The sequence below is a fragment of the Pedobacter frigiditerrae genome, from assembly GCF_032678705.1.
In the GTDB taxonomy this organism is placed as follows: domain Bacteria; phylum Bacteroidota; class Bacteroidia; order Sphingobacteriales; family Sphingobacteriaceae; genus Pedobacter; species Pedobacter frigiditerrae_A.
In genome coordinates this window covers 980418-1038088 of sequence record NZ_JAVTSS010000001.1, presented here as the reverse complement: position 1 = coordinate 1038088, position 57671 = coordinate 980418, and the positions used below count along the sequence as shown (strand labels likewise).

Genomic DNA, 57671 nt, shown 5'->3' with positions numbered 1-57671 from the left:
CGAACAACGTGCCTTGTGGACCGCGTAAGATTTCTATTTGTTCTATATCGAGGAAGTCTGTAGAAGTTGCTGCCGGACGAGCCTGATAAACTCCATCAACATAAAAACCTACTCCTGGATCGATACCATCATTCGTTAAACCAAAAGTTGAGCCCAAACCTCTAACATTTAGTGTTGTGTTTCTAGCATTCGATGCATATAACTGTACGGATGGAACTAGTTCTTTTAAACGATTAACATTAAAAGCGCCTGCGTTTTCTGCTGCCTGACCACCAATTACAGTAATGGCGATTGGCACATCTTGTAAAACTTCTGAACGTCTTCTTGAAGTTACAACAATTTGATCTAACAAGGCATCTTCTACTAAAACTAACTCTAAAGGAGTGTCTTGAAGTTTTAAAACTTGAAAATCTTGTGGCTTGTAGCCTACTGAGCTCACTTGAAGATAAAATGGCGCATCTTGTTTTGAATTGATGCTAAAAGCACCTTTATCATCTGCACTTACAGAGATATTGGTACCCCTTATTTTAATGGTAGCTCGTGGTACTGGAGCCCCATCTGTACGTTTTACGATACCCGTAATAGGGCTTTGTGCAAAAACAGAGTTTGCGGAAAGGGCTAACAAAAAGAGGATTAGAAAGGATAAGTATTTGTGCTTCATTGTAAATTTATTGGTTACGTAATCTAAATTTTTCTATAGTCTACTAAATCTATAGAATATATCGACAAATGTATTCTAAAAATTTTAACTACCAAATTTTATTTGGAATTAATTTTGAAAATTTTGATTGACGGAATTAAATATGGAATGTTAATTAGCAAAGTAGCTGTTTAACATTGAGAAGTTTAGAGAATTAAGGATTTGGAACTAGCAACCTTCGGTGTTTTGGATATTTAAACCCAATTAAGTAGAAATATCTTTTTTATTTACCAAAAATTGAGGGAATCTGAATAAGAAAATATAGCTTTGCTTAAATCCTACCTATTGTTTTATGCATCCATAAAAATTATTTTTTATGTGCGTAAAAAAATTCATTTATCTTTTTTTAGTTTTTTCTATTTTAGTTTCGAGTGTTAAAGCAGGTGTAGGTTGTACACTTGATGGACTTACCATTTATACAAATAAAAATGGTGGTGGGAAATATTTTGATGCTGGCGGTATGATGGTGAAAATAGTCGCTACGCCTGGTTGCGTCTTTCCTGCAATTTCTCCCTCCACACCTTGTTTGTTTACTAGTGGAACACCAGGTGGTTATTTAGCTTCTGATGTGCTTGAGTGCCCTGTTGATGAAAGCTACTTTATTTTAGGGTTTGGGGTTTTAATTTCAATTTTCTCTATTAGGAAGATAAAAGCGCTATCATTAACATAGCTAATATGCTATAGAAAATTATGGCTATAGAATTAAGAAACCAGCTGATTTTAGCCTGTTAGCATTTAGAAATGTAGGTTTTGAGACTTAGCAACTGTTGTATTTTGCACTGTTTTAGTTTAATTAAACCAGATTGAAGTGAATGCCGATTTTTCTTCGGCAGAAACGAAAAGCGGGGCTATCGTAACCGATGCCCCGCTGTATTTGATTTTCAAATTATTTATAAGCCTATATAAAATGCTTTAAGATTTCTTTCCCGAATAGTCGGGACAGGCTGTGCCTCGCAATGACGACATACGCTTTAGTCTTTGGTGCTGGCCTGTCCGGAAGGAAGGTTTAAGCTTTCAATTTTATCTTGTATAGTTTGGTGCTTCTTTGGTGATTGTAATGTCATGAGGGTGACTTTCTCTCATACCTGCAGCAGTGATTTGTACAAATTGAGCCTCTTGTAACTTCTCAATTGTTGCAGCACCACAGTAACCCATACTTGCACGTAAACCGCCAATGTATTGGTACATCACCTCGGCCAAAGTACCTTTAAATGGCACACGACCAACAATACCTTCTGGCACTAATTTTTTAATATCGTCTTCTACATCTTGGAAATAACGGTCTTTTGAACCTTGCTCCATAGCTTCGATAGAGCCCATTCCGCGATAAGATTTAAATTTACGACCTTCATAGATGATGGTTTCACCTGGAGATTCTTCTACTCCTGCGAATAAAGAACCAGCCATAACGGTGCTTGCTCCAGATGCAATTGCTTTAGCGATATCTCCTGTGTGTTTAATTCCACCATCGGCAATAACAGGAACTCCAGTACCTTTTAGTGCTTTAGCACATTCGAAAACTGCATATAATTGAGGTACACCAACACCAGCGATGATTCTCGTGGTACAAATAGAACCTGGTCCAATACCTACTTTAACCGCATCGGCACCAGCATCGGCCAAAAATTTAGCAGCGGCACCAGTGGCGATATTACCCACGATAACCTGTAAATCTGGATATTTTGCTTTTACTTCCTTTAATTTATCAACCACTCCCTTTGAGTGACCGTGAGCGGTGTCAATTGTAATTACATCTACACCAGCTTTAACAAGTGCATCTACTCTTTGCAAGGTATCTGCGGTTACTCCTACTGCCGCACCCACACGTAACCTTCCTCTTTCATCCTTACAAGCAACTGGGTAATTTTTAACTTTAGAAATATCCTTGAAAGTGATTAGCCCACACAAATAACCTTCTGCATTAACTACAGGCAACTTTTCAATTTTATAATTTTGAAGAATTTCTTCTGCTTGAACTAAGTTTGTACCTTCTGGAGCAGTAATTAAGTTGTCTTTTGTCATTACTTCAGCAATCGGTCTTGCCATGTCTTTTTGGAAACGCAAATCGCGATTAGTAATGATACCTACCAATTTATTATCGGCACTAACAACAGGAATACCTCCAATTTTATGCTCTTTCATGATCTTAAAAGCATCTGCAACTACAGACGTTTCTAAAAGCGTAACTGGATCTTGGATCATTCCACTTTCCGAACGTTTCACTTTACGTACCTCTTCAGCTTGTCTGTCAATCGTCATATTCTTGTGAAGCATTCCGATGCCTCCATTTTGAGCAATGGCAATAGCTAATTCTGCTTCAGTTACCGTGTCCATGGCAGCAGAAATTAATGGAACGTTAAGCTTAATTTTTTTTGTTAAAAATGTTGCTGTATTAACATCACGGGGCAAAATCTCTGAATATGCGGGCACTAACAATACGTCATCGTACGTTAAACCTGTTGCAATAAATTTGTTGGGATCGAGTTGCATAGCAAATAAATTAGGAGTTCTTATTTGCAGGGCAAAGATACAAAAAAACAACGCAAATAAAAAGGTATTGTTAAAGATGCTTAAATATTAAGCTTTGCTGACAAATATTTATATTGTGCTCATTAAATCAATTAATAATATGATACAAGAAAACCAATATTTTGATGGCAATGTAAAGTCTTTAGGTTACGCTACTGCGGAAGGAAAATCTACAATAGGGATAATTAATCCTGGTGAGTATGAATTTGGAACCGCTCAAAAAGAAATCATGCACATTATTGAGGGTTCATTATCAGCATTGCTTCCAGATAACCAAGAATGGAAAGTTTTTAATACAGGAAGTAATTTTGAAGTACCAGCAAACTCTTCTTTTAAGGTAAAGACCGAAATACAGGCAGCTTACCTTTGCCAATACAGATAAATAGCTAAAAACCATTGTTTTAACCTTTTTGAAATGAAAAAGATAATTGTTATCGCTTTTCTATTTTTTAGTACTGCTGCTTTTGCCCAAAGCTTTAAGTATGCCTTTGTAAGCGATACTCATATTGGTAGCGCAAATGCGGATGAAGATTTAAGAAGAACTGTGGCTGATATTAACAGTCAGCCTGAATTGGAATTTACCATCATAACCGGCGACATTACCGAAATGGGTACAAATGAGGAGTTAAAACTTGCTCGGGAAATCCTATCGGGATTGAAAAAACCATATTATATCATGCCTGGTAATCATGATACAGGTTGGTCTGAATCCGGAGGTGTTAGTTTTATTAAGGAATTTGGTTACGATAAATTCACTTTTGATTATAAAGGTTATCGTTTTATTGGCTGTGCATCTGGACCTTATGTACGCATGTCTGATGGTCATATACCAAGAGATGCTACAGTTTGGTTAACCGATGTTTTAAAGAAAACACCAAAGGAAATGCCTGTTATTTTTGCCAACCACTACCCTATTGACAACAGTTTAGACAATTGGTATGAAGTTACAGACAGGTTAAAAGCAAAAAACATTCAATACATCATTTGCGGACATGGACATAACAATCATCAGTATAATTTCGAAGGAATTCCTGCTACAATGGGTCGCTCTAATTTAAGAGCAAAAGATAGCATTGGTGGCTATAACGTGGTTAATATGACTAAAGACACGGTTTATTTTTCACTTAAAAAGCCTATGCAGACGTTATTGCCATCTTGGCGAAAAATCCCGCTAAAAACTTTTGTTCATCAGTCTTTAAAAGCATACGACAGACCTAATTACGATGTCAATAAAAAATATGCAGCTGTAAAAGAGTTGTGGACTTATCATTCTAACGCAAACGTAGTAAACACACCAGCCTACAGCGATAACGTTGTTGTTTTCGGAAATAGTTTAGGATTAATTGAAGCATTGAATAAATCAACAGGTAAAAGACTGTGGAGTTATCAAACTAAAGGAGCTATTTATTCATCGCCCGTGGCAACTAAACAAGTTGTTATTTTAGGTTCTGGAGATGGAAACATTTATGCGTTAAACATCGCCAATGGCAAATTAGTTTGGAAAGTAACAACTGAACATTCTGTTTTGGGCTCTCCCGTAATTGATGGTAAAACCGTTTTTATTGGTGGAAGTGACCATAATTTTAGAGCATTGGATATTAAAACCGGAAAAGTAATTTGGAAACATGAAGGCATTGAAGGTGCGGTTGTTGGCAAACCGTTAATTTACAGAGGAAAAGTTATTTTTGGATCATGGGGCAGGCATTTATATGCTTTAGACTTAAAAACTGGAAGCCTTGCTTGGAAATGGAACAACGGAAATATGAACCGGATGTTCTCGCCAGCAATGGTTACCCCTGTTGCTACAAATGGAGTTGTTTACATTGCCGCACCAGATCGTTTTTTAACTGCTATCGATGTAAATAATGGACAAACTTTATGGAGAAATAAGGCGGCAGGCGTACGCGAATCTATTGGATTATCTGCTGATAGCACAACCGTTTATGGTAAAACAATGCAAGATGAAATAGTAGGTTATACTACTCAAAATGCAGACCCAGGTGTAGCTTGGAAATTTAATGTTGGCTTTGGATATGAGCATGCACCATCGCAATTAATAGAGATGGACGGAAAGGTGTTTTTTGGGACAAGGAATGGTGTAGTTTATGTTTTTGACCCTAAAACAAAGCAAAATTTGTGGGCTCATAAAATAGATAATTCTATGGTTAACACAGTTAATGTAATCGATGGAAAAACTGTACTGGTAAGCACTATGGATGGGAAAGTAACCCTATTAAAAAGCATTAATAATTAAAATTTCGTCTAATTTGGCATAAAAATGTTCATACTTTTTACATCATAAACTTTTATTTAAAATATTTTCTTCGTTATTAAAAAAGCCATTAAAATGTTTTTATTATTGCAATAGATAAAAAAAACATGAAAATTAAAACGCTCTTTCTATTCGTGGGAATTATAATTTCCCAGCTGACCAGTTACGCTCAAAAAAAAGAATTTAAGTTCGGTAAAATAGCTCCAGAAGAATTTCAAACTAAGGCAACAGGTAAAGATTCTGCCGCTGCTGCCATTAAATTATTTGACGTAGGAAATTGTCGTTTTGAATACAACCAAACTAATGGTTTTGTCTACGTTTTTGAAAGGCACATTCGTTATAAAATCTTAACAAAAAGTGGTTATGACCTAGCGAATTATAAAATAGGACTATATAGATCTGATAACAGTAGTAAAGAAGACCTTAATAACATGGAGGCCTCAACTTATAACATGGTTGATGGCAAAATGGTGGTGAGTAAAATTACGAAAGATGCCAAGTTTACAGAAGAATTTAATAAAAATTTCACTTACAAAAAATTTGCATTACCAAATGTTAAAGAAGGTTCTATTATAGAATTTAAATACACTATCAAATCAGATTTCATTCGTAATTTAAGGGGTTGGAGTTTTCAAAGTGATATACCAACACTTTATAGCGAGTATAATGTTAAAATACCAGAATATTTTAGCTATAAAACAAACACGGGCGGTTATTTAGCCATTAACAGGACTAAGCATGAAGATATTAATGCTAGTTACATTACCGGAGTAACATCTACCGCAACCTACGACCAGTATGTATTGGAAAACGTACCTGCCTTTAAAAATGAGTCTTTTATCACTACCGTAGAAGATTACATCCCTAACATAGAGTTTGAACTTCGATCTACACAGTTTCCTGGAGAAAGGATTTATGATTACAATGGCTCATGGCCAAAGATTATTAAGGAACTTGCAGACGATGAAAACTTTGGCTTGTTTATCAATAGAAACTCCTATACTAAATCTTTGTTGCCCAATTTGTTAAAAGGGGAAACTGACACCTTAGCCATAACAAAATTGATTTTTGATTATGTGAAAAACAACATCAAATGGAATGAGGAACGTGGCAAGTATGCAAGTAGTTTAAATCCCAAAGCTGTTTTCGATAAAAAATCTGGCAGCTCGGCCGACATCAACCTAATCCTTATCAATTTATTAAAGGAGGCAAAAATAAATGTGCGTCCACTTTTACTAAGTACAAGAGATAATGGCATGCATCCAGGTTATCCAATGATTACCAAATTTAATAATGTACTTGCTCATTTGGTTATCAAAAACCAAAATATATTATTAGACGCCACCGATAAAGATTTACCTATTGGAATGATTTCTTATGATAATTTAAACCATGAGGGTTTATCCATTGATTTAAAAAATGTAGATGGCAGGTGGATCATGATGGAGCCTACGTTTGCAAATGAAAAAATAGTTAACTACAATTTGGTGTTAGATAAGGAAAATAAACTTAAAGGCACAATTAGTCAATATGCTAAAGGATATGCAGCTTTAAATTTGAGAGATAAATACAGGACGACCAATAACGAGACTGAGTTTCTAAAAACATTTAAGAAAGATAAAACTGGTTTAGAACTTTCAGACTACAAAATAACCAATCTTGATGCGCTTGATGAACTTTTATCGGAATCAATGAATGTTACCATTGAAGATAATGTGGAGGAAGCTGGTAATTTGGTTTACTTTACTCCGCTGTTATTTGAGAGAACCAAAGAAAACCCATTTAAACACGATGAAAGATTATTTCCGGTAGATTTTGCTTATCCTATTAAAGAAAACTATAGAATTACCGTTAGCTTTCCAGAAGATTACGAGGTTGAGAAATTACCAAAAAGCACCACTTTCAAAATCCCAGATAACAAGGGAACTTTTAGCATAACTTTCTTAAGTGAAGGGAAATCATTAATGGTTAAAAGTATAATAGATATAAATAAGTCTTTTTACACGCCCGAAGAATATTTTGATTTGAAGGAATTATTTAAGGCAATTGTAGAAAAACAAGCTGAGCAAATAGTATTTAAAAAGAAAGCGGAATGAAAAAACTAACTATTGCCCTATTTTTTACTTGTTTATGGTTCAATGCAAATTCACAATCTAATTATGATGTAAGTAAAATTCCAGAAGCACTTACAAAAAATGCAATTGCAGTAATTAGAAACGAAGAAATGTTCTTTGATTTTAAAAGTGCCAGCACTGGTCAACAAGATTATAAAATTGCCGTAACTATTTTAAATAAAGCAGGAGACGATTTAGCAGAAATGAATGAAGATTACGATAAATTTTCAAGCATTTATAACATCAAAGCAACAATTTATGATGCAAACGGAAAGAAAATAAAAGATTATAAATCTTCAGATATAAAAGACCAAAGCTTAATCTCAGATTATTCTATGTTTGAAGACAATAGGCTTAAATTTCTCAAATTTTACAACATTACTTATCCATACACCATAGAATACAGTTATAGTAAAGATTACAAGGGCATTTTATCTTTTCCTTCTTGGTATGCACTAAAAGGTTATAACATTGCCACAGAAAAATCTAGTTATACTTTTCGGAAAAATGCTGGCTTAAATATTAAATATCTAGCAAGTAACAACACTAAAACAGATTCGGTTAAGATTGGCGATAAAATGCAATATAAGTGGTCATGCATTAACCTTCCTGTGATAGAGAAAGAACCTTACAGTGTTGGCTTAGAGAATGCTACTGACTGGGTAAAAGTATCGCCCACTCAATTTGAGTATGACAATACCACTGGAAATTTCGATAGCTGGAAAAACTTTGGTGCTTGGATTTATAAGTTGAATGAAAATGGGAATGTTTTACCTATCACTACAAAAGATAAAGTTCAAAGTTTAATTAAGGATGCGAAAACACCAAAAGAAAAGATAAAAATTCTTTATAACCATTTACAGCAAAACACAAGGTATGTAAGCGTACAGCTAGGGATTGGGGGCTTTAAGCCTATATTGGCTGAAAAAGTTGCCCAAGTTAACTATGGTGATTGTAAAGCGTTGTCTAACTATATGAAAGCATTACTTTTTGAGGCTGGCATCAAATCTAATTTAATTGTAATTGGAAATGGGATGCCTAGCATGAACCCAAAATATTCGAGCATGGGACAGGCTAACCATATGATTTTATGTGTTCCGTTAGAAAAAGATACCACTTTTTTAGAATGTACAAGTCAGCATTCTCCAATGGGGTTTATTGGTTACGATAATGCAGACAGAAACGTTTTAATGATTACCGAAGATGGTGGAAAGATAGTTCACACCCCTGCTTACCTTGCTAAAGACAATTATCAAAACAGAAAGACGAAAGTTATTTTTAAAGAAGATGGGCTGGCAGAAATTGCCATTAACTCTAGTTATGGTAACGCTCAATTCGAAGATAACATGGGCATACTATTAGCTGAGCCAGTAGAACAACGCAAAATAATTAATGAAAACAATGGTATTCCTGGTGCAGAATTAATTGCATTTAAATTTGAGCAAGCCGATAAGGCCAAACCTGTTATGACTGAGGATATTAGTTTTAAATCTACCCAATTACTAACGAAAGGTGCTGATAAAATATTCTTAACCATTAATTTAATGAATAGGAAAGAGAGCGTTCCTGCCAAGATAGAGAACAGAAAAACACATTTTGCAGTTAGTTTTAGTTATCAAGATGATGATGAAATTACGTACAACCTACCCAAAGGATATGCGATTGAATTTTTACCTAAAGACATTAATATCACCTCAGAATTTGGTTCTTATAGTGCTAAGTTTATAGCTAAAGACAACGTGATTACTTATGCCAGAACACAAATGATGACGGCTAAAAAGTTTCCACCAGAAAAATACAATGAGTTTGTAGAATTTAACAAGAAAATTTATCAAGCAGATAAACAAAAAGCCATTTTAGCTAAGGCACCGTAAGAAAAAAAGCTTCTCTATAGGGAAGCTTTTTTTCTATACGCCTTTCGTTATCATAAATATTACTATCATCAGAATCGATAAATCATTGTTCTAATTTTATAGGATTACATCCATTAAAATAGAATATGAAAATCACCCCTTTTTGCAAAATTATTTGTCGCACTCCTGCATTTGACATTAACCAAACATTAGCCGAAGTTTGGGAAGAATTAAAGTGTAAAATTGAAGAATCATCACCAGATTTTTATGAACTTATTAAAGTTGTTAAGGCAGCTGATATAGCTCAACTCGACAATAAAGCCAGGTTTACCATTTGGAAATATTTTAACCGAGCAAAATATCGTTCTACGCCTTTTGGTTCATTTGCTTCGTTATCTATGGTTCCACTTTCATTTTACGCTCAAGAACTTCCTCTTTTGGATAATAAAATAAAAACCCATCACTGGATAGATTGGGGACAAAAGGAGAAGTATCAGTCTAATTCTCTCCAAAATGTTAATAAACTATTAACTAACTCATCTATTTATTTTGTAGCAGAAGAGATTAGATACATCAAAAGTTCAAATGGCTCTTTTGAATTAGCTACTGTATACGCTTTACCAGAATTGAATACCATCTTATTAAGTTGTAAATGTAAAACTAGGCCAGATGAACTTTACGAGTTAATGCAACATGGTTTCAACATGGACAGAGAAAACACGATGGATTTATTGCAACAACTGATAGAGTTACAATTATTACATACAGATTTACAAGCCAACATTACTGGCGAGGATTATTTCTCAAAAATTCACATTCCATGCCCTATTAAACCAAGCAATTATATTATTGCCGAAAGACCATTGAAAGGAGGCAATTTTGATGGCAAGCAACTGAAACATTTACCAGAAATGATTGATTTTTTTGTTAAAAACTTTAAGGCTCATCAAAACCCTGACCTAACCAAGTTCAAAGATTCTTTTAATAAGAGATTTGAAAACCAAGAGGTGAGCTTAGCTGTAGTTATGGATCCCGAAATTGGCATTGGATACGGTAACTTGGCTCATATAAATAATAGCAATACATTAATAGCCGACATTAAGGCTGCTAGAAACCTTACTGGCCATGAAAACTTAGCCTATGGTAAGGTTCAACAATTTTTATTAAAGAAACTAATAGCAAATAAAAAAATTGATCTGGCAGAATTTGAATCAGAATCTAAAGAAACGGCAATTTTACCAAATACCTTTAGCTTGATATTTCATTTGTATAAGGGCAAGCCAGTTTTAGCTCACACCGGTGGATGTACAGCAAATTCATTATTGGGGCGTTTTACCTTGTGCAATGAGGACATAGAAAATTACGGAAGAGAAATTGCTAACTTAGAAATTAATGCAAATGCTAACGTACTCTTTTTTGATATTGCTTATCAGGCAGAAAAAAAAGTAGACAATGTAAACAGGAGAAAACAATTGTACCCTTATGAATTACCCATTTTAACGTGGTCTGAAAGTGATAATCCTTTAGATCTTAATGATTTACTTGTAACTATCGAACAACAAGAAGTTGTTTTGAAATCAAAGAAATTAGGCAAAAGATTGATACCTAGAATTGCTTCAGCTTATAATTATACCCGTTCAGACTTGGCTGTTTACCGCTTTTTATGCGACATACAATCGCAAGGGATATTAACTAACCTTAGTTTTAAACTACGAGATTTTTTTCCTGGACTTGAGCATTATCAAAGGGTAAGTTTTAATGAAATTATTATTTCACCAGCTATGTGGCTTATTCCTTCAGATATAACAACTGATATTTCAGCTATAAAAAACTGGTTAATAATGAAACAGATTACTTCGATTTTTACTGTAGGTCATGCTGATCAATCATTAGCCTTTAATCCTAGAAGCGAGGAAGATTTAGAAGCACTTTTAAGCTATTGCAAACAACAGAAAGCAGAGATCTATATTACAGAAGCTTTAATAGATGAAAGTGATTTCATAGGAGATCAGCAGGGGAATGCTTATCACCCTCAGTACATTGTTAATTACCATCATAAAGAACGTATTTATGAGCCTACTCCTGTTCAATTAAGTCAGGTTAGCGAAGTTTATTTACCAGGCTCTGAATGGTTGTATTTTGAGATTTATTGTCATCCAAACAAAAGCAATTACCTCTTGCTTGGTTTATTCATTAAAAGTAATAAAACACTATTAAAAAAATGGTTCTTTATTCGTTATACTGATCCAGAACCTCACATCCGTTTACGTTTACATTTAAAAAACATAAATACTGGCTTTAAATTATTATCAGCCATGCAAAAATTGGTACAACCAGAACTAAAGGAAGGTTTTATTATTGATTTTAAGATAAAAACTTATAATAAAGAAACACAGCGTTATGGCATAGAACGAATGACTTTGGTAGAGCAGTTTTTTAATGTAGATAGTAAATGTATTCTTTATTTAATTAAATATGCACGAGCAGATGAACAATTGATTGCCAGTTCTATCAATATTTTGCTGCCTTTTATTGCTTATTCCTTTAATGATATTGGGGAGCAAATTTTATTCGTTAAAAATTTAGCTAAAAGCTTTGCAATTGAAATGGATTTAAATTCAGAAAGTTTTAAAAAGATAAATACAGTATTCAATCAATTTAAAGGTGATTTAAAAAAATCATACATTCACCTACCAGTTGGCTTGCTCAAACAACAAGAAAAACTCTTTAAGAAAATTATAAGTAATTGCGAAAATGACAGGGCTAAGGAAAATATGTTAGCAGATTTGATTCACATGCATATAAATCGGTTATTTATTATCGACCAAAGGATTTATGAAACCCTCATTTATCATTACCTGATGAGGATATTGCAAACTAAACAAGCTATTTTAAAAGCCTAATTGGAATTTTAATATCTACTTTAAAATGCTTGTTGATTACTTCATGTTTAAATATAATTTCATCTCCATAAGCATAGCTTAATCTTTTTTGAGTGTTATTTAAACCAGAATTATTGCTGTCTTTTATGGTGTTATGGTTAATGAGGTTAACTGTTTGGATGATCAATAAATCATTTTTGATTTCTAAATTTACAAAGGCAATATCTTCAGCATTGCTTATATCGCCGTGCTTAAAAATGTTCTCTACTAGGGTAAGCACAACTAAAGGAATTAAGCGGAGCCGTTTAACTTCTTCAGAATAGGCAAAATGGAGGTTTAGCTCACTGTTTTTACGAATTTGATAGAGATACAAAAGATTTTCTACTTGTTCTATTTCATCAGTTAAATAAATGGTTTGTTCCATCTCATCTGAATCTATAGCAAAACGCATCATTTGAGCCAATCTGATGACAGCCTCTCCAGCAGTTTCAGAATGTTTATTTACACTATGATAAATAAAATCTAATGTATTGAATAAAAAATGAGGATTAATTTGTGCTTTTAAAAAGGCGTTTTTGGCAATAACCAATTCTTGCTCTATTTTTTGTTGTTGGATAATTTTTTCTAATTTTTCTTTTTCTAAATCTGCTGTTCTTTTGCGTTCTTTTAAATAGGTTTTTAAGTAGTAATAACCGGTTGAAAAACATAAAAACAGTAGCCCACGATATAAATTCCTTGAAACAAAATTAACATCTAGCTTCAATTCTATTCCCGTTTTAAAACCATTAATTTCTAAAACATAAGACACAAGGTACTGAATCATTACATAAATTGGCAATTCTAAAGCTAATACCAACAATGTAAACCAAATTTGCTTGCCCTGCTTTATAACCCAAGGCAAGCAAATATCAGCATGTATATAAAAGAAGATTACTACAATTAAATAATGTGAGATGTAAATTATAGCATTGTGAAATATACTATAAATTATGCCAATTGATAATGCCTCAATGACCATATATAATGACCATATTAAAATATGAATCTTAAACTTACGGTACCATAAAGAAATATTTTTTGTCATAAAACCTTTTTCGAATAGAAAACTACCCCTTCTATATAATATATTTTAAGCGCTAGGTATCACAACCTAATTTTCATAAAAACTAAAAAATTATGAAAAGACCGGCTTTAAAAGTTTACCAAAGCACATTGTTTATTTACAAATCAATTAAAAATGCTAAACGTATTTCACCAAATGATGATACTACGGGAACTGCAAAAACAACCTTAACATCTACAGGTTTTTTTAAATAATTGAAGATAAAACGGGATTACGCTTGTTTTCCCGTTTTTATTAATCTATCAGCTACAAAGGAGTTAAATTCTTTACGGTAATTATCACCTACAGATATCCTAATACCATTTGTCATTTTAACCAAACTACCATCAATAGTTTCAATTTGATCTAAACTGATGATAAAACTTCTATGCAATTGCATAAAACCAGGCATTAAATTTAAAATTTTAGCAATCTCGATTAATGACATGTAAGTTAGTATCTTTTTAGAAAGCGTGTAAATCATTATGTAATTCTGTTTACTTTCTACTGCTACTATATCTGCATACTTAATTTTCAAGATTTTTAAATCGTCCTCTCTGCTTTTCACAAAAAAAAAGTCTTTTTTTACTGCTACATCAACTTTTTGCTCAGTTAGGGCTAATTCTTGAGTAAATAATTTATTAATGGTGATGATAAATTTACCCAAAGAATAGGGTTTTAAAAGATAAGCGTCAGCGTTAGACTCAAATGCTTCATAAGCATATTTGGTATGTGCTGTCGTAAATACAAGCTTGGTTGTCTTATTTCTTATTTCCTTAGCTAATTCTATACCGTTAATTTTTGGCATATCGACATCTAAAAATATTAAATCTACAGGCTCATTCTTCACAATCTCCTTTAATGCAATCAATGGATCTGTGTAAGTATTTACAATAGAAAGTTCTCCAACTGACGATATGTAACCTTTTAATCCTTCTATTGCCTGAGGCTCATCATCAATTATTATACACCTATACATCCCTATTTGCTAATTCTAATAAATATGGGCAAATATCAGGATTTCTCCAAAACAAAATTTGTTTCTCGTAAAGAAAATCTACCTGTTCGAATAGGAATTAAGCCGTTTCGTATAGAAAACTAACAAAACCTATACTGCAGTGGCAAATAATGATGATGAATTTCCTTTAAATGCAGCAGATTTATCTTCTTGTTGGTTTTTTTCTATTTCAATTAATTTCATCAACTCTACAAAATTGATTTCATAATAATCTGCTAGTTTAAAAAGTTTCGATAAAGGTATCTCTATCTTATTGTTCTCATACCTCAAATAAGTAGGTCTGCTTATCAATAAATATTTAGCAACGTCTGCCTGATTCACTTTTTGTTTTTTTCTTAACTTTTTAAGGACATTACCTATTTCTATTTCCATAATTCATTTTTAAAACATTAGCTTAAAAATGTTAACTCTTATTTATTAAAAACTAGACATTATACAGACAGGTATATTTACTTGACGAACAGGCACATTTTCAGGACTAAACTTTACCTAACTAAAAAAACCTTCAAAAAAGCACAAAAACGATTATTTTAAACCAAATTATCTACTATCTAATACCTCAAAAAGATTAAAACTTAATTAATTTTACTCCTACAGGTTGTAAGAGCCATTAAATTACTATATCATTATATGTTATAATATATGGTTGAAATTGCAATCGATTTTATTACATATTTTTTGGTATAAAATAATTATATTAGTGAAAATACAAGCCAAACATCCTATTGTACTATGCCAGATACCTTGATTCTACAAGAATTAAAGCGGTTAATTTTAGTAAAAACTGAGATAAAAGTCATAAGTCCCTCAGACTGCCGACTAATCTCAATGTCTATACAAAAAGAAACAAAAAAGAACATCAGTGAAACCACTATAAAACGTCTATTTGGTTTTGCTGAGATTAAACACCAATTTTCAAAATTTACAATTAATGCGTTTATTGAATATGTTGGTTATCAAGAAAACATATCGCCTCTTTTAGAAAATTCAAAAGCCGAAGATGATGAACTTAGTTTGTTAAAAGCTAATGCACAAACCATTACAAGTCACACACTGCAAAGCATTCGAAATCGTTGCAGCGTTCCTTATAGAATGACAATCCCAAGAAAGTTTGCTAATCATGATTATATATTCTTTAGACCAAGCAAATACAGCTTTACCGCTTTTATTTCACAACCTGGTTATGGCAGGAGTATACTATTAAGCCATTTGGTTCAAGAAATGTTTATTGATGAAACTGCTCCGTATAAAAAAGATAGAACAGTTTTCTTTTCAGCAGACTCCTTATTTAGTAAAGAACAACAAGAAATTAGCTTGGAAGATAAGGTAAAAGCTAAAATTGGTCTTTCTCCTGGAACTGATTTAAATTCATTTTTTAATGAACAATTTAAAAAATTTGGTATAAAACTTAATATCATCATAGATGGTTTTTCTGATTTGGTTATCAACAAAACATCTAAACTTAAGATATTTGACAATATAATACACCTAATTTCTAGTATTGGAGAAAACAACAGTATCAAGTTGATTTTAAGTATGCGATCTGCCAAATGGATTGAGTTTTATGACACGTTCAAACCTATTGCTTATTTGAAAAACAAATGGTTTGCTGGAAGCTATCTTGTAGACAACAGTAACGTTCCTCAACTGACTGAAATAGAAGTTGAACAAATCTTTAATAAGATAAGTCCGATAGATTTTTCGAAGATTAGCGAAAGTTTAAAATCTCATTTAAAATTTCCGTTCCAAATTCAATGGTATTACAGGTTAAGGGAAGAGTATCCTAATTTCGAATCTTATACCAATATTATCCATTACGAAATTATAGCTCGATTTATAAAGGAAAAGATTTACAATTCTACCTACGCAACCGAAAAAGCACTTTTCTGCCAAAAAATAGTTCATTTAACAAATTATGGCAGAAGAGGTTATGCTGTAAGCAAGGTTGATCTATTTAAGCAGATACCTGTATTTCAAAATGCTTATGATGAACTACTGGCCGACGGCATTTTGATGGAAGAGGTTCAAATGAATGTTAACTTTTCACCAGAAAGCGTAAGGTTTATACAACCACATATTTATGAATATTTTCTGTTCATTGAACTATATGAATTGTTTAACCACCAAATGGATAGTCGATTTTTTGAATTAATAAATGACGAATATTTAGGGAATCAAGTTCGCTCGCAGCTATTACAATGGTCGGCCAGGTTAATGGTAAAATCTTATAAGTTAAAAGAAATTAAAGCTTTGCTGGATTTAAAGCTAAATAATTACGAAAAAAATTACTTGATCTATTTCATCGCCGAAAATTTAAGTTACAATCAAAAGCAAGACCCTGAACTAGCTAATCAAATCAAAACACAACAGCTTCATCAGTTATTGATTAGTAAACTTATTCATTTTGATTTTATTGATTCATGTTATAGAGATGCCATCAATTGTTTGATAGAAGTTGTAGACTCAAACGAAAATGAACTCTTTTATCATTCGATATTGTTAATTTTTGATTGTTTTAGCTTGAACATTCCTCATATTTTAGATCGTTTAGAAAGAATGGAAGAGTTAAGTAAGGAAGCAACCCAATGGGAGCTTAATCCTTATGAAGTCTTGAGGTTAATCTATTTAAAGATAAAAGGCATTCAAGTAAACGAAAGCGAAGTTTTTGATTTTATAGAAAGTTTCAAGGCTAAAAAACATCCTGTACACCCCGATATGTTGCCAAACATTAAACAGGTGATAAATATATTGCATGTACTTTTAACCAATATATTTTATGGATCTGCAGATGAAGTTCCTAAAATTGTAAGAGCAACCTTTAGGTCTTTCCCTAAACTACTTAAAACGCGGAAACTGTTTTCAGGCTATCTTTTAAACTTAATGGCTCAGGCCAGTGCAAGGATAAATCCAGGTAAAAAGACCGATCAAATGGAAAACATACTCGTTAAATTGTATGCAGATGGGAGAATTAATCAAACATTGTATGCCCAATCTGTATTATTATCCTTTAAAGCAGAGCAAAGTAAAAACAGAAAAGAATACAACCTTGCATTACAGTATGCAGAAGAGTGTTTACTTATTTACAAAAGAAATGAACTTGCTTTAAATGAGTTGGTAATTTATAATCTTATTATAGAGATATACACAGAGCTTGGTGATAAAGCTAAAGTTGAAGAATACAATTATAAAAAAGCTTATTTATTAGAACGAAAAGAAATAACAGCGCCTATTTTTACCTTAACATCTTTTATAAATTAAGGCAATAAAAAAAGGGAGGTTTAAAACCTCCCTAAATCAACTATTTTTTGGTAACCTTAAATTCTGTTCGTCTATTTAACGCTCTTCCTTCGGGATTATCCTTACCTTTTGCTAATTGATTTGGAGCAATAGGAACATCAAATCCATAACCCTTACTAGTCATTCTTTCTGGCGCAATACCTTTACTTATCAAATAATCCACACAAGATTTTGCCCTGCGCTGAGACAAATCTAAATTATATTCGGCTGTACCGATATTATCAGTATGAGCACCCAATTCAATCTCTATGTCTTTGTTCTCAACCATAATATCGTATAAATGATTTAGGTTAACCTTAGATGAATCGGTTAGTTCTGCACTGTCAAACTCATATAAAATGTTCTTTAAAACAATAGGTTTCTCTGGTATTTTATCTAAGCATAATTCTCCTTTTAAAGTATCTATAGCTACCAACTGCTGTAAGCTATAGTTTAAGTTTTTAGCAAAATACAAACGTTTAGTAGCATTAAGATGAAAACCTCTATTTGAAGTAATGCCGAAACTATAATTTCCGTTTGCATCAGTAGTGGTGGTCATTTCGCCAAGGTCATCGCTAGTTAAAACTACTTTAGCACCTTCCAATGGTTTTTTACTTTCGCAATCTATCAGCTTTCCACTTACTGTTAGTATATCTTTTTTAACATGGAAAATTTCTAAACAACACACTGATTCCCTATCAGAACTTACATAACCTTCATTGTCTTGATCATCTAACGATGTAAAGTATAAATCATCCTTAGCAGAGTTAAATGGATATCCTAAATTTTTCGGAGCGGTCCAATTGGTAAAATCTCCTTGGGCTTCATAAAAATCAAAACCACCCATACCTACTCTTCCATTGGTACTAAACATTAGTTTTTTAGTCTTAGGATTAAAATATGGCGCTTGATCATCACCCTTTGAGTTTATTTTCTCGCCTAAATTCATTGCGTTGCCTGTGGTACCATCTGGTCTCACTAATGCATACCATAAATCGTACTTACCAGAACCACCTGGCCTATCTGACGAAAAAACAAAGTATTTCCCATCCTTAGTTACATAAGGTTGCATGGAATTATAACCATTGACATTGATTTCCCCTCCTAATGAAATTGGGTCTGACCACTCTCCTGTAGCACTTTTACGTGAAATATAAATGCTTCTGATTTTTTCATCCTTATTAGTCCATGCCGTGAAATACATGGCATTTCCATTTGGATGTAATGCAGGAGCAGCAACCTCCATTTCTCTGGCATTAACGGCAACTTTACTTACATTAACCTTTGCAGTATCTGTATTTACCTGTGCAGTATAAATGGCATTAATGTAAGGTGTTGCTTTTTTAACAACTTTATTTTCATTAACGCCAGCTAAAACTTCATTTTTTCCAGCAACCATTTTTGGTCTAGATGAAGTAAAGTAAAAAGTGTTGTTTAATAAAGCAGTTGCATAATTAGAGCCAGAAAGGTTTACGTTTGCTGGTAATTTAGCTAATTTATATAACCGAGGATATTTGATTTCATTTAAAGCGAACTTACAAGATTCAATTTCGGCTATCGCTTTTTCTTTGTAACTATCATTTATAGGATATTTTTTAATAAAAATCTCATAAGCCATAATTGCTTCTTCGAATCTTAAGTTCGAGCGAAGACAATCTCCATACCAAAAGCCACTTAAAGCATATTTCGAATTGGTAAAGTTATTAGCTATGGCATACCACTTTTCTGCATCTTGAAAATTCTTATATAACCTTAATGAAGTAGCCAATTGAAATACTGCATATTCATAGTCTTCCTTTTTGGGACTTTCTTCTAATACCTTTTTCTCAAATCCATAAGGAACAACAAAACCAAGGCTATCTGGAGATATTTGTAATGCTTTTTTATAATATTCTGCCGCAGCATAATATTCTTTGTTTAAAAAATAAACGTCTGCTACTCTTTTACTATCAGCTGAAACAAATTGCGCTTTTGCAAATGAAAAGCTTAAGAGGAGGATGAAAATTGTTTTTAAGTAACGCATATCTATGGGGATTAAAGTCTAGGACAGTAAAAACTTGGACCAACAATACCTTTTCTACTAGTAAAGGAAATTGATAATTCTAAACCACCTTTACTACCAGTTGCTCGATTCAATTGCGATGTATTAAAGTCATAACTCACACCAAAAACCATACTTTTATGATGTAAGCCTACAAAAGCAATGGCCGAATCTTCCAGCCTGTAATTTGCACCAAAAAGCAAGTCAGATTCTGTGCTTAACATTAATTGAGCATAAGCACCACCAGCTACTTCTTGTGCGTCACCCTGTTTAAGGTAAATGAAGTTCGGTGTGATATCTAGCATGTAATTTACTTTTACCCTAGCCCCACCGTGGCCAGTAAAACGCATTGGCAAACGAGAATCGCCACCTACAAATTTATCTTTTGGCCTAGTAAGGTGAGAAACACTAGCACCAATGAAAGAGTTCACTTTTGTATTACCTCTTCCATCAAAATACATTACTCCAAAGTTTACGTCTGGAGATAAATATCCAGATGACGAGATATCTTCATTCATCCCCATACTTGGATCGTATCCTAAAATTGGATTATACTGACTTCCAAGTGTGATTTTAGAAGGATCAAAACTTTTGTTAATTACACCAGCTTGCAATCCGAAGTTTACAATTTGGTCTCCTTCCCTGCCGAAACGTATTCTATAAGCTCCTGATACTACTGCATTTAATTGATTGTAACCAATATCGCCTGCACGTTGATTAATAATCATTGCCCCTAAAGCAAGGTTCTTAGTGGGCGCCATATCGAATGATGCACCCCCTGTTAAATAGCCCTTACCCACATTTGCCCATTGTTGTTTTGCATTTACGTTAACCCTATAATCACCATCTGTTACACCTGTTAGTGCTGGATTTAACCATAATGGGTTAGCATAATATTGAGAGAAATGTGGATCTATTTGAGCGATTGATTCTTTAGCACAAAGACTTAGTCCTAATGCCAACATAAATATTTTAAAGTATTTCATTTTTTTTATTTTTAGGTTAGACATTATCTTAATAAGGTTACAGTGCCTTTAAACGTTTTGGTTGTACCATCGTTAAAGGTTACATCGATATTATACACATACACACCATTTGGTTGTAGATTGCCTCTGTACCTTCCATCCCATCCGTTATTAATTGACAAGGATTCGTATAAGAATTCTCCCCACTGGTTGTAAATCCTCATCTTAAATTTAGACACCAGATTTCCGTAAGCATAGAAAATGTCATTTTTACCATCCCCATTTGGCGTAAACGTATTTGGCACATATAATTCGTTACTAAAAGGATTGTCTGCCGTTCCAGTTACTGGAGTAGAATTTGCACTTGTTTGGCAATCTAAACTACCTTTTGCTCTTACAACGATCGTTACACTTTGACCTGGTTGTAAACCTGTAACCACATGAATTGTTCCATTTGCTCCAGAAGATGGCACTATCCAAGTTGCCCCGTTATTTATCGATACCTCATACGCAGTTGCACCAGTAACAGCACCCCAAGCAAACGTTACACTATTTGCAGTTTTAGATTGTGCAGTAACCACAGGTGCTGCTAATACAGGCAACACATTAACAGTAATAGAAGTTCTGGTGTTACTTGGACAGCCACCTGTTTTTGAAACACTTTCTACATAATAAGTAGTAGTGGCAGCCAATATTGGTGTAGTAAATGAATTACCTTCAAATAATGATGTACCTCCTGAACTGCTAGCGTACCATCTGTAAATCAAGTTTGCGTCTGGACTATTTACATTTAACGTAGCAGTACTACCAGAACAAATTGGATTATTGGTTGCAGAAATCGATGCTGGTGCCAAAGGTATTGGCATCGCATTGATGGTTACTGATGTTCTTGCAGTTGATTGACAAGAACCAGCAGCAGCTTCTACATAATAAGTCACATTAGCAGTAATAACTGGTGTTGTAAAATTAGTACCAGTTCCTACTGATGTTCCACCATTAGCTAACGTATACCAAGTATAATTAACTCCACTTTGTGGGTTGCTTACACTTAATATCGTTGTATTACCGATACAAACATTAACATTATTTGAGGTTACGGTAGGTGCAGTTGGTCTTTGCGTAACATTTACAGTTACCAATACTCTTCCGCTAGCGTTTGCACAACCAGCAGCACTTATTGCTTGAACATAATAGGTTGTACTTGTATTTAAAACTGGAGTTACGTAGGTAGCACCAGTAAATAAAAGCGTTCCATTTGTAGCTGCATTATACCATTCGTAAGTAACACCAGTCTGAGCATTTTCTACCGTTAATGTAGTGCTACTTCCAGCGCAAATGTCTCTACCGGTATTTGCAACAACAGGGTTAATTGGTTTTGCATTTACAGTTACTACAACAACTTTCGCATTACCAGCTGCATTTTCACACCTATTATCTCCTTTTATAGTTACATAATAAGTAGTGGTTGCATTTAGAACAGCAGTTGTGTAAACAGATCCAACAAAAACAACATTAGTTAAGGTAGAATTACTATACCAAGTATAAACTGGATTAGTTACTGTAGTTGTACTTGCTGTAAGTGTTGTTGTATTGCCTTCGCATATTGATATGGTACCATTAACTGATAAATCTGATGCTGTTGCGATTGGTTTAACTATAATTGTTACTGGCTTAGCATTAGCGGCAGTATTTTCACATTTATTAGTTCCTTTTACGGTTACGTAATAAGTAGTGGTAACACTAAGTGAAGGAGTTGTAAAGCTTGGTCCAACAAAAACTGCAGTGGTTAATGAAGCATCGCTATACCAGGTAAATACTGGATTAGTTACCGTTACACTACTTGCACTAATGTTTACACTACCAGAACCACATACTACCGTTGGTGTAGTTAAGTTAATATCAGCAGCTATTGCTCCCATATTTACTGTAACCGTTACATTTTTAGCAGTTGATGAAGTATTTGCACATCTGTTATCGCCACTTACTGTTACATAATAAGTTTTAGTTGCAGTTAAGTTTGGTGTGGTAAATGAAGCACCAACAAAAACACTTGTTGTTAAGGATGCATCACTATACCAAGTAAATACCGGATTTGTAACTGTTGTTGTACTTGCAACCAATGTAGTAGCTGTTCCTTCGCAAACCGTTGCATTACTAACAGTTATATCTGCCGAAGTTGCAACAGGTTTAACAGATATTGAAATGACCTTCGCATTTGCAGGTGCATTTTCACATTTGTTATCGCCTTTAACTGTTACATAGAAATTAGTATTTACAAATAAAGGTTGGCTTGTAAATGTTGGCCCAATGTAAATTAGATTAGTTAAAGCCGCATCAGCATACCAAGTAAACACCGGATTGGTTACCGTTGGACTTGTTGCTGTTAAAATTGCTGGAGAACCTGCGCATGCGGTAGCATTGCCGTTTACTATAATGTCTGTCATCCCCGCCAAAGCATTTACAGTTACGGTTACTACTTTCGCATTTGCAGGTATATTTTCGCATTTGTTTGTACCTTTTACAGTTACATAGAAATTAGTAGTAGTATTTAGAGGTGGTACTACATATGTTGGACCAACATAGGCAACCACAGTTAATGAAGCATCACTATACCAAGTAAATACTGGGTTAGTTACGGTAAAGCTTGATGCCATTAATGTAGTTGAGTTACCAGCGCATATTGTTGAATTTACTAAAGTGATATCTGCAGCTGTTGCATAACCTTTAACAGTAATGGTTACCAACTTAGCATTTGCAGGTGTACTTTCGCATTTATTATCGCCTTTAATAGTAACGTAGTAAGTTTTGTCTGCAGTTAAAGTTGGTGTTGCATAAACAGCGCCAACAAAGGCTACAGAAGTTAAGCTAGCATCGTTGTACCAAGTAAATACAGGATTGGTTACTGTTGTAGAGCTAGCGTTTAACGTAGTGTTTGAACCACTACATATAGTTGCGTTGCCACTAATTACTATATCTGAGGCTGAAGCCAATGGATTAACCGTTATGGTTATCGCTTGTGCGTTTCCAGCAGTATTCTCACATTTATTATCCCCTTTTACTGTTACGTAATAAGTAGTGCTTGCATTTAGCACTGGAGTAACAAAAGTGGTTCCAGTGAATGCTACATCTGTTAAGGCAGCGTTTCTATACCAAGTAAATACTGGATTAGTAACGGTTGTTGTACTCGCTGTTAAGCTTACCGCTGAACCAGCACAGATAGTACTTACACCTGCTAGATTGATATCTGCAGCTGTTGCTGGTGGGTTAATAGTTATAGTAACCACTTTAGCATCAGCAACTGCATTTGCACATTTGTTTGTACCACTAACTGTTACATAATAGGTTGTTGTTGCAGAAAGAGCAGGTGTAGTAAACACAGCACCAGTGAAAGCTACATCTGTTAATGCTGCATTTCTATACCAAGTAAATACTGGGCTGGTTACTGTTAAGCTACTTGCGGTTAATATTGTTGTTGATGAACCACAAACTGCTACCGTACCGCTAACTTGAATATCTGCAGCTGTTGATGAAGGGTTAATGATAATCGTAATTTTTGTACGAGTAGCATTTGCACAGCTGCTTCCATTTACGGCCTCAACATAAAAATCATAAGTTCCTGCCACCAAATTTGCAGGTGTAGTATAATTAGTATTATTAAGAACCAATACATTTCCATTAACATCATACCAATTGAAGGTAATACCTGCTACAGGTTGTACACCTAATGTAACTGGCGAACCTAAACAAGCTCTTGCTGGATTTCCTGCAAGTGCCACGGGTGGAGCTGGTGGAGCAATAACGGTAACCACAACTTTTGTTGGTGCACTTTCGCAACCATAAGCAAATGCTTTTACATAAAAATTATAAGTTCCAGCAACAAGTGATGTTGGTGTATTAAATGTTACGACATCAGCTTGGTAAGTATTTTCTAAATACCATTTATAAGTTACCCCTGCTTGAGGATTTAATACACTTAACATTGCTGAAGTTCCCTGACAAGTACTTGCACTTGCTGCAGTAACTTTAGGTGCAACATTTATGCGCTGTGCATAATCAAAATTTACTGATGTTAATGCGCCAATTAAACCAGAGTTTAATCTTACTTCTACCCCATCAAATGGTAAGGTAGGTACATAAGTTAAAATAATAGCACTTCCATCACTTAGTAATTCTAAATTAATTAATGGATTGTTAACTACCATTGCATCAGCATTGCTGGTAGCGCCATTGTAGGTTGTTACACTTAAACTTGGAAGTACCGATAATGATAACAGTTTTCCTGGTGAAGATATTTTAACTCTCAAAGTATCACCTACGTGAGATAATCCACCTGCAAAACCAACTCTTTGGAACACTGATGCACCAAGCGCACCAACCGGCATTAATAAACTTGAACCAGTTTGTGTGTTATTATCAATCGCTAAATTAGGATTTGAAACCCCAGCAAATAAAGCTACACCAGTAACTCCATCAGCCAATGCTACAGTTGCCGCACCACAAGGTGTAGTAACTGGCGTGCCATTAGGAGTAACAGTAATTGTAACCGAAGCACGAGCAGAAGCTGGACACGGTCCTGGAACAACTGCTTCTACAAAATAAGTAGTGGTAATGGTTAAAGGTGGTGTTACATAAGTAGCACCAGTATGTAAAATTGCTACAGATCCTGCGCTTGCATACCAATTAAATATAGCACCTGAAGTACTTGAACTTGCAGTAAGCACTGCAGGAGAGCCTTCACTTACAGTAACTGCTGCAGGCGTTACAATTGGCACATCCACAGAACCAACCGTAATAGTAGCCGTTGCTCTAGCAGAAGTTCCGCAGCTATTAACCGCTTCTACCGAATAAGTTGTGTTAACTAAAACTACTGGAATAGTGAAACTTGTTCCATCCATTCCTGCTTGATATGTTCCACCAGCATTGTACCATTTGTAAGTTGTACTTGGAACAGGGTTTTTAACTTCTAATAATACGTTGTTTCCAGCACAGGTATTTACATTAGCAAAAACCAATACAGGTACAGTTGGTTGCGGAGCAGCTGTAATATTAACCACCGTTCTTGCACCTACGCAACCAGAACCATTGCTAGCTGCTACAAAATATTTAGTATCTGCTGTAATTGCAGGGGTAGTAAAACTTATTCCGTCTTTACCTGCTTGGTAAACTCCAGCTGCATCATACCATTTATAGGTTAAACCTGCTTTAGGATTATTAACTGTTAATACAGCCGTTTGACCAACACAAGTTGTTACGTTTGCAGCAACCACTTCAGGTTTAGCAATTACGTGTTGTGCATAATTGATATTTAAAGATGTTAATGCCCCAACCAAACCTGAGTTTAGTCTTACTTCTACTTGGTCGAAAACAGAAGTTGGAACAATAGTTAATAATGCTTGTGTGTTACCACTTAAAAGAGTTAAGTTAACTAACGGATTGTTGGAGAATAATGCATCGTTATTACTTACACCAGCATTAAAGGTGGTAAGTTGAAGGCTTCCCAATACAGAAGCTGATAATAATTTACTTGGCGAATTGATTAAAACACGAATGGTATCACCAACATTTGAGGCTGTAGGGAAAGTAAGCCTTTGGTAAACAGAAGCTGCTAATCCTACTGGAATAACTAAAGTAGAACCTGTTTGAGTATCATTATCAATTGCTAAAGTTGGATTTGAAACTCCTGCTAATATTGCAAGTACACCAGTAACACCATTTGTTTGTGAAACAGCACCTTCGCAAGGCACAGGATTTACAGGTGTGCTACCATCTACGGTAACCGTAACTTGAATTCTTGTAGCAGAAGTACATCCGGTAATGGTATTAAAGCTTTCAACATAGTATGATGTTGTGCTATTTAAAGGAGGTGTTACAAAAGTAGAACCTGTATAAAAAGGTGTTGTTCCATTAGCCGTTGTATACCAGTTGAAATTCACATTTGCATCCGCAGAGCTTGCTGTTAATACTGCAGTTTGACCTGGACTTACAGTAGAAGATGATGATTGTACTTGAGGTGCCGCAGGGCGAGGCGTAACTGTGATGCTAACCGCTGCACGACTAGGACTTAAACATCCTGCTTGTGATGCTTCTACATAATAAGTTTTATTAGCTGTTAAAGCTGGTGTAGTAAATGAGGTACCTGTAAAAATTGACGGCCCACCAACTGCAGTTTCAAACCAATTATAAGTAACTGCAGAATTTGGGCTTGTAACTGTTAAAGTACGAGTAGAGCCCTCACAAGTTGAAGGAACCGCTGCCACAACCGGCACTGTTAAAACAGGTGTTACGGTAACCGTTACAGGTACTCTTTCTGCATTTGCGCATCCAGCTTTGCTAACTTGAATATAATAAGTAGTGGTAGTTGTTAACGCTGGGGTTGTATAAGTATTTCCGTTAGCTAAAACGCTACCACCAACTGCATCACTGTACCAAGTTAATGTTGTCCCTCCGTTTGGAGTAGCTGATAAACTAGCAGTGCTGCCAGAGCAAATTGTTAAACCTGTAGATGCTACAGTTGGTTTAGGATAAATAATCTCTGCACCATAAATATCTAAACTAGATAAGGCAGCAACAGTTGCGCTGAATCTAACTTCTACCCTATCGTATACACCACCTGCCAAGAATGTTGCTTTAAAGCGATTTCCACCCAATAATTTTAAATCAATTAATGCCGAATTTAACTGGTAGGTATTTACTACAGACCCGCCATTCATTACAGTAACCGTTACTCCACCTAAAACCGACAAATCTAACAAGCCTGTAGGTGTTGCTAAATCTAAGCGAATACTATCAGTTGCAACACCTGTTGATGGGAATATTAAACGTTGATAACCTTGTGCGCCAACCCCTACTGCTAATGTAATTCTAGTAAAGTTGGTCAAGTTAGCGTCTGTAGAGTTTCCAGCACCGCTGATGCTACATAAAAGGCAAATACCTGTAATACCACTGTTTTGGCTATTTGCTGCATTACAATTAGGATTTGATGGTCCGCTTAATACAGTAATGGTTACTGGTGCTCTACTTGCACTCACACAACCTGTTCCGTTTACAGTTTCTGCATAATAAGTTGTAGTAGTGGTAAGGTTAGGCGTGGTAAAACTCGGACCAGTAGCTAAACTAGCACCACCTGCTGCATTTGCATACCAATTAATGGTTTCTCCTGCGTTTGCCGTAGCCTGAACAACAGTACTTTGTCCGCTATTAATTACTTGATTATTTGTAGTAATTACTGGTGCATTTGGCGCTGGATTGATATTAACCGTTACAGCTGTACGTGTACTAACTGCAGTTCCAGATACCGCTTCTACATAAAAAGTAGTGGTTGCATTTACAATTGGAGTCATAAATGTTCCATTATTTCCAGTAGTTAAAGGCGTATTTCCTGTTGGGCCATACCAGTTATAGGTAACGCCAGCTTGCAAGTTACTAACGGTTAGTGTTGCAGTTGTTCCACTACAAATAGTTGCGTTTGCAACAACCGGAGCAGTAACACCTACTGTTATGCTATAATCTGTATTTACTACATTTCCATTTGCATCGGTTGCTTTCAATGAAACAGTATAAACACCACCTGTTGTTGGTGTGCCAGTAATTTCTCTAGTTATGGTATTAAAACTTAACCCAGGAGGCAAGTTGGTTGCTACATAAGTATATGGAGCTGTACCACCAGTAACCGCTGGTAAAGTTTGAGTTGGATATGGGACACCCACAGTTCCGTTTGGTAAGGTTGCTGTTGGTAAAGAAAGTGCACCAATTACCTTTAATGCATAAGTATTACTGATGGTATTAGATTCTGCATCAGTTGCCGTCATTGTAATGGTATAATTTCCAGACTGAGTTGGTGTACCTGTAATTTGTCTTGTTGCAGGATTAAAGTTTAATCCCGGAGGAAGATTAATTGCAGCATAGGTATAAGGGCCAACACCGCCGTTCGCGGCTGGTAAAGTTTGAGTTGGATAAGCAACACTTACATTTCCGTCTGGCAAGGTTTGATTAGCCAAAGTCAATGGATCCTTAACTCTAATTGAGTAATTAGAAGTGGTTGTTCTACCTTCTGAATCCGTAACCGTTACAGGAATAGCATAAGTTCCTGCGGTAGTAGGCGTACCTGTAATCTCTCTTGTAGCTGGATTAAATGACAATCCTGGAGGGAGGTTTAATGCACTATAGGTGTAAGGACCAGTACCACCAGTTGCCGGCAGTATAGTTTGGGTTGCATAAGTTATCCCTACAGTTCCATCGGCCAAAGGCGATGTAGGCAATACCAATGGGTCTTTAACTACAATAGTGTAATTATTACTTGCCTGATTTCCATCAGCATCTGTTGCCACTACATTAACAACATAAGGACCTGAGGTTGTTGGTGTGCCAGTAATTTCTCTTGTAGCTGGATTAAATGATAAGCCTGGAGGAAGATTTGTAGCCACATAAGTGTAGGGTGTGCTACCTCCTGTTGCTGCTGGTATCACCTGTGTTGGATATAAAGTTCCAACAGTTCCATTTGGTAATGTTGCAGGAGCAAGAACCAAGGTAGGTGTTACTTTTAAAGTATAAGCCGTTGTTACCGTACAGTTTTTTGAATCTGTAGCAGTAATATTGAAATTATAATCTCCAGCTGTTGTTGGTGTACCACCAATTTGTCCGCTAGATGACAGCACTAAACCAGTTGGCAATGTGCTCCCAGCTGCCAACGCATAAGTATAGGTTGGTGTACCACCTGTTGCGGCTGTAATTTGTTTAGAGTAGGCAGAACCTACGGTTGCATTTGATAAGGTTGTAGTAACCAAAACCATTTGAGGATTTACAGTTACAGTAATAGGTACCCTAATTGATTCTGAAGTACATCCAATTCTTCTAGCAGCTACATAATAAGTTTTAGTAGTAGTTAGGTTTGGTGTTACATAAGTTCCGTTATATGCTGTAGTTGCTAAAACTGTTCCTCCAAGCGACACATCATACCAACGCAACTCATTAGTTGATGCTGTAGTAGCGCCTAGATTTGCTGAATTATTATAACAAACATTAATTGCGTTAGACAGTGGTGCTACAAACGTTGGTCGTGGTGCAGAGCTTACTACACTATATAAATCTACAGTTTGTGTAAGACCGACATTCAAGAGCGAGTTAAGGGTAATTTGAACTCGATTGAATTGTGCTCCTGGTACAAAAGGTACGCTTGTTGCCTGCCCAGAATTTAACAATCCAAGTAAATCTAGTGTAAGTAAGGAATTTAAATTTTGAGAAAACACCTGTGTGTTTCCATTATATGCAGTAATTGTTGTATTGTTTAACAAACCTGCACTAACTAAAGCAGGGTTAACACGTAAACGTACACTAAACTCATCGCCAGGATTTGAAAGTGTAGAGAAATAAATATTCTGACTAATTGAACCTGCAACACCTAAAGCGCCCAAACTAATTTCAGAAAAGTTGGTTTGATCAGCATCAATTGCTCTTTCTGGATTGGTAACTCCTGCTTTTCCTAACCCTAATACATCAACGGTTAAACCATTACCTTCGAAACCAGTTGCAAAAGCATTTGCACACGGATCAATTCCAGAAGTATAAAATGCATTATAAACTAAAGTTTGGTTAGTAGAACCTAACAACAGTGCATCAGTAATGTCTTTTATATAAACTCTATCATATATTTGATTTGGTGTAATAGCTACATAAAATAACCCAGCAGCATCTTTAACAATACGTAAATTGGCATTACTAAAAGAATTTGAACTAGTTCCAGAAACAATTGTTGTCCCTCCATTTCTAGCGCCAGCTTCAAAAGCATGATTTCCTAAAACCACTCCACCAACCACATCAGCCAACAGTCCGCCAAGATTACCTCCAAGTAGTGCATTTAAAACGTCGGGGTCAAAGCCAATGCGCACAAAGGTTGTTGTGTTGGCAGGTACAGCTGCAGGAAAAACAAGTTCCAACTCTCCACTATACTTTCCAATACCGAAAGCTGCACCACCATAAGACTTAACCGTAGCGAAACTATTTGTCGCATCAGTTGCATTGTCTTTATTATCTACTTGCACAGATTTAACCGTAGCCGTAGTTGCATAAATTTTCGTTTGCGCATACGATTCGTTAAAGACTAGCGTTATTAAAAAAAGGTGCAAGAGAAATGCGGTCCATCTAATAGACCGTTGATTCAGGGTAGAAATCAATTTCATATGACAGGGATTTAATGATCATTGTACTACAATTTTAAGGTGCAAATAGGCCAATAGTATTATTCGAGTTGTTCATTAAAAAACAATACGGGCTTATTTTGTTCATTTTATTCATTATGCTATTAGTGGCCGTAGGCCATATTTTCTTTTGAGTTAAATGTTATCTTCGTGATATTAGGTAACTACTTACAGAAAAATGACTCACTTGATATTAAATGAACTCCGGCATTTAATTTTACAAAAACTCAAAATTCAAATCATCAGTCCATCTGACTGTAGTTATATTGCATTGGAGATTAATAAATCTTTGCATAAAAATATTAGTGTAACTACCATAAAAAGATTGTTTGGATTTGCGGTTACTCAACATCAATTTTCTTCCTATACCATAAATACACTTTTGGCATTTGTAGAAAGTGAACAGGACAACCCTATTTCTAAAACGGCGCTTAAAACGACTACTTTAACTAAAGTTGAAGAGTGGGATTACCTCGTTATTAAATCAAAATCTTATTCAGAAGCTACCATAAAAAGAATAGCAGACAATTGCACTATCCCTTATGAGTTTACCATAAAAAGAAAATTTGCAACTCATGATTTTGACTATTTCTACCATTCTAATTTTAGCTTCACTCCTTTTATCTCTCAGGCAGATTACGGTAAAAGTATCTTATTGTCTCATTTGGTAGAAAACATGTTTTTAAGACCTGAAGCTAAGTTTAAAGATGATGTTATCTTATTTTTACATGCCGATAAAATACTAGATCTATCACAAGAAAAACAAGATTTAGCAAAGGATATTGCAGTTTTATTGGGCCTAACTCCTAGAACAAATCTTATAAAGTATTTTACTGAACAACATAGCCAAACAGGGCATAAACTAGTAATCATCTTAGACGACATAATTCAGATTTTAAATAAACATGGTTTAAAGCCAAAATTATTCGATACGATTGTACAATTTATCTGTGATATAGAAGATAGTCCTGCTATTAAATTAGTAATTAGCTTCAGATCTTATACATGGAGACGTTTTTTTGAAAGCATTCGCCACTCTAGTTTTATAATTAGCAAATGGTTTACAGGCAGTTATTTTAAAAAGAAAGATCATTCAAACGTCCCTCCATTAACTATAGGAGAAACAGAGCAAATCTTAAATAAAATCGATTCCAATTCCATATCCTTGGAATCTGAGCATACCCAAAAACTAAGGCATCCATTTCAATTCTATTTTTATCATCAATTAAAGCTTGAGTATCCAGAAAATGAATACAGTAGCAACTTGATATTCCATGAGGTTACACTTAAATACTTAATGTTAAGTATATTTCAATCTAATCATTCTGTAGAAAAAACAGTAATCTGTAAAAAGATCATCAAACTAACTGATTATGGCAGAAAGGGGAATAAAATTTCTAAAAAACTTTTACTCGAAGAGTTAATAATTTTTAGAGATGCATACATGGAATTACTGTCCGATGGTATCCTTACAGAACAAGTAAATGATGCTGATGAAATTCCAACCGAGTACATACATTTTATTCATAATGATGTTTTTGAGTATTTTTTATTCAAGCAAATACTGGAACTTTATGATAATGAAATGAGTGAAGCTTATTTTAATTTCATATTGAACGAGTGCAAAGGCCATAACCAAAATACACTGTTGCAATGGTCTGTTTTTGAAGGAATTAAAGACAACAAATTTGATATTATTAAATCCATTCTCTGGTTAAAATTAGATAGTAATCATCACAATGATTTGATAACTTTTTTAGCAGAAAACATTAAACATAAAATAGGTACTGACCAAAGTTTAATTGATAAATTTAGATGCCCAGAATTGCATAACGCAATGGTAAATGCTTTGCCTTATCTTGATTTCGCAGACCAATCTTACCAAAAGATACTTAACATTTTTAGCGAAATTGCTGATAGTGAAGATACTTTTGTTTTTTATCAATCTGCATTAATATTTTCAGATTGTCTTAATTTAAACTTAGAAAAACTAAAGGAAAGAAAAAATCAATTATTAAAACACAGATCTATTACCAGCAATATGCTTGTTGATCCAAGTCAAATTGTTGAAATAATGATTGATAAATTTAATGGAAAAGAAGACATACAATATCCCTTATTTGATCGAATTAATGACATTGTACATGACCTTAAATTTAAAGACAATCCAAATGATTTAATGTCTGGACTATTATTAATTATGGTTTACTGGTTTAAAGACGATTCTCATACAGCCATAGAAATCATAAATAACATGATTAAAGGAACCAAAGAATTATTTCAGAAATCGAGGATCTACAATGCTTATCTTCTACATGTATTAGCTTTAGAAACCTCAAGGAGTTCAATTTTAAATAAAAAACCAGATCAGCTAGAAAAAATACTAATCTATTATCATCAAAGAAATCAGATCAATAGTTTTAATGTTAAAATTTTATTTAATACTGTTTTGGCAATGCAAAGCCTGAGGAGAAATGAATACGATATGGCCATCAGTTATGCTAAAAATAGTCTAACGCAAGTAAATGAAGAGTTCTTAATCGCAAAGGTTTTTATCAATTACATATTGATAAAAGCATATTCAATTTTGGGCGATCAGGATAAAGTAAATGAATGTAAATATTCAATCCTTTGTTTATTGGAGGCAAAACAAATCAACCCGCACTTATTTGATAATACGCTCGTGCAAACCCTAAATAAATACTAAAAAAGCCTATCATTTACCGATAGGCTTTTAAGCAGAGTATTAGAGAGCATTAAATTACTGGAGTTAATTCATTGTGGTTTAAGGGCTTTAAAATTAGTTTCGAAACATTTGGGTAGGTCTTCATCAGTTCAATATCTTCGGGTATATCAGAACCAGTAATCACCACAATTCTACAAGCGTTTTTTAATATTTCTGGATACAGATTAAACCTATCCAAAAACTCAAACCCATTCATAAGAGGCATGTCTATGTCTAATAAAATAAGTGAAGGAATCGCTGATAGATCATCTTTATTTGAGTTGAAAAAATCAAGCGCCGCTGTTGCACTTTCCATCACTATGATATCCCCCTTTTCATACGTTTTTTTTAACACATGTGCAGTAATCATTTGGTCGATGAGATTATCATCAATTATCATTACTTTTTGCTTTTGCTTCATCAGCTGCTAAATTTTATATAAAAGCCTTTACCCTCTTTACTGTTTAATAACCGTTATCTCAGTTCTTCTATTCAATTGATGTTGCTCTTCTGTACAATCTTTCCCATTACTACAATCGTTAAGCAATCTAGTTTCGCCGTAACCTTTTGCCCTTATCCTATACCTATCTATGCCTTTATTGATAATGTAACTTACTGCAGCATCTGCCCTTGCCTGAGACAATTTTAGGTTATAACCATCACTTGCCCTACTATCGGTATGCGAACCTAGTTCTATCCAAATTGTTGGATTTTCCTTTAATATTCTTGCCACTTTATCTAACTCAATTGCAGCATCTGGCCTAATGTTACTTTTATCTAAATCATAGTAAATATTTTCCAATCTCACTTCTTTAAATAAATCAATGATATCTAAATAAAGATTCTTTTTAAGAACGGTAGATTGTTTAAGACCAACACTGCTTACCTGACTTAGCTGCGCATTGCGATAGCCTGTTTTAACACCATTTAAATTATAAAGCGTATTTTCTTCTAAATCGAATTTATAATTTCCATTTTGATCTGTTTGAACACTTAAAGTGGTGCCATCTTCCTTGCTAAGATTAACAATTACATCAGACAAAGGCAACCCAGTTTTGGTATTAAAAGCAATACCTTCAAGCCTAAAATTTAAGTTCGGATTAACAACAAAACTGTAAATATCATCACTCCCTCTCCCACCTAACCTGTCTGATGAAATAAAGCCCTCTTTTTTGTTTCTGAATACAAATGCAAAATCGTCTTGTGGCGAATTTAATGGATACCCCATATTAATGGCTGCGCCAAGGTCCTTACCATTTTTTGGAGCCTTAAATACATCCAAACCTCCCATACCTACTTTTCCATCAGTAGAGAAATAAAAATTATTGTCATCATCAAAAAATGGACTTCTTTCTGCACCTTCGGTATTTATGTCTTCCATTGAAGTTGCCTGCCCCCATTCTCCAACTTGGTTTTTATGACAAACATAAATATCTGTTTTTCCTTTTCCGCCTGGCATATCAGATACAAAATATAAAGATTGACCATCTCTACTAATGTATGGATCACCAACAGAATACAGGTTTACATTATTATATTTAAATGGAGATGGTAATCCCCAAGTTCCATCATCTTTCTTCTTGCTCGAATAGATTTCTACTTTCACAGTTTTTGGAATTCCCTTTTCACGCTCTATCAAATTCGGGATACGTGTCAAGGTAAAAAACATCTCCTTTTCGTCCTTGGTGAAACTTGCAGCACCAATATGATATTCAGAACCTGCATTAAATGGAAAAAGAATTGCTGTGTCTACATTTTTTTTAAGATATAATCTTAAATAATTATTCCCAGTCCAAGCGTATATTTTTTTACTTGGGGCTTTGTTAGGATCATCAAATTTCAAGAATGGTTTCCCTTTTTTTACCTCATCTTCCACTTTTACATTTGTTCTATCAGATGTAAAAACTATCGAATTTTGATAAATTACACTTCCCCAATCTTCTGCAATACTGTTAACTCCCTTTTCATTATTTAAAACTATTGGTTTTGGATTTTTCATCCAGATCAAAGCCGAATCGCATGACAACAGCAATAAGTTCTTTTGATTAATGCCTAATGATTTTTTCAGCTCTGCATATTTTTCATATTGAGTTTTAGCTTCACTGTATTTAGAGTTATTTCGCAATGCTTCGCCATAATAAAAAAACGCCTCTGGTTTGGCACCTTTAGTTTTAGTTAACAAGGCATACCAACTTTCTGCTTGCAGGTAATCTTTTGTAAACCTATAACAATCTGCTAAACGCTCTATTGCATGTAAACTAGCTTTCTTTTGATAAGCTTCTGTGTACAGTTTGATAGCTGTACTGTAATTGAAAAGTTTATATTCTTCATCTGCTTTTAGCAAAACATATTGAGCATTTACTTTTATGTTGGTTGCCATAAATAGTAAAAACAAAAACAATATTTTGAGCTTTTTTAACTCAGTCATCATCCTTAAATATGTAATTAATCTAACTTGCATTTATATTAAAAATATCAGTTTATAAATATTTATTGGCTATTAATTATTCCTTAAAAGCGTAATGTAACCTTTTGATACTGTCCAATTACCATTGGTCTCTTTAACTTTTAACAAGTAATAATATGTACCTTCTTTTAATCCATTTCCACTCCAATCATTTTTATAACCACCATTGCTATGGTAAACCTCGTTACCCCAGCGATTAAATATGGTTAAGAAATTCTCTGGATAAAGCTCTAATCCATCAATTACATAGGTATCATTTTTACCATCACCATTTGGTGTAATCACATTTGGTTTAGTATTTAAAATAAAGATTTCTTTCAAATCAGTAGCTATATTATTAGCTAAGTTTGGATCGCCCTCTGCAGCTGTTACAGATGCCGTATTACTAATAACCCCAGATTTGCTAGATTTCACTTTTATTGTCAACATGACAACGGCACCAGATTCTATTGTTGGAACCGTCCACAATACCGTATTTGAAGCGGAACTATAGTTTGCAGTACCTTTTCCAGCTGAATGAGATACATAAGTTAATCCGGCTGGTAAAACGTCGGTAACTACCACATTATTTGATGTAAATAAACCGTTGTTTTTAACTAGAATGTTATAGTCATAAGGCGTATCCATTCCAACTGGTGTTAAATGATCTGAAGTTTTTGCAATGCTCAAATCATTCTGAATGAATGCTGGTATTTCTGCTGTAGTTGTTATATCACCTATGGTTGATAAATCTGGTGTACTACTGGTTATTGTTACACTATTAGAAAGTGGCTTACCAGCATAGATTGATTTGGTAGCACTATTAGGAGTTGCTACAGTTATTTCATAACTAACTTCCGCATTACTTGGAAACAAGGAGATAGTTTGATCCAAATTTCCAGTACCATCATTATTTGGCAAGGTTAAACCTGTTGCTGTAGCTGTCCATTTAGTTATTGTTGTACCCAACGGGGCGATATCAGTTACCTTAACATTTACCGCAGCACTTGGCCCAATATTTTTAACGCTAATCAAGTAAATAACATTTTCACCTGGAACATAAGAAATCTGTGCAGCATTTTTTAGTCTTTTAACGGTTACCAAATCTGCATTCGGGTTTAATAAAACCACAGTTGGATCATCTGAAAGTGTTGTATTTGGATCATCAGATAATGGATCTGCGATCGAATTATTATTGCCGTCTTTTGCTATTACACTGGCTTGGTTACTATACCTACCTAAATTAACATCTGCTTGTGTTAATGTATGTTTTGCTACAACTACCGCTATGGCACCAGGTTGTATAGTTGCAACATTGGCTGGTAAAACGCTACCTGCATCTGCACCAGCATCTGCAACTACTACATTTGTTAACGTAGTATTACCAGTATTTTTAACAATTAGCGTGTAATTGATAACATCACCTGCCTTACCGCCAGTGTTGTTAGCAGTTTTAGTTAATGTGATAGAAGAAACCTGTGCAATCGAAATGATAGTCGGATCATCCGAGGCAGTGGTTGAAGGATTATCAGAAACCTTGGTTAAATTATTTCCTTTTGGATCTTTTGCGTTAACATTTGCCTGATTTACAACAGTACCTGCATTAATATCTGTTTGCGTAAGTATATGCGTAGCGGTAATGTTTACCAACGCTCCAGGAATTAAAGTGGGAATAAAATATCCAGAGCTATTAGGGTTTGGACTTGGCGTTGGAGAACTTGCCAATGTTGCATTTGCATCGGTAACCTCGATGTTATTTAACGTAACATTTCCTGTATTTTTAAGAACGATGAAATAAGTAATAACATCGCCTACTTTTGTACCATTGTTGTTTGCAACTTTTGTTAATGCAAGAGCTGCTGAAGTAGGGATTGTAGTAATAGTTGGATTATCATTGTTTTCTGCAGTTCCTGAAATATCTGTAATGGTATTGCCAGCTGGCGATTTAGAACTTACGTTTGCTGTGTTTGTTACCGACCCTAAATCTTTATCACTTTGTGATAAAGTATAAACACGAGTATAAGTTGTACTAGCACCTATTGCTAATGAACCAGGTAAAACTATGTTAAGGCCCAATTTTGCATCTGTTAATGTAACATTACTCAAGGCCACATTCCCTGTATTCTTTATTGTAAAAGTATAAGTAACTGTATTGTTTCCTGAATTTACTACACCCGATTTTACAAGTGCTATTTTACCTTTTAAAATAGGTGTGGTAACCGAGGCTGAATTATTAGCTGGATTTGGATCCATTGCCAGTTGGGCAGCATCAACAGTTACACTATTGGTAATGTCATTTTGAGTATAGTTTGCATTAACCGTACCCATTACAAGTAAAGTAACCGATTGTCCGGCATCTACATCTGCGGCTGTGGTGAAGGTATTTGCCGTTGGGTTATAAGTACCACCAGTTGCTTGGTAAGTTACATTGCTTAAACCCGTAGGTAGAGATTCTGTTAGCACGATTGCTCTACCAGCTAACACAGTAGCCGTACCAATATTTCTTACGATAATAGCATAAGTAATATTTTCATTAACCTCCACTCCTGTTTTATCAGCTACTTTCGTAACTGCCAAATCGGTAATCCAATTAGGTATGGTGATGGTAACCGTTGTTGTTGCTTTATTTGCTGGATCTAACTTATCTGTAATTTGATAGTTTAGTATATAAACGCCAGGCAAGGTTCTTGGCTGAACAATTACTTTTCCATTGGTAGGGTCTATGTTAATTTTTGGATTATCTGTAGATAATTGAGTGATTACAACATTACCCACATTAGCTTGAGAGCCTCCATTGTAAGTATCATTAGCTAAAATATCCATTTGAATTGTTCCTCCAAAGAAACCTAAAATTGTACCTGTATCTGGAGTTGCTATTAAAGGGGTACTTGTTACATTGACAGTAATTGTTGCTGTCTTTTTCTGCCCTGGATTTAGTTTATCTTCAATTTCATAAACCAAGGTATAAGTTCCGGTTGTTGTATTTGGTGCAACATTTACTTTACCTGTAGTTGGGTCTATTGTTACATTTGCACTGGTTGACGAAACTTGGGTAATAGTTACATCATTTAATGTAGCTGGATTACCATTATAAGTATCGTTAGCTAAAATATTTGCGATAGCGGTTCCGCCTGTCACACCATTTATAGCACCATTATCATTGGCAGCAACCATTGCAGGCGCAGTAACCGTAACAGTTACAGTCGCAGTTTTTTTCGAGCCTGGGTTTAATTTATCTTCAATTTGGTAAACCAAGTTGTAAGTACCTGCTGCAGTTCCGGCCGCCACGTTTACTTTTCCTGTTGTAGGATCTATGGTTACTTTAGGATTACTAGTTGATACCTGAGAAATAGTTACGTCATTTAGTGTTGCTGGGTTTCCATTGTAGGTATCATTAACTAATACATTTGCAACAGCAGTTCCCCCTACCAATCCATTAACAGTACCACTGTCATTAGTGGCAATTATAGTTGGTGCAACAACTGTAACACTTACAGAAGCTTGTGAAATTTTAGTTGGATCTAGCTTATCAACAATTTTATAAACTAAAGTGTAAACACCTCCTGGAGTTCCTGGCGCTACATTAACCTTACCAGTTAATACATCAAGTGTTACCTTTGGATTGGTTGTAGAAACTTGAGCTAAATCTACATTGGCCAAAGTAGCCGGACTACCTCCATTAAAAGTATCGTTAATTAAAACATCATTAACAGCAATGCCACCAAGAACACCACTTACAGAACCTGAATCATTGTTTGCTTGAATAGCACCCGATGAAACGGTAACTGTTATGATTGCTGTAGCTACCTTACTCGGATCAAGCTTATCAGTTATAGAATAATCTATTGTATAAACTCCTGCTGGTGTATTTGGGGCAACTGTTACTTGGCCAGTGGTTACATTTAACGTTATTTTGCCAGCACTTGTATTACTACCTGGAACTTCTGCAATGGTAACATCAGCTGTAGTTGGTACTTGGCTTGTTCCGTTGTATTTATCATTCGTTAAAATATTTGAAATAGCAACACCACCATTTACTGTATTTGCAGTACCATTATCATCGTTGGCTTGAATTGCACCCGTGGTAACAAAAACAACAACATTTGCGCTTGAAGTTTTAGTAGGATCTAATTTATCAGTAATCGTATAGTTTATGTTATAAGTTCCTGGCGGCGTACCGGGTGCCACACTAACAACACCAGTTCCTGGTGTTAGGGTTACATTACCCCCGCTGTTATTTGAATTTTCTGTAATGGTTACAGCTGCAATAGTTGCAGGGCTGCCACCATTAAATTTATCATTAGCCAATACGTTTAACAAAGATGAATTACCAACAGTAGAATTTACCGTTCCGCTATCGGCTACTGCTTCAATTATGCCAGATGAAACGATTACCACAATATTTGCAGTTGCTGTTTTAGTAGGATCTTGTTTATCCGTGATGGTGTAATTGATAGTGTAGGTTCCAGCTGGCGTACCTGGCGCAACATTTACTTTGCCAGTCGCTGTATTCAGTGTAACTTTTCCTAAACTGTTATTCGAGTTCTCAGCAATGGTTAGATTAGCAATAGTGGCTGTTAAATTAGCATTGTAACTGTCATTTACCAAGATGTTTGCCACTGCCTCGCCACCATTAATGGAATTGGCAACGCCATTATCATTAACAGCAAGTAAATTAGATGGACATAATAATGGATCAGTAGTAATTGTACCACTTACAACAATTGGATCACAAGGTGAAGTATGCCCAACGGTTGTTACATTATAAGTTACACTTGTATTAAATATACCAGTGATAGTTACGGTTTTGTTAATTGTGTTTACTACATAGTTTGCTGGAGATATAGTCCCCGTTACAAAAGCACTCGTTGCGCTTCCACCATAAGTATAAACTATATCGGTAATGGCACTTCCAGTACAAATTGTTTGATTTTGAGAGCCGCCGCTACGAATTAAAGTAGATGGTCTATTAACTGTAAGGGTATAAATTGCAGAATTTGTACAACCGCTAGCATTAGCGGCAGTTGTATAAGTAATAACTGATGTTCCTGCGGTAACGCCAGTCACTTCACCAGTTGAAGCGTTAACAGTAGCCACACTTGGTGTTGCACTACTCCATACGCCACCAGCCGTTGCATTTGCCAAAATTCTTGTTAAACCAACACATAAATCGCCTCCTCCAGTTATTTGAGATATAGTAGGTCTAGCATCGATATTTAATGATTTACTTGTACATCCAGCTGGTGCTATATAACTAATTAATACTGAACCAGGGGCAATTGCAGTTACTAACCCTGTTGAACTCACAGTAGCAATAGCAGTATTTGAGCTCCCCCAAGTTCCACCACCTGTTGCGTTTGCCAATTGCAAAGTAGAACCTTCACAAAGAGAAGAGTTGCCTGGCGTTATAGGTGTAGCTAAAGTTGAAGATTTAATATTGATATCAATTGGCGTTCTAGGCCCATCACCACATGAGTTAGTTGGCTGAATATAATAGGTTGTATTAACCAATAAATTAGGCGTTGTAAAAGGAATCATTCCTAGATTTGTACCACCAGAAGCGGCAGTCCAAACAGAATAAGAAGACCCATTGCCATAAGGAATGTTAGATAATGTTATTGTTGCATTACTATTTGCACAAATATCTGCCGGAGCAACTAGCAGTCCAGTTGTAGGTGTTGAAGAAAGTACCAATACATAACTCGCGGTTGAAGTACAACTTCCATTAGAATAGGTATTGGTAATGATATAGTTTCCTGCCTGACTTGCAGCAATGTTTACTACACCTGTATTCACATCGATACTTAATCCAATAGTAGAAGCAAAGGTACTACTTGTAATACCAGTTGTATTGCCACCAAATGTTGGACTTGCAGTACCACCTGCTGAATGACAATAAGGGCCACCATAATTAATGGTACGTACAGTTGGAGGGAAAACAGAAACTGTTAGTGTAAATGGTGCTCCTTCACAAGAGCCTGACCTTGGTGTAACTGTATATCTAACAACTCCATTTCCAGTTAACGTTCCTGTAATATTTGGTTCATTACTTCCTGCTGCTCCACCAGTAACGGTACCTGACAACAAGGTTGGTGCAGACCAAGAATAAACTGTTCCTCCAGGAACGCCAGAAGGTTCCACTAAAAATGAATGTGCAGAACACACCGAAACGGTTTGAGCAGAAACTGCTGCAATCTGGCTCACTGATATTGTGGCTATTGCTGAGAATACCTCAGCGCAGGCCGTTGTTTGAGAAACTACACGATATGCTCTGGTTTGGGTTAAACCTGCATAACTTTGAGTAGTTGAGGTATTAGCAATCGATGTCCAGGTAGCACCTGCATCAGTAGAATATTCCCAACGGATAACAGTTCCAGTAACTCCACCAGCAGTTAAAGTACCAATATTATTTACAGCGCAAACCGTTACATAATCAGGCGTAACCGTACCACCAGAAGAAACCGTAATCACAATGGAACTAGTGGCTGGTCCTGAACAGCCTGCTGCTGAAGCGGTAATTGTAGCATTGCCACTAAATGCTGCCGACCAAGTCATTTGACCTGTTGCCGCATTCATAGTTCCTGCTATTGTTGGGCTTATACTATAAGTAATACCATTAGCATAATTAGCAGTAGCAGTGTAGAAAACAATGCCAGGACCTTGGCAACGAGTTGCAACGAAAGGGTTAAAAACTGGATTAGTAACGGCTCCATTAACTGTTAATAAACCTGTGATTTCCACATCCGTGGGCCCTCCTTGGGTAGTAACCTTATAGGTTTCTGCCCCTAATGTAATAGATGGAATACCTGTAATGGTATATTTAGCGGGAGCTGAAGGCGTAGTTGTTGCTGCCGTGTACACTCCTGTTAATCCGGCTGGCAGGGTAGCAATAGCACCAGTTGTGGTTCCCCAAAAAGTATAAACTATTGGGGCTATAGCAGTTGAGGGGCTATAGCATATCGTTTGAGCATCTGTGCCTGATGCAGAAGTTAATGTTATTGCTGGTATAACTGATGGAGTAACTGATGCAACATCGTTATTAGTTGTGACATCACTTTGTGGACCAGAAATGGTTGCCGTATTTTGATAAGGCCCTGTAGATTTAGTGATAGCACTTACGACCAAAGTAGCATTGTCTGCACCATTTGCTGCAAGTGAGCCTATGATCCATTTTCCAGTTAGGTAATCATATGATGTTCCAGCACTTGCCGTATGAGATACATAAGTATAACCTGCAGGCAATAAATCTGTAACTACTACATTAACTGCATTTCCAGGACCTAGATTTTTTGCCGTTAGAGTAAAATTTACAGTGGATCCTATTACAGGAGTCGTATTATCTACAGTTTTAGTAACTGACCTATCTATATTACAAAGGTTGATTATAATAGGTAATGATTGTGCACTATTACCACAATCTAATGCTGTAGTAACCGTATAAACCCCTGAAACGGCTGCCGTATAAGATATTGAGGTAGCTCCAGGAATCATAACTCCATCTAAATACCATTGATACGGTGCCCTACTATTTGGATCGGCCGAAAGTACAGCAGACGCACAATCTCCTTGAGCAAAAGTAGGCACCAATGCCTTTTCTGGTAGTGGCGTTAAGAAATTCGACATTGAAAATCCACCACCTTGTTGAACCATAGAAACCGTAAGTCTTGATGTGCTCTCTAAAGTAAGTGAATTTGGGTTGGCAACATTAGTGTTGGTAAAATCTATAATAAACAAACCAGATGAGCCTAACTGTCTTCTAACACCAACACCAGGTAAGGTTTCAATATCCTTATTGGTTAATCCATTATCAGTAGTGATTAAAACTTTTGCCGCTGCATCATTTAAAATAATATAAGCAAAATAAGGTAAATCATCAGCAGGAGTATATTTCCTAAACTTATAGGCCTGAACTTTGGTAGAACCGGTACAATCAGAAATTGGAACTAAGGTTGCAAGATCAACCTCGCAGTTATCTGCCGTACCCGAATAAGCCGCAACCTTTTTAGTAGAAAGAATTCTTGTAGCAGAATATATCTGACCTTCCGATGTATTTGCGGCATTTGTACCGCCCGGAATACCATTATTAAAAGTGATAAAATCACCGGCCGCTGCTAAAGTATAAATAACTGTATTATGTATCGCACCAGCTGATGTATAATTAACTACAGTAACAACTGTATTATCTTCCGAAGCTACTACTGTTGTTTGTTCAGAAACATCATTTCCATTTCCTCTAACAACAATATATTGTGTTCCTAAAGATGAAACTGGAGCAACAGGATTACTTGTACCATCGAAACAATTACCATTAGTTGGAGAATCATAAGCAGCACTAGCATTCATTACAGCCGGACCAGAGGTTTCTACAAGAGAACCAATGTGATTTTGAAATAAATAAGATTGACCAGCATTTAACGTGGTTATTGGAACTCCATTAATTTTTAAGATCGTTCCATTATTTATAGCCATTACACTATAAATTGGTCTCGCCGGACGATTCCCTCCTGATGTATAAACATCTCCATCCCTATAATAACCAACCCTAAAAGAGGTACCCACAGCTGCATCACCAAAACTGAATAACGATGAATTTCCTTTTATATAATCATCTAAGCCCTGACCAAGGTCTTGATCTGAAACAATATTCCTTAAGTTTACCGTAATAGGCTGATCGCCAATAACTATTAACCCAGCATTGTCTATGATGGTGTTTAAAGCATGTCTTTGGTTTCCGTTTGCATTAATTAAGCCTACAAACCTAAACACTTTTGGATGCCCAATCGTTAAGGGATCAGAGTTAAGAGGTGTTATGGCAGGTGTTGTTCCGTCACTTTTTTTAATAGTTAAATTAACAGGAGTAACACTATTTGTTGCAATAATTAACTCATTACCTTCTGTAAAATAAACCCAAGGTGCTGGAGCGATGTAATGGTTCTTGTAAGATTGTGCACTTACTAAATTTGAGAAAAGCAACAACGAACAAATTAGCGCAAGGGATTTTGCAATTATTTTTTTTGTTTTAACACGTGAAGCTTTTAGTAAAAAATTGTTCATAGTGGATTACGAAGTGTTACACCCGTACACGTATGACAAATTCAAAGCCATGGAATTATTTCAACTGGTAAACACAACATCATTTTCTTATTAATTTAATAATTTAATGTTTAAACAACTAAAAAGACTTGATTTTGGCTATGTTCTAAAATGAGAAAGAAATTACACAGTTATTAAATTATTATTAACAAATTATTTTAGTTGAATATTTTCCCCAATTAGAGTTACACAATTACCCAACATGTGGAGATAATTACCCATAAATACCTACATCTATAAATATCTCAAAACTTATGAGTACCAATGAGATGATATATATTTATTTTTGTGTAGAAATAAATACCCAACAACTACATCATTACTTTTTCTATCAGCATATTAATGTTGTACCATCTTCTATCTCAACAACATAAGCATCTAATTTTTTAGCAAACTTAACTTCAAATGTATGAGTCAATTCTTCAATAAAATCATCTATAACATCTTCTTTTACGATGTTCAGCGTACAACCTTCAAATCCTTCACCTATCATTCTAGCTCCCAATACATAAGGGATTTTTTTTACGGTATTCACCAAAAAATCTAATTCATCGCAACTAACCTGATAAAATTCGCTTAGCCCATCATGTGTTTGAAACATTACCTGACCAAAACCCTTTAAATTAGCATTCCTTAAGTGTTCAGCAGCCAGTAAAACCCTCTGATTTTCTTCTATTATGAACTTACATTTATTGTAGATTTCAATGTCTTTCCGTTTAACATATTTATCTAACATCTTTAAATTGGTGTCCCGTAAGCTTCTCACATGTTCAACATTGCTTTTAACCAACAAAAACCCTTGCTCACATTGTTCCTTAATTTTAATTAATTTATGATTTAATGTTGGGTTATCTAAATCTGCTTTCAATAAAACAAATTGATATCCATCTAACTTTATGGGGATATAATCATAGGTTAAACTTTTACCATCTAAAAGAATAGCATTCCCTTTTTTTCCAAAAACAGAAGTAAATTGATCTATAATGCTATTGTTAATTCCTTTAAAATCCTGTCCTGCCATTTGTGCGATTTTCGCAAGATCTAGCATCGGAACAGATAAAGAAAACAGTTCGATTAATGCGTAGGCAGTAGAACACTCCATTGCAGCAATAGAAGAAAGCTCATCGTCTAATGGCACATCACCATCAATATAGAGGTTAAATCCACCAATGTGATAACCCCATTTCTGCAACTGATCTGCTACACCTAAAATGTAATTAACCCAGTCTTTTTCGGAAGTATTTAAATCAGAAAGCTTGGTTTGAAAAGCTTCTTGATAACTTTCTGAGTAAAGGTGAATCTCATCATCTTTCCTTTTCGAAACAGCTACATAAGTAGCTATATCAATGGCTACAGGCAATACATAACCATCATTATCGTTGGTGTAGCCGCCTGCTAAATTAATTTTTCCTGGAGAGCGAACTATAATGGGAACGCGGTTGAAATGCTGTTTAAAAGCTGATTTTATTGATTCGATCATCATCTCAGTTTTCTTTCAATTGCTTGATTATTAATTTTGGTTTTTCTTCTGATAAACCCTTACGTAATCAACCTCCATCCTATTTGGAAACTTTGTTCCATTTAAGTCTCCTCCATTTAATCCGCCCATAGCAAGATCTAATAAGATATAATGTTTTTGTTTAAATGGATTTTGGCCTTCTTTATTTTCGTTTTGCAACTGAGTTAATGGCACTTTTATGTATAAAGTATCGTCAACATATAAACTGATATTTTCACTATCCCAGTCCATTCTCCAAATGTGAAATTTCTCTGTCCAAACATTCCCACCTAACTCTTTAACTGCCTTGGTTTCACTAAACCATTTTGGTTTTCCATCCTTGCCCAAACTTGCAATGTTCGATAAGATTTTACCCTTGTAATATTCCATGATATCAATCTCTCCATTTGCAGGCCATCTACCAGCAACCCCTAAAGTCCAAAAGGCTGGCCATAAGCCATTGCTCACATCTATTTTACCACGCATTTCAAACCGCCCGTATTGCCAACTTTGCAATCCTTTGGTTATCAAACAAGCACTGGTATATTCAATATTTTTACGGTTTTTTCTCCAATCCCTACTTCCTTCCACATAAAATGGATTTGGTTTTTGCTCTTTTCTCCCCTCGATTACAAGCAGTCCATTTTTACAAAATGCGTTTTCAGCTTGATACCATTGCAGTTCTTCATTGCGCACAAAACCTTGCTCATAAGTCCAGTTTTTAGGGTTAGGCACACCATCTTTTTCAAATTCATCTGCCCATACCAAATCATATCCTTCTTTACTGTAATCTGCAATTTTTGGCCGTATGTTAGCTTTTCTAACCGTGCAAGAAAGCGCACAGATTAAACTAAATAATAAAGCTATTCGAATGCTATTTTGCCTGTCCATTGTCTTTACTTATCAATTTTATGGTATAACCATAACTGTATTTTTTCTCCATCAATCTATATGGAGCATGTGGCAATGCACCCCAACTGTCATCTCCCCCAACACCACGTTGTTTGAGGTCAATACTTAAAAACACGTTTCTCCTTATGGGAAGGTCAGTTGGATGTTGCTGCTTTTTGGTTAAACCCGGATCTAAATCTTCAGTAGAATGGTTAATTGCCGCGAATGAAAGTGGTTGCAAACCTTCAATTAAAATTCCTTTTCCCTGTTCATCAGTTAAACTTATCCACCTCACATCGGTTTTATTACCGCTTTCTTGTGGCCTTATATAGCCTTTATAAAATTGATTTTCTACTTTATCACTATACAGACCAACAAAAGAAGAAAAGTTTCTATCGCTATAATTCTCATGCGGACCGCGACCATAATAACTCAAATTGCTAAAGCGCTGTGGTAATTCTGTGCGCATTCCAAATCTTGGCAACTCTGGCAAATCTCTTCCAGTCATGTCCATAGATGCGTTAACCTTTACAGCTCCATCGTTGGTAATTAAGTAAGTGATGGTATAAGGAACTTTAATATTGCTCAACTCATAGTTAACACGAATTACTTGTCCACTATCTGTTTGTTTGGCAACATCTACATTTAACAGCCTTTTATTGTCGTGTGCCGAGCGCCAAATACCTAATCTCGATGGCATACTGTTACCAAAATCATTATCGGTTGGTGCCCTCCAAAAATAGGGTTCCGGAAAATTATTCAATGAACCTCCATTGTCTTTACTGTATTTGGTAAATCTTCCAGTTTTTGTATCAAATTCGCCATGCACATCACCTGCATCAAAACTTAATTTGTTTTCTTTTGTACTTGTTTTTAGTAGTGTTTCTGATTTTTGATCTTTAGCAAAAAAGTCTCCAGCGTATTTAAACTGCTCCTTAGCAACTTCAAATCCTACTGGCAGCATGGCTGATGCAGTTTTACGATAAGCATACACATTCAAATAAAACTCTGTTCCTTCAATTGCTTTTATCATTGGAAGAGTCAATTTTACTTCTTTCTTCATGTGCGGATTCAATGTAACTTCAAAATTGCCTTCTTTAAATACCTTACCATTACTTACCAGTTCCCATTTAAAGTTATACTGGTCGAGATTTGTAAAGTCAAGCAAATTTTCAATGGTTAAACTTCCTTTTGAAATATCCTTTGAAGTAAATTGAATGTATTGATAAACCTTTCTTACTTCAAACGCCCCAGGATGCGGTTCTCTCGTTGGCCCTACTAGTCCGTTTGCCAGAAAATTTTCATCATTTTGCAAATAAAAGCCTCCTAAATCTCCACCATAAGCCCAAAAAGTACTGCCGTTTGCGTCTTTTGCTTTTATTCCTTGGTCTACCCAATCCCAAATAAAGCCACCTTGCATGTGTTTACTACTTCTTATAATATCAAAATATTCCTGAAAATTACCGCTACTGTTTCCCATTGCATGAGAATATTCGCACATGATATAAGGACGATTTTTTGAAGTATCAGCAGCATATCTTTTCATATTGCCAATGCTTGGGTACATTGGGCAAACGATGTCTGTATTCCAATCTTCACCAGCCTGCTCAAACTGAACTGGTCTTGTATTATCTCTTTGTTTAATCCACTTATAGTTATCATGAAATACTGGCCCATTACCAGATTCATTACCTAAAGACCAAATGATAATTGAAGCATGATTTTTATCCCGTTCTACCATTCTAACCGTTCTATCCGTATGTGCTGCAGCCCATTCGGGTAAATAAGCTGGGTGTTTAGTTTTATCAAACCATCCTTGCCACTCGGCACCCATCCCATGGGTTTCAATGTTTGCCTCATCTACTAAATAAAGGCCATACTCGTCACATAGTTTATACCAAAGGGGATCATTAGGATAATGCGCCAGTCTAACAGCATTAATGTTAAATTCTTTCATTAATCGAATGTCTTTTAACATCAATTCTCTAGAAGTGGTATGTCCAGTTACATCATCATGTTCATGTCTATTTACACCATGAACATAGGTAGCCACTCCATTAATTAGCAATTGCGCATTTTTTATTTCCACTTTTCTGAAGCCTATTTTTGCGCCAGTAACGGCTACCTGTTTCCCCTTATTGTCCTTTAAGGTAATGATACAATTGTATAAATTAGGTTGTTCTGCATTCCATTTTAACGGATTCTTAATGGTTCCTGATAAATTTATGGTCTGAATAGTATCAGCGGATGCATTAAAAGTTTGAGTTTTTTGAAATACAGATTTTCCGTTTTTATCTAACAAAGAAACTATGATTGAACCACCTGTGAGTTCAGTTTTAGGAAATTTCCTCACGTCAATTGCTGCACTGAACAATCCATTTGTGTAGGTTTTATCTAAATCTCCTTTTAGAAAGAAATCCCAAACTGTTTGTTTCGGCATCGAAAAAAGATAAACATTTCTTTCTATTCCGCTTAACCGCCAAAAATCTTGATCTTCTAAATAACTTCCATCGTGCCAACGAAAAACTTGAACCGCCAATTGGTTAACTCCTTTTTTAAGAAATGGAGTGATGTTAAATTCTGCTGGTGTTTTTGATGCCTTTGTAATTCCTACTTTTTTACCATTCACATAAATAAAAGCACAACCAGTGATAGAGCCAAAATGAATTAACGTCTCTCTATTTTGCCAGTTTTCTGGGATAGAAAAAGTTTTTCTATAGGTACCAACTGGATTATTCTCGCCTATAAAAGGTGGATTTTTAGGATATGGATAAGTGATATTGGTGTAAATTGGTATTCCAAAACCATTTAATTCCCAATTTGATGGTACGTTTATATTTGCCCAACCACCATCATTTAAATCAGTTCTATAGAAATCTTTAACTCGGTCTGCATATTTATCTACATAGTTAAATTTCCATTGTCCATTTAGTGATTGATAATAAGCAGATTTAGTGTAATCATCTTCAATTACGTCTTTTTCTGAATCAAAAAGCATAAAGGAAGCATGTGCTTTCTCCTTTCCTTGATCAACCAGTTTTGGATTTTCCCAATCGTTGTTTTGAGCATTTAAATATCCAAAACATAAAAAAATAATGGCAGTTAATAATGTTTTTTTCATTTTCTTGTGTGATAAATTTAGGAGCGGCTAAGGTCTATATCGTAATATTTGGACAGCAAAATCTCCTAACCACTTATAAAAAAGTAGTTAGGAGAAAAAATCATTAAAAATTTAGTAATTAGGGTTTTGAACCATAGAAGGCATTTTTGACACCTCTGATTGTGGAATTGGCATTAAATAATGTTGTTCATTAAATACGTGTGCCCTTATTGTGTTTGCAACTTGATAAGTGTAATTAGATCCTGTAGTACCAATTCTAGTAATATTGATGGCCTTATTAAAACCATTGTTTACGGCAACAGCAATCTTCCAACGTCTAATGTCATTCCAACGGTGGTCTTCATTCATCAATTCTATTCTACGCTCGTTTTGAATAACCAAACGCATTTCCTCAACGGTCATGTTTGCTTTTAAGCCATATAAATTATCAGCTCCTGGCAAAATTCCAGCACGTTTTCTAATGGCTACCAATCGTGGATATGCTAAAGCAGTTTGACCTGTTTCATTAATAGCCTCAGCATAGTTTAATAAAATCTCTGCGTAACGAATTAGCGGCCAACCTCTTTCGGTGTTGAATGAACTATTAGCAGAAATATTTTCATCGCACATTTTACGAGAATAATAACCTGTAGTTGTTGGCCCTGTTCCATTTGTGGTATAACCATCTGTAGCTGCACCGGCATACGTGTTAACTGCTATTTTAGAACTCGTAGAAGTGCTATAATATAAAGCTTGATTATAAATAATCGAATAGCCAAACCTTGGGTCGCGATTAGCATAAGGATTTGCAGGATCATAACCAGAAGTTGGATCTGTAATTGCCTTGCCATTTCTCATTGGAAAAGCCTCTGCCAGTTGATGGGTTGGTGTTGAGTTTTTCGCTCCTCCTCTGCTTGGTGGATTGTAATTAACCTCCATATCCCTATTATTTCCTCTGTTGAAATTAAAGATATACTCGGTATTTACCCTTCTTAAAAACACATTATAAAAGCCAAAACCTGGTGCTGTAACGTTATCTTCATTTAAAGCATAATAATTAGAGTTAATTACTTCTAGGGCCGCATCGGCAGCTTTTTGCCAATGACTAACACTGTAGGTTGGGTAACTTACCAAAGGTTTTGCTATTGCTGATGCTGATGAAATTGCTCCTCCGTTAAACAGTGGACTTGCAGCATAAAGTAACACTCGTGATTTTAAGGCTAAACAAGCGCCTCTTGTTGCTCTGCCATAATCTTGTTCTTGATAACCTAAGGGTGCTGGCACATTTGGAAGAGGCAGAATTGCAGCTGCAGCATCTAATTCTGAAGTGATGTAATCAACAGTTGCTTGAAAAGAAGATCTTGGCAAATCAATCACATCTTCAATTCCGTAAACTGCATCACCTTCTAGCGGAACGCCACCAAAATTAATCAACAAGAAATGATAATACCAAGCTCTCAAATACCTTAATTCGCCAGTAATTCTTTTTTTAGTGGCTACATTTAGCGGTGTGATTGGCAATTTAGAAAGCATCAAATTTACTCTTCTAATGTTTGCGTAAGGTGTTCCCCAAAAATCTGGGATGGTTGTTCTATCCCAAAATGTATTTGGAGAAAGGGAACCACTGTACATAATAACTGTATATTGTGTTACACCAGAATAGGCGTATTCAGCATCATCTGTTGCCATTTCGGTATTACCATGGCTACTAAACCTACCTTTATTAAAACTATAACCAACAGCACTGTAAATTTGAGTTAAAAAGCGCATGGTTTTAACGCTGTCGGCAAATACAGTTGCTTCAGTTTCGCCAGTATCAGCTTTGGCATCCAAAAAATCAGTGCCCTTTTTACATGATGCAAATGCAGCACATAAAACTATTATAAATATTATTCTTTTCATTTCGTTAACAGTTAAAATGTAACACTTAAGCCTAAATTGATCATCTGTTGAGGCGGATATTTTATTCGATCAGCACCAGAGTTAGATTCAGGGTCAAACTGATATCTTTTATTTAAGTTAGACCACGTAACCAAGTTATATCCGTTTACATAAGCTCTTAAATTTTGAACATTTAGCTTTTGAGTAATTTTCTTACCAAAGCTGTAATTGATTTCGGCATTTTTTAACCTTAAATAATTTCCAGAAACAAACCAAAATGTTGATGGATAAGCTGCCGGACTACTTAAACCTGGCGTGAAAGATAGCAAAGGGTATTGTGCATTATCTCCCAGTTCTGGTGTCCATGAATTTTGATGAACCTCAGTTAAGTTAGAACTAAATGCTTGAATAGCTTCTGCAACTCCCCTTACATTAAAGTTCGTAGCTGCTTGAAATAACAAACTTATTCCAAAACCTTTATAGCCAGCTCTTAACTCTAAGCCATAATTCGAGTTAGGTAAGTTAGGAAAACCATTGATAGACTGATCATAAGTATCAATCTTACCATCGCCGTTCATGTCTTCATACTTTAAATCTCCAACTCTTGGTGCAATTGGGGTTTTCGGACTTGCTGCGATATCTGCTGCCGAGGTGTAAAAACCAATAAATTTGTAGGTTAAAATTTGTCCGATGCTATTACCTGTAAATGCTTGATAAGGGTACGCTGCATTTGGCTCATCTTGATAGATGATTTTATTTTTAGCCAATGAGTAGTTGGCCCTAACACCAAAAGTTACATTTCCAATTTGATCCTTATAATTTAATTCTATCTCACCCCCTTTGTTCTCTACTTCACCTAAGTTTACTGGAGGCAAGCCCACACCAAAAATAGATGAAACAGTACCTCTAGTTGTTAAAATATCACTTCTCACATTATAAAACAAATCTACAGAACCTGTTAGTTTACTTTTAAATAAACCAAACTCCATTGCAACGTCTGCTTTCTTTTCTTTTTCCCAGGTCACATTGTTGTTTGCCAAAGTACCTTCAACAAATCCGGTTTGTGTATTGTCTGAATACCCAAAAGAAGCACCATTTCCATTGTTGTAGTTTTGTTGATAAGAGTAACTGAAGTTATCACCGATGCGATCATTACCCACAATACCATAAGAACCCCTAAACTTTAAATAATCAATAACTTTTACATTGTCTTTCCAGAATTTCTCGTTAGAAATAACCCATCCGGCAGATGCCGCAGGAAAGAAACCATATTTTTTACCACTTACAAAACGGTCTGAACCATTGTAACCTGCATTAAACTGGAATAAATATTTATCAGCATAATCATAACCAACCCTACCTGTGTAACCTTTAAAGTTATTAGGCACAAAATTGTAAACTGCATTAGAGTTAAACCTAATTACAGAATTTAGATTTGTTAATGCTGTACCATAAAAATGATGATTCCCTATACTTCTATCGTAGTTTAAGATGATTTGAGTTGTTAAATTTCTAATCGTATTTCCAGATCCATAGCCAATAAAGTAACGACGAACCCTGTAAATATTTGGATCACGAGGCTCATAAGCTTTTGCAGTAGGATCGTAAATAAAAGAAGGAAATTGATCACGAGTCATACTTCTGGTATAATCATAAGTACTCGCATAAGACAATACGCCTTTTAATGATAAACCTTCTGTTAAAAAATCTAATTTTTGTGTAGCATTGGCAACTAAATTCATATTGTTACCATACCTACGGTTATATCCATAATGGGTAATCCTACCAACTATATTATTCTGATTGTAGTTAGGATTTTCATCTCTCTGCCATTTACTATAACCGTAACTACCATCTGGATTGTAAACTGGATAATTAAATGGTGCTAATGATAAGAAACTTACATAATCGTAAAAAATATCATTGTAACCAAATGCACTCCCTATGTTGTTGGTATTGGTTACGCCGAGGTTTCCGTATAAATCTACCCTTAGGTCTAACGTTTTAGTAGCTTTAATATCCAAGTTAGATCTGTAATTATATCTGGTGTAATAAAAATTAGAATTTACACCTTGATCTTTTCCATAGTTCTTCAGCATTCCGTCTTGGAAAAGAAAACCCGCCGACACGAAATACTTAACTTTTTCTGTTCCTCCTGTGATATCAAAATTTCCTTTTGCCTGCTTACTGTAATCCTTAAAAAGAATGTCTTTCCAATCGTTATTTGGATGCCCATAAGGATCACTTCCATCTTTATATTTTTGTAAATCATCTGCTGTAAATCTAACAGGCAAACCATCGTTAGCTCTTGCTTTATTGTATAATACTGCTGTTTCATAAGAGTCTAAAAACTCTGGCATCACAGTAGGTTTCATTACACTAAACTCATTGCGGTAAGTAATTTGAGGCGGACCTACCTTACCTCTCCTAGTGGTTACTACTAAAACGCCGTTTGCTCCTTTAATACCATAAATTGCAGTGGTAGCAGCATCCTTTAAAATACTGATATTTTCTACTTCATTTGCATCAATTGCAGCAAATTGTTCAGGGCTATATTCAATGTCATCTACAATGATAAGGGGTGTTGTAGAACCTCCATTATAAGAACTTACACCACGAATAAAAAAGGTTGCCCCATCAGCGCCAGGAGCACCTGATCGTTGTTGAGAGAAAAACCCTGGTAATCTACCCACCAATGTATTTTGCAAACTTGCAGAAGGGTTTTGACGAATTTCTGCACCAGAAACCGTACTGATTGATCCTGTTAAAGTAATCTTCTTCTGCTTACCATAACCAACAACAACTACTTGATCCAGTCCTTTAGCATCTTCTAACAAACGAATGTTAACTGAGGTTTTTGAGCCCACTTCTACTTCTTGTGTTAGCATCCCTATGTATGATACAATCAGGGTTTTACTGTTTCCTTTTAATGTAATTGAAAATTTTCCGTTGTTATCTGTAGAAACCCCATTACTTTGGAGCCCTTTTTCTTTAACCGATGCACCAGCAACACCACCGCCTTCATCAGTAACGATACCAGTTACCACTTGGTTTTGTGCCATTACAAATGTTGATGTAAACAACAACAGTAGTGCAATTAAATATTTATATATATGTTTCATGTTATCTCTTTAATTTAGATTTACGCCAGTTAACTACCAACCTTCGTTTTGAAGGAGTTTACTATTTTTAGTTGTTTCTGAGTAGGGTACAGGCATATGGTATAACTTGTTACTGAAAACCAAGGTACTCACAGGCACTGTTTCATAGGTTAAAACATTTGTTGGACTTCTGGTAATTTTTGTACCATTTAATGTTCCGCTTAAAACCGTTGGCGCAATTTTCCATCTACGTACATCCCAAAAACGATGCTCTTCAAAGGCTAGCTCTACCCTTCTTTCGTTCATGATCAATGTTCTCATGTCTGCTTGAGAAATACCTGTCGGGATACCATATCGTGTGTTTGCACCAGCAGTTATGCCTGCTCTTGCTCTCAATAATTTGATTTGGGTTACAGCGTCTTCAGTTCTGTTTAGCTCATTTAAAGCTTCTGCATAGTTTAATAAGATTTCGCCATATCTAAATAACACGAAGTTGTGGTATTGATTGGTATAAGTAGTATTGGTAGCAAAATTTGCCATGAACTTGCGCAAATAATATCCTGTACGGGTTTGCACAGTTATTCCACCTGGTTTGTCTAGGCCGCCTTCATAGGTTTGCACTGCTCTATTTAGCCAAGTCATACCGTTATAAAAAACAGTATGATCTAAACGTAAATCTCTATTTGCATAAGGTGTTGCGGCAACATAACCCGATGCAGGATCGGTAATTGGCAAACCATTTCTCATGGTAAATGATTTTACAAATTCTTCTGTCGGACTTGTTCTTCCATTACTTACCGCTGGATTACCATAACCAGATGGCGCATTATTGGTTTCTACAGAAGTATTGGTAGCACCTTGCTTATTTAAGATAACTTCCGTGTTTTTATTGGTAATGAATGTGTTAATAAAAGTTGGTTGAAGTGCATAATAGTTTAAACCTCTTAATTCCTCAGCTGCATCAATTACATTTTGCCAACGGGTAGCATCATAAGTTGGATAACCTGTTAATGCTTTTAGAGTTGCATTGCTTTCAACTCCTCCACCGTTAAACAGCGGGCTTGCCGCATACAAATAAACCCTACATTTTAAAGCTATGGCTGCACCCTTTGGAATTCTACCCCAGTCTGAAGTGGTATAATTAGCGCCTGTTTCAAGTCTTAACTTGTCTTTAATGGCATCACATTCGCTAATAATGTAATTAACACATTCTGCAAATGTATTTCTTGGCAACTCTAAATTATCGTCTAGTGTAAATATCTTGTCACCTATCAACGGAGCACCACCATATCTTTTTAATAACTCAAAATACATTAGGGCACGAATAAACCTTGCTTCTGCTTTCCAATATTGTTTGGTTAAATCGAGCATCGGCACTTGGTCTATGTTTGCTAAAAATATGTTAGCTGCCCTAATTCCATAATAACTATTTCCCCAATAAGGATCTGGATTGTTTAGCGTACTAATTCTTCCATTTGTGAAATATTCTACCGTTGTATTTGTTCTAGAGGGCACCGCATCTCCAGCAGCTGCATCTAAATAATCTCCATCAATTCTATTAAATCCCCCCGGAATATAAGTGTAAACACTGTTCAAGAAAAATCCAGCTACTGTAGCATTTTTATCTTTTTCGTCCCATACTAAATCTGCCTGAATCCAATCTCTAGGTTCGCTTTCCACCTTTTTACAAGAAGAAACTATAAAAATTTGGAGTCCAATTAGTAGTACTACTATATATTGTTTAATATTTTTCATATCAATTAAAATTTAACATTAACACCCATGTTGATCAATTTTTGAATTGGATAGCTTGAACCATAAACCTCTGGGTCTACCCTATCATAAGCCGAAATAGTGAAAAGGTTAGTCGCATTTGTGAAAACTCTTAGGCTTTGTAATCCTATTCTCTTGGTTATTGATTCTGGAATTGTATAACCAAGTTCTAAGTTTTTGAGGCGAACATAGTTGCCTGAGTGCTGCCAATAAGTTGA

The 57671-nt window shown here is 35.3% G+C and carries 27 protein-coding genes (2 of these 27 cut by a window edge); 9 read left to right on the top strand and 18 right to left on the bottom strand.

Translation table 11 applies throughout. The annotated features are described in order from the left end of the window. On the bottom strand, nucleotides 1–661 hold the 5' end (the start) of the coding sequence (locus R2Q59_RS04040; protein WP_316783869.1) for a TonB-dependent receptor. 1928 nt of this gene lie to the left of the window's left edge; 661 of the gene's 2589 nt are visible here — the first part of the coding sequence; the start codon lies at nucleotides 659–661; the stop codon falls past the left edge of the window. A 355-nt stretch (nucleotides 662–1016) separates the two neighbouring features. Here R2Q59_RS04040 and R2Q59_RS04035 point away from each other — a divergent pair, with 355 nt between their 5' ends. Next, nucleotides 1017–1370, top strand: coding sequence for a hypothetical protein (locus tag R2Q59_RS04035; protein ID WP_316765975.1), 354 nt, complete (start codon nucleotides 1017–1019; stop codon nucleotides 1368–1370). Between the two features lie 350 nt (nucleotides 1371–1720). Here the strand turns inward: R2Q59_RS04035 and guaB are convergent, their stop codons facing one another. Then, on the bottom strand, nucleotides 1721–3190 hold the full coding sequence (gene guaB, locus R2Q59_RS04030; protein ID WP_316765973.1) for an IMP dehydrogenase: 1470 nt from the start codon (nucleotides 3188–3190) through the stop codon (nucleotides 1721–1723). Nucleotides 3191–3329: 139 nt separating this feature from the next. Here guaB and R2Q59_RS04025 point away from each other — a divergent pair, with 139 nt between their 5' ends. The 5 genes from R2Q59_RS04025 to R2Q59_RS04005 all read left to right on the top strand — a co-directional run bounded on the left by R2Q59_RS04025 (nucleotide 3330) and on the right by R2Q59_RS04005 (nucleotide 12371). Further along, complete coding sequence (locus R2Q59_RS04025; protein ID WP_316783866.1) at nucleotides 3330–3611, top strand: pyrimidine/purine nucleoside phosphorylase; 282 nt, start codon at nucleotides 3330–3332, stop codon at nucleotides 3609–3611. Nucleotides 3612–3644: 33 nt separating this feature from the next. Beyond that, nucleotides 3645–5483, top strand: a complete 1839-nt coding sequence (locus R2Q59_RS04020) for a PQQ-binding-like beta-propeller repeat protein (protein ID WP_316783864.1) — start codon at nucleotides 3645–3647, stop codon at nucleotides 5481–5483. A gap of 125 nt (nucleotides 5484–5608) precedes the next feature. Continuing rightward, nucleotides 5609–7597, top strand: a complete 1989-nt coding sequence (locus R2Q59_RS04015) for a DUF3858 domain-containing protein (protein WP_316783863.1) — start codon at nucleotides 5609–5611, stop codon at nucleotides 7595–7597. Further along, entirely contained in the window at nucleotides 7594–9489 is a 1896-nt protein-coding gene (locus tag R2Q59_RS04010) for a DUF3857 domain-containing protein (RefSeq protein ID WP_316765961.1), read from the top strand. The genes R2Q59_RS04015 and R2Q59_RS04010 overlap by 4 nt, the downstream gene beginning before the upstream one ends. Before the next feature lie 125 nt (nucleotides 9490–9614). Beyond that, nucleotides 9615–12371, top strand: a complete 2757-nt coding sequence (locus tag R2Q59_RS04005; RefSeq protein WP_316783861.1) for a thiopeptide-type bacteriocin biosynthesis protein — start codon at nucleotides 9615–9617, stop codon at nucleotides 12369–12371. On the opposite strand, the gene R2Q59_RS04000 is transcribed toward R2Q59_RS04005, so the two are convergent. Then, complete coding sequence (locus R2Q59_RS04000) at nucleotides 12355–13434, bottom strand: sensor histidine kinase (protein ID WP_316783859.1); 1080 nt, start codon at nucleotides 13432–13434, stop codon at nucleotides 12355–12357. The two genes, R2Q59_RS04005 and R2Q59_RS04000, sit on opposite strands and share 17 nt — an antisense overlap. Before the next feature lie 92 nt (nucleotides 13435–13526). Here R2Q59_RS04000 and R2Q59_RS03995 point away from each other — a divergent pair, with 92 nt between their 5' ends. Then, nucleotides 13527–13667 (top strand): hypothetical protein, encoded by a 141-nt coding sequence (locus R2Q59_RS03995; protein ID WP_316783857.1) that lies wholly within the window; start codon nucleotides 13527–13529, stop codon nucleotides 13665–13667. 17 nt (nucleotides 13668–13684) lie between these two features. Here the strand turns inward: R2Q59_RS03995 and R2Q59_RS03990 are convergent, their stop codons facing one another. Beyond that, on the bottom strand, nucleotides 13685–14431 hold the full coding sequence (locus R2Q59_RS03990) for a LytTR family DNA-binding domain-containing protein (protein WP_316765950.1): 747 nt from the start codon (nucleotides 14429–14431) through the stop codon (nucleotides 13685–13687). 129 nt (nucleotides 14432–14560) lie between these two features. Further along, complete coding sequence (locus R2Q59_RS03985; protein ID WP_316765948.1) at nucleotides 14561–14842, bottom strand: helix-turn-helix transcriptional regulator; 282 nt, start codon at nucleotides 14840–14842, stop codon at nucleotides 14561–14563. Between the two features lie 456 nt (nucleotides 14843–15298). Between R2Q59_RS03985 and R2Q59_RS03980 the strand changes: the two genes are divergently transcribed. Then, nucleotides 15299–17728: a hypothetical protein gene (locus R2Q59_RS03980; protein WP_316783855.1), complete on the top strand. Its 2430-nt coding sequence runs from the start codon at nucleotides 15299–15301 to the stop codon at nucleotides 17726–17728. A 40-nt stretch (nucleotides 17729–17768) separates the two neighbouring features. Here the strand turns inward: R2Q59_RS03980 and R2Q59_RS03975 are convergent, their stop codons facing one another. From R2Q59_RS03975 to R2Q59_RS03965, 3 genes are read right to left on the bottom strand one after another with little or no spacing between them, the layout of a single operon-like run. Continuing rightward, nucleotides 17769–19769: an OmpA family protein gene (locus R2Q59_RS03975; RefSeq protein ID WP_316783853.1), complete on the bottom strand. Its 2001-nt coding sequence runs from the start codon at nucleotides 19767–19769 to the stop codon at nucleotides 17769–17771. Nucleotides 19770–19780: 11 nt separating this feature from the next. Next, the gene (locus tag R2Q59_RS03970; RefSeq protein ID WP_316783851.1) at nucleotides 19781–20773 is read right to left on the bottom strand and encodes a PorP/SprF family type IX secretion system membrane protein; all 993 of its coding nucleotides are present in this window, start codon (nucleotides 20771–20773) and stop codon (nucleotides 19781–19783) included. Nucleotides 20774–20796: 23 nt separating this feature from the next. Next, nucleotides 20797–30927 carry a putative Ig domain-containing protein gene (locus R2Q59_RS03965; RefSeq protein WP_316783849.1) on the bottom strand — a complete coding sequence of 3377 codons (10131 nt, stop codon included), beginning with the start codon at nucleotides 30925–30927 and terminating at the stop codon, nucleotides 20797–20799. A gap of 196 nt (nucleotides 30928–31123) precedes the next feature. Here R2Q59_RS03965 and R2Q59_RS03960 point away from each other — a divergent pair, with 196 nt between their 5' ends. Next, nucleotides 31124–33652: a hypothetical protein gene (locus R2Q59_RS03960; protein ID WP_316783847.1), complete on the top strand. Its 2529-nt coding sequence runs from the start codon at nucleotides 31124–31126 to the stop codon at nucleotides 33650–33652. Between the two features lie 49 nt (nucleotides 33653–33701). Here the strand turns inward: R2Q59_RS03960 and R2Q59_RS03955 are convergent, their stop codons facing one another. From R2Q59_RS03955 to R2Q59_RS03910, 10 genes are all read right to left on the bottom strand, one after another. Then, the gene (locus R2Q59_RS03955) at nucleotides 33702–34091 is read right to left on the bottom strand and encodes a two-component system response regulator (RefSeq protein WP_316783845.1); all 390 of its coding nucleotides are present in this window, start codon (nucleotides 34089–34091) and stop codon (nucleotides 33702–33704) included. 36 nt (nucleotides 34092–34127) lie between these two features. Next, complete coding sequence (locus tag R2Q59_RS03950; protein WP_316783843.1) at nucleotides 34128–36050, bottom strand: OmpA family protein; 1923 nt, start codon at nucleotides 36048–36050, stop codon at nucleotides 34128–34130. Between the two features lie 120 nt (nucleotides 36051–36170). Further along, on the bottom strand, nucleotides 36171–45170 hold the full coding sequence (locus R2Q59_RS03945) for a gliding motility-associated C-terminal domain-containing protein (protein WP_316783841.1): 9000 nt from the start codon (nucleotides 45168–45170) through the stop codon (nucleotides 36171–36173). Nucleotides 45171–45540: 370 nt separating this feature from the next. Then, nucleotides 45541–46692 carry a galactokinase gene (gene galK / locus R2Q59_RS03940; protein WP_316783839.1) on the bottom strand — a complete coding sequence of 384 codons (1152 nt, stop codon included), beginning with the start codon at nucleotides 46690–46692 and terminating at the stop codon, nucleotides 45541–45543. Between the two features lie 27 nt (nucleotides 46693–46719). Then, nucleotides 46720–47598 (bottom strand): glycoside hydrolase family 16 protein, encoded by an 879-nt coding sequence (locus R2Q59_RS03935; protein ID WP_316783838.1) that lies wholly within the window; start codon nucleotides 47596–47598, stop codon nucleotides 46720–46722. Further along, nucleotides 47582–50719 carry a glycoside hydrolase family 2 TIM barrel-domain containing protein gene (locus R2Q59_RS03930; RefSeq protein WP_316783837.1) on the bottom strand — a complete coding sequence of 1046 codons (3138 nt, stop codon included), beginning with the start codon at nucleotides 50717–50719 and terminating at the stop codon, nucleotides 47582–47584. Before R2Q59_RS03930 ends, R2Q59_RS03935 begins: the two co-directional genes overlap by 17 nt. A 111-nt stretch (nucleotides 50720–50830) precedes the next feature. Next, entirely contained in the window at nucleotides 50831–52600 is a 1770-nt protein-coding gene (locus R2Q59_RS03925; protein ID WP_316783835.1) for a RagB/SusD family nutrient uptake outer membrane protein, read from the bottom strand. A gap of 11 nt (nucleotides 52601–52611) precedes the next feature. Next, on the bottom strand, nucleotides 52612–55701 hold the full coding sequence (locus R2Q59_RS03920; RefSeq protein WP_316783833.1) for a TonB-dependent receptor: 3090 nt from the start codon (nucleotides 55699–55701) through the stop codon (nucleotides 52612–52614). Between the two features lie 33 nt (nucleotides 55702–55734). Next, on the bottom strand, nucleotides 55735–57435 hold the full coding sequence (locus R2Q59_RS03915; protein WP_316765911.1) for a RagB/SusD family nutrient uptake outer membrane protein: 1701 nt from the start codon (nucleotides 57433–57435) through the stop codon (nucleotides 55735–55737). A 5-nt stretch (nucleotides 57436–57440) separates the two neighbouring features. Continuing rightward, on the bottom strand, nucleotides 57441–57671 hold the final stretch of the coding sequence (locus tag R2Q59_RS03910) for a SusC/RagA family TonB-linked outer membrane protein (protein ID WP_316783831.1). It continues 2835 nt past the right edge of the window; only the last 231 of its 3066 coding nucleotides appear in the window; its start codon lies off the right edge, out of view; the stop codon is at nucleotides 57441–57443.

Excerpts from the sequence above, each read along its gene's own strand:
- R2Q59_RS04035 (WP_316765975.1), top strand. The coding sequence starts at position 1,017 with ATGTGCGTAAAAAAATTCATTTATCTTTTTTTAGTTTTTTCTATTTTA.
- guaB (WP_316765973.1), bottom strand. The coding sequence starts at position 3,190 with ATGCAACTCGATCCCAACAAATTTATTGCAACAGGTTTAACGTACGAT.
- R2Q59_RS04025 (WP_316783866.1), top strand. The coding sequence starts at position 3,330 with ATGATACAAGAAAACCAATATTTTGATGGCAATGTAAAGTCTTTAGGT.
- R2Q59_RS04020 (WP_316783864.1), top strand. The coding sequence starts at position 3,645 with ATGAAAAAGATAATTGTTATCGCTTTTCTATTTTTTAGTACTGCTGCT.
- R2Q59_RS04015 (WP_316783863.1), top strand. The coding sequence starts at position 5,609 with ATGAAAATTAAAACGCTCTTTCTATTCGTGGGAATTATAATTTCCCAG.
- R2Q59_RS04010 (WP_316765961.1), top strand. The coding sequence starts at position 7,594 with ATGAAAAAACTAACTATTGCCCTATTTTTTACTTGTTTATGGTTCAAT.
- R2Q59_RS04005 (WP_316783861.1), top strand. The coding sequence starts at position 9,615 with ATGAAAATCACCCCTTTTTGCAAAATTATTTGTCGCACTCCTGCATTT.
- R2Q59_RS04000 (WP_316783859.1), bottom strand. The coding sequence starts at position 13,434 with ATGACAAAAAATATTTCTTTATGGTACCGTAAGTTTAAGATTCATATT.
- R2Q59_RS03995 (WP_316783857.1), top strand. The coding sequence starts at position 13,527 with ATGAAAAGACCGGCTTTAAAAGTTTACCAAAGCACATTGTTTATTTAC.
- R2Q59_RS03990 (WP_316765950.1), bottom strand. The coding sequence starts at position 14,431 with ATGTATAGGTGTATAATAATTGATGATGAGCCTCAGGCAATAGAAGGA.
- R2Q59_RS03985 (WP_316765948.1), bottom strand. The coding sequence starts at position 14,842 with ATGGAAATAGAAATAGGTAATGTCCTTAAAAAGTTAAGAAAAAAACAA.
- R2Q59_RS03980 (WP_316783855.1), top strand. The coding sequence starts at position 15,299 with ATGTCTATACAAAAAGAAACAAAAAAGAACATCAGTGAAACCACTATA.
- R2Q59_RS03975 (WP_316783853.1), bottom strand. The coding sequence starts at position 19,769 with ATGCGTTACTTAAAAACAATTTTCATCCTCCTCTTAAGCTTTTCATTT.
- R2Q59_RS03970 (WP_316783851.1), bottom strand. The coding sequence starts at position 20,773 with ATGAAATACTTTAAAATATTTATGTTGGCATTAGGACTAAGTCTTTGT.
- R2Q59_RS03965 (WP_316783849.1), bottom strand. The coding sequence starts at position 30,927 with ATGAAATTGATTTCTACCCTGAATCAACGGTCTATTAGATGGACCGCA.
- R2Q59_RS03960 (WP_316783847.1), top strand. The coding sequence starts at position 31,124 with ATGACTCACTTGATATTAAATGAACTCCGGCATTTAATTTTACAAAAA.
- R2Q59_RS03955 (WP_316783845.1), bottom strand. The coding sequence starts at position 34,091 with ATGAAGCAAAAGCAAAAAGTAATGATAATTGATGATAATCTCATCGAC.
- R2Q59_RS03950 (WP_316783843.1), bottom strand. The coding sequence starts at position 36,050 with ATGGCAACCAACATAAAAGTAAATGCTCAATATGTTTTGCTAAAAGCA.
- R2Q59_RS03945 (WP_316783841.1), bottom strand. The coding sequence starts at position 45,170 with ATGAACAATTTTTTACTAAAAGCTTCACGTGTTAAAACAAAAAAAATA.
- galK (WP_316783839.1), bottom strand. The coding sequence starts at position 46,692 with ATGATGATCGAATCAATAAAATCAGCTTTTAAACAGCATTTCAACCGC.
- R2Q59_RS03935 (WP_316783838.1), bottom strand. The coding sequence starts at position 47,598 with ATGGACAGGCAAAATAGCATTCGAATAGCTTTATTATTTAGTTTAATC.
- R2Q59_RS03930 (WP_316783837.1), bottom strand. The coding sequence starts at position 50,719 with ATGAAAAAAACATTATTAACTGCCATTATTTTTTTATGTTTTGGATAT.
- R2Q59_RS03925 (WP_316783835.1), bottom strand. The coding sequence starts at position 52,600 with ATGAAAAGAATAATATTTATAATAGTTTTATGTGCTGCATTTGCATCA.
- R2Q59_RS03920 (WP_316783833.1), bottom strand. The coding sequence starts at position 55,701 with ATGAAACATATATATAAATATTTAATTGCACTACTGTTGTTGTTTACA.
- R2Q59_RS03915 (WP_316765911.1), bottom strand. The coding sequence starts at position 57,435 with ATGAAAAATATTAAACAATATATAGTAGTACTACTAATTGGACTCCAA.